Here is a 56930-nt window from a genome sequence, read left to right as displayed (position 1 = left end):
TACGCCTGGCTTGATGATGCCGGCCTTCTCGCCGGCGATGCTGGCCAGCGTGTTGCCAAGTTGTTTGGTGTGGTCGAAGCTGATGCTGGTGATCACGCTCACCGCCGGCAAGCAGACATTGGTCGAGTCGAGTCGCCCGCCGAGGCCTACTTCCAACACCATGGCAGCGCACTGTTGCTGGGCGAAGTGCACCAAGGCGATGGCCGTGGTGATGTCGAAGAACGTCAGCCCGTCCTCCCCCGCTTCGGCGGCGCGGCGATCGAACTCGTCGACCACGGGGCGGACCGTGTCGACCAGCTCGGCCAGTTGCTCGCCAGTGGCCGCGATGCCATCGATGGCGAACCGCTCCTCGAGTCGCTCGAGGTGCGGCGAGCTGAACACTCCCGTGCGGTAGCCGGCCGCGGTGAGCATGGCGGCCACCATGGCCGCGGTGGAACCTTTGCCCTTGGTGCCAGCGATGTGAACGATGGGAGCCGCGGTGTCGGGACTACCGAGCGCGGTGACGAACTGCCGCATGCGGTCGAGCTTGAGCTGCCGCTCGCCGTAGGGGACGACCTGCGTGCGCTCGTAGTTGATCCGGCCCAACAGCCACTCGGCCGCCGCGTCGCGCCGCGGCTCGCCTGTCGTCGCGTGGTCGGGTCCGACGAGTTTCATGCTGGGACTACTCCGCGGGTGGTGCATCGGGGGTTAGTTCAGCATCGCAGGTTGATAGAGAGTTGGCCAGCGGGGCGGTTGTGCCAAGGATCCAGTACTTCGGCGCTAGTCCGAATTGCAGGCGGAGGGCTCAGCCACGGATTAACACTGATGAAACACGGAAACTCCGAATTCCATCCGCGGGCTGATGGCGGTCACTGTCTCGCTCCGGCGAGTGGGAAGGTTGCTCCTCGACCGCTTCGGGGTTGGCCCTCAATATTCGGGACGGCGATTGGCTCGCCGTTTGTTCGCGAAGAAACGCAGGGCCCACGCTGGGCTGCCAAGTTTCGCTCCTTCGGAGTAGTTCTAGAACTTGGCGTTAGACCCCTATCCGCCTTTCATCCGTGTTCATCCGTGGCTAAATCGGATCGATCCCCACCACCCCTTCGCTACGAGCCAAATCCGCACTTCAGCACCGCACGGAACTTGGTGTCGGCGGGAGTTGCAGGTACGATAGAAGTAGCTGCGAGTGTTGTTCTTCTCTCAAGTTCAGGAGCGACAGGCCGTGTCCGAGTCCGACGATCTATCCCGTGTTACTTCCGCCCACTCCGTGATGGAGGCCGCCCCCATTGTCGCCGCGCTGGAGCGGGCTGGCATCAAAGCGGTGACCGGCAATGCCAATTCGGCCACGATGATCCCCGAGGCGATGGGCGAAGTGGAAGTGCTGGTCGCCAACCACGACCTGCCGCGGGCGCTCACGCTCATTCAGTTGATCGAAGAGCACGGCACCGATGTCGACTGGTCGCAAGTGGATGTCGGCGAGCCGGAAGACTGAGGCGAATCGCACTAGACGTTGAACAGGAAGTGGCACACGTCGCCGTCCTGCATGACGTATTCTTTGCCTTCGACGCGGAGCTTGCCGGCATCGCGGATGGCCTTTTCGCTTTCGTACTGCACCAGTTCGTCGACCGCGTACACTTCGGCGCGGATGAACCCTCGCTCGAAGTCGGTGTGAATCACGCCCGCCGATTGTGGTGCAGTGGCGCCGATGGGAATCGTCCAGGCGCGGATCTCCTTCTCGCCGGCGGTGAAGTAGCTTTGCAGGCCCAGCAGCTTGTATGCCGCCCGGGCAAGCACGGCGAGCGCGGGCTCCTCGAGGCCCACGCTTTCGAGCATCTCCTGCCGGTCCGCTTCGTCCAGCTCGGCCAGTTCGGCTTCCAACCGCGCGCAAACCGGAACCACCTCGCCCCCTTCCTCGGCCGCCCGCTCCCGCACTCGCTGGACGTGCGGTCCGGTGCCCTCGAGGTCGTCCTCTTCGATATTCGCCACGTACAGCACGCGTTTGCTGGTCAAAAGTTGCAGCCCGGCGATCTCCTTGCGGAGCGCGGGATCTTCCTCCTTGCGGAGCGCGGGATCTTCGGGGTTCAGCGAACGGACCGGTTTGCCGTCGGCCAGTACGGTTTTGCACATCTCGAGCAGCTCGACGCGCCGCTTGGCGTCTTTGTCGCCCGATCGGGCGGTGCGGCGGGCTTTGTCGAGCGAGTTGTCGACCGACTCCAGATCGGCCAGCATCAGCTCGGTGTCGATGGTCTCGATGTCGCGGATGGGGTCGACCGAGCCATCGACGTGCGTGATGTCGTCGTCCTCGAAGCATCGCACGACGTGCACGATGGCGTCGACGTTGCGGATGTGCGAAAGGAACTTGTTGCCCAGACCCTCGCCCTCGCTCGCTCCGCGCACAATGCCGGCAATGTCCACCAACTGCAGCACCGCGGGGATGACTTTCTGTGTCTGGATGTACTTCTGAATCGTGGCCAGCCGCGCATCGGGCACCGGCACCGCGCCGACGTTCGGTTCGATGGTGCAGAACGGATAGTTCTCGCTAGCAATGCCGGCAGCCGTGAGCGCGTTGAACAGCGTGCTTTTACCGACGTTCGGAAGGCCTACGATGCCTGCCTCCATAGCGGGGAATCCTCTCGGGTGGGTGGCGGGTCCGCACGGGGCGGCGAGCAAAAAGTCGCAGTATATCGGTTTGCCTCACCGCTTGTCAGTGTGGCCGCGAATGCGGATAGCCAGCACCCACACGAGTGGCCATAATGAATAGTCCTTCCCCGATTCGTGCCCTCCCTCCGAGCCTAAAACTCGAGCCCCAGAACTGGAGTATCCGGTGATGTCTCGCCTTCGAATTCTGCATTTGCTGCTGGTGTTCTCGCTCGTGAGCTTCGTGCCGGCGACCGCGGCCGACGGTCCCGAATCGACCGCCGAGGACGCCCCCAAGGTCGAGATGCCCGAACCGCCCGTGGTCGACCCGCCCGCCGTAGAAGAACCAGCGGCCGAAGACGACAAGCCCGCCGAAGAGGCCAAACCGTCGGAGGAGATGAAAGAAGACAAGGACTCGGAGGAGAGCGAAGAGCCGAAGGAAGAGGAAGATGACGAAGAGCCCGAGCCGAGCCCCGGGCAGGCCGATTTGGACAAGGCCACGCAGCTCAAGCTCACCGCCGAAGATGGCAAGCAGATTAACGACGTGATCCAGCTGCTGGCCTCGGCCATGAAGAAGGGACTCGACGAAGAGAACGAAGCATTCGCCAAACAGATGCTGGCGTCGACGTTGATGGAGCGCGGACAGGGGCTGGCCGCGGTGCTGTTGGACCAGTCGCATGCTGGCGCCGCGCAGCAGGATCCGCGGTGGGGACAATTGCGGATGATCGCGCTGTCGGATCTGTCGAATGCGGTGAAGCTCGACCCCACGGAAATCACCGCCTGGGTGCTGATCGGTCGACTACACCAAATGCCGGGTGGCGACGCGAAAGCGGCCACGGCGGCCTACACCAACGTGATCGACGCCGAAGACGCCGAGGCCAAGTTGAGGGCCGAAGCCTACGCCCGTCGCGCGACGTTACAGAAAGAGCTGGACGATCGATTGGCCGACTTTGGTGGTGCCATCGAAGCGGATCCCGAGAACATCGCCTATCGCCTGCTGCGAGCCCGGCACTACTTCGCCACGCGAAAGCTCGACGAATCGCTGGCCGACGTGGACAAGGCAATTGAAATTAACAACGACGACTACACTTCGCACGAGCTGCGGGGCCTGGTGCTGCGTGAGCAAGGCAAAACCGAAGCGGCCTTCCGGGCGTTTGACCGCGCCGGCGAGATCAATCCCGACGCGCCGATGCCCTACCTGCAGCGGGGCGAGATGTACGGCAAGCTCGGCAACATGGAACAGGCCATCGACGAGGCCACCAAGGCCATCGACCGCGCCGAGTCGAACGAACTGGGCTACCTGCTGCGAGCCGACTTCTACCTGCGAGACGACCAGCCCGAGGCCGGTTTGGCCGACGCCGAGAAGGTGCTCGAAATGCGTCCCGGTTTCGCACCGGCCATCCTGCTGAAGGCTCGGGCCTATGAAGAAATGGGCCAGATGAAGCAGGCGTTGGGACAGCTCGAGGAACTGGCCGCGGCCGCCCCGCGAGTGGAACTCGACCTGCAGATCGCGCTGTATGCACTGCAACTGGAAATGCCCCGTCGCGCGATCGCCGCGCTCGATCGCGCGATCGAGAAGAAGTCGGACGACGCGATCCTGTACCGCTACCGGGGAGACTCGTACCTGAACATCGGCCAGCACATCGAAGCGGTGGCCGACTACGAAAAAGCGCTGGAAATCACGCCGGACGATTCGGGCGTGTTGAACAACCTCGCCTGGACGCTCGCCACCAGCCCTAACGACGACGTGCGCGACGGCAAACGGGCGATCGAGCTGGCCACCAAGGCTTGCGAACTAACCGAATACCAGGCCGCCCACATCCTCAGTACCTTGGCCGCTTCGTACGCCGAGACGGGCGACTTCGAGAAAGCCAAAGAGTGGTCGCAGAAGGCCATCGAACTGGACGACTCCGAGGACCACGCCCAGCTCGAAGACGAACTGGAGCACTACAAGCGGGGCGAAACGGTTCGCGAGAAACAGGAGAAAGACGCCGGCGAACGCGAAGGCGCCGAGGAAGAGCCCGCACCGAAGGACGACCACCGCGAACTCGAAAAACCCTCCGGCAGCACACCCGCACCGCGAAGAAGCATCGACTTCTAAGGCGATTCGTCGCGCGGCGGAGCGTAAACATCTGCCTCGTCGAAGCCCGGCAGCAGCATCTGTTGCTCGGATGCGCGGCGGGACTCGTAGCGTTGCTGGTAGCCCTCGGCCAGGTGCATGGTGACTTCCAGCACCAGCAGGTCCGCGCGGTTCATCACGTGCCGCGCGCTGCGGCGGCCGAGCCCGTGGATCATGCCTTCGAGCACCTCGACGTGCAGCGCGATCACTTGGTGAGCCGACACGCCGGCGTCGATCAGCACCTCGGTCAGGCGCTCCATTTCGTCGCTCAGGTTGCCAGAACCCATCACCACATAGGTCTGCAGCAGATCGCGGTAGTGGCTAACCAGTGCAGCCGGGAGCGCGGTCCGCGGCGCGCTGGATGTCGTCTCGGCCAGCGAACCGGCGATGCCCTCCGAGTGGTCCATCTCGCCGGAGTCGACCGCTTCCAGCTCGGTGAGTAACGTGCGTTGTTCCTGAAGCAGCCGCTCGGCTTCGGCGTGTTCAGCGGCCAGGCGTTGCCGCTCGGCTTCGACCATCCGCCGGTTTTCCCGCACCAGTTCGTACCGCCGGATCGCCCGGGCGAATTCCCACAGCAGGCATCGCGTGGTGGTTTGCTTCATCGAGCAGTACGCGTCGGCGCCGACTTCGTAGGCCAGCACCTCGAACGACTGCGGCGGCTCGACGCCCAGCACGATGATCGGCTCCTCGTGCCCGCCGGTGCGAAGCGCCTCGACGAAGTCGAGCGCGTCGAGCACGCCGGGCTCGTGAAACACAACGACCGCGTCGAACGCTTCGTCCCGGAGCAGCGCCAGGCCTGCGGTGACGCCGACCGTTTCCTTCAGGATCACCCGCGTGGCGTTGTCGGTGGCGAACGCTTCGGACAACCAGGTGCTGCTGCGGTGCAAAGTGGTGACGTACAGCAACTTCAGCCGATCGGGGATCCGCGGCGGCAAGTAGCGGGCGGGGCGGGGCGAAGTGGCGAGGGCGGTCATCGACGAACAACTCCGAACGGCCCGTGGCACGTCGCTCCGACATGGAGCGACAATCTTGGGCGCGACAACATTAGGTAAACTGCGACGACGAGTCAACGTCGACGCGAAAGCCCTCGTGCGGGTACAATCGACCGCCAGACGAATCCCATTCCCTCTGCTAGCAGACACAACATGCGAATTGCCTACCTCGACTGCGCCAGCGGAATCAGCGGCGACATGACCCTCGGAGCCCTGGTCGACGCCGGCGTCGATCTGGCCACGCTGCAAGCAGGCATCGACAGCTTGGGGCTGCCGAGTTGCCGCTTGGTGGCCAGCGAAGTGAAGAAGAAGGGCTTCCGCGCCACGCAGATCGTCGTGGAGCACGAACCCGAGCACGCCCATCGCCATCTGCACCACATCACCGAGATGATCGACCGCAGCACGCTCACCGATCGGCAAAAGCAGCTCGCCGGCGACATCTTCCTGCGACTCGCCAAGGCCGAAGCCAAAGTGCACGGCAGCACCATCGAGAAGGTGCATTTTCACGAAGTGGGCGCGGTCGACTCGATTGCCGACATCGTCGGCGCGGCGATTGGTTGGGACCTGCTGGGTGTCGACCGCGTGGTGGCCTCGCCGATTCCCACCGGCACGGGGTTCATCGAGATCGCCCACGGCCGCTGCGCGATCCCCGCGCCGGCCACCGCGGAGTTGCTCGCGGGTGTTCCGTTGGCCGACTTTGCTCCCGAGGGCGAGCTGACCACACCGACCGGCGCGGCGATCGTCACCACGCTCACCAGCGAGTTCGGCCCCGTGCCGGCGATGACCATCGAGACCATCGGGCTGGGGGCAGGGCAGAAGGATTTTGATCACGCCAACGTGCTGAGGCTGCTGGTCGGTGAGACCGCCGGCGCGGCTACCGGCGTGGAGACCGACAAGATCGTGCTGTTGGAGACCAACCTCGACGACACGCCCGGCGAGCAGATTGGCCACTGTGTCGATGCACTTTGGCAGGCGGGCGCGGTGGACGTATCGCTCACGCCACTGCAAATGAAGAAAAACCGTCCCGGCGTTCTGCTGGCAGTGCAATGCCCGCAAGACAAGGCCGATGTGCTGGAGTCGATCGTATTCCGCGAAACCACCACATTAGGCCTGCGGCGGCAATTGGTAGAGCGACGCATCCTCCCCCGCCGACAGATAGAACTAGAGACCCCGCTGGGCACGATCCAGGGCATGGTGGCCCAACTGCCGGACGGCGCGGAGCGATTCTCCGCCGAATATGAGAGCTGCCGCCAGGCAGCGGAGCAGAGCGGTGCGAAGCTGGCCGACGTATACGCAGCGGCTGCGACCGCGTATGCGGCCCAGAGCAAGGATTGAACTTGCACGAAAGGACTTAGGCAATGTTTGGCGATCAGTTCGTTCCCGTATTGATGTTCCTGTTGGGCATCGCGCTGCTCACGTCCATCCTGCTGCGTCGGACCTATCGGCAGCTTGGCCGCCGTCGCAAGGCGTACGACAGCCGCCCGATCGACGCCCAACCGCGCCCAAAGACAGAATGGGATGGTGCGAAGCACGACTCGATGGCAGTGATCGAAAAGCAGAAGGTGCAGCTCGAGCAAATGAGCCGCGACGTGAATGGCCAGCTCGACACCAAGATCATGATCCTCCGCGACTTGATCGCCCAAAGCGAGCAGCAAATCGCGCGGCTGGAAGAACTGGTGGGCGAAACGCAGAACGCGTGAGCTAGCCGCCAAGCGCTGCGGTAGTACTCGCGGCGCCGAACATCTGCCACAACTGCCACGCCACCACAACGATGCCCAGCGGCACCAGGTACCAGGCGAACACGCTCAGCGTGCCTTGACGCACGAAGCGAATCAGCAGCACCAGCGCCGCCCAACCGACCAGGAACGAGATCACAAATCCCACCGCCAGCACGCCCATCGGGGTGCTACTGCCGGCATCCAGCACGTCGAGCCCTTCCAACACGCCCGCTCCGGCGATGGCCGGAATGGCGAGCAGGAAAGCGAACGTGGCGGCCTCTTCGCGTTTCAGTCCGCACGCAATGCCCGCAGCGATCGTCGAGCCGCTTCGCGAAATGCCCGGCAGGAGTGCAAACGCCTGCGCGATGCCGATGAGCATCGACTTGCCGAAGCCAAGCTGCGTGTAGTCGTCGTCGCCCGGCTTGCGCCGCATGGCGAATACCAACAGCACGGCGGTCACCGGGAACATGCAGCCGGCCACCAGCACGTTCTCGAGCACGCCCGCGGTCACGTGGTCGTCGAGCACCTTCTTCAAGAACACGCCGACGATGGCCGCTGGGATGGTGCCAACCACCACGTACGCTGCCACCTGGCGATCGCGGGTGAGCATGCGAATGATCTCGCGTCGGTAATGCACTAGCACGGCCAGCAGCGTGCCCAGATGCAGAACGATGTTCACCTCCACCAGGTCCTTGGCCGGCGGGTAGCCGAGCTGCGTCAATAGCGCGTTGGCCACCACCAAATGCCCCGACGAGCTGACCGGCAGGAACTCGGTGAGACCCTGCACTATGGCGAGAATGATGACTTCGACCAGGCCCATAACGGCAGTATTCCAAACGGGAGCAAACACGGGGACGCTGTGGTAGGATAGCATGCCACACCGAATCAGGGCATGGCGGGCGATCGATGTTTCACTACGACAATGGGCTGAAAATCACGCGGGCCGGGCTGGGTGTGGACGTTCGGCGGCGCCAGCAGCGAGGTTTCGTTTCGCACGCCCACGCCGACCACATGGCACGCCACGAATGGGCGTACGCGACGCCGGCCACCGCGGCCCTGTATCGCCACCGCTTAGGCCCGAAGCTGGCGGTGCGCGAGATGCCGTACCGCAAGCCGCTGGAATTGGGCAGTGTCGAACTCACCACCTATCCGGCCGGACACTGCTTAGGTTCGGCCATGCTGCTGGCCGACGACGGACAGGAGCGGTTGCTGTACACCGGCGACTTCAAGCTCGGCGAGTCGCTCACAGCCGAAGCCGCCGAGTTGCCCACGGCCGACGTACTCGTCATGGAAACCACGTTTGGCTCGCCCCGCTACCGCATGCCGCCCCGCGAGGTGGTGATCGAGCAGTTGCTCGAAGTAATCCACACGGCATTTGCCGAGGGAAAAACGCCAGTGGTGCACGCCTACGCCTTGGGCAAGTCGCAAGAAGTCACGGCCATTCTCGCCCGGCATGGATTGGCCGTGTTACAGCACCGCGATATCGCTGCGATCAGCCAGGTGTACGAAACGCAGGGCGCAAGCTTGGGCAACTACGCCACGTACAGCGGTCACCCTCCGGCCGAGCACGTGGTAGTGACGTTGCCCCGCTCGATGAAAGGCTTCCGCCTGGCGGGCCTTGGCTCGGTGGTTTCGATCGGCGTGACCGGCTGGGCGATTCATCCCTCGACGCAGCATCGCTTGGGAGTCGACGTGGCGCTGCCACTCTCGGACCATGCCGACTTCGACGAGCTGCTCGAAGTGGCCCGCCGGGTCGAGCCCCGACGGATCTACACAACGCACGGTCCGCCGGGATTCGACCAACACCTGCGCGAAGCAGGTTTCGACGCGGTGCCGCTGGTGCCCGATCGCCAGCGACGGCTGTTTGCCTGATAGCAGTCACCTTGCGGGCTGGGCAAGCTGCGCGGGTGGCGATTCGCGACTTCTCGCTGATGGGTTGGGGTTGTACCGGCAGTGCGGGCGAGGCATGGCGCTCGGGGGACCGATTAGACGGCTTTTGCTGGTTTGCATGCTGCGGGCGGGTCGACTTCTAGCAGTACGGAGCGGCACATCGTGTGTCCGCCCGCCAATACGCGCTGCCAGATGGTCGCCCCCGAGACAGAACTCCCCATGCCCACATCGCGTCCAAGGCACAACCCGATCGGTCCCGCCGCGGCAGTTCTGCTCGTCACCGCGTGCGTGGCCCTTGGCATTCAATGCCTTCCCAGTGCGGACGAGCAGGCCTCGCAACGGCCGGAGAAGCCGCCAGCCGCTGAGCATCCACGCGCGGCCGAGCAGCTCCAGCCAATTCCCACCACGAGCGTCCGCCATACGGTCATCGCACCGTCGCGCCCGCACCGGCTTCCTCCGCCAGTGGAGCCAGCGACGCCTGCGGTGGAGGCCGCTCCGCTGCTGGAACTGCTCCCTCCGATCCCGCCGGAAGACCTCGCCGGCGATCAAGGTGAGAGTTTCGAGCCGCTCCCTGTGGTGGTCGAACCACAGCCGGAACCTGCCGAGCAGCAGCTTCTACAAGCGGACGCACCGCCCACCACCATCAAGCTGACGGAGCCCCGCCCGGCGGCAGTGGTCGCGGTGACTCCGAGTCGTGGATTCGAAGCGGCGGAGTTTGACGAAGACGCCCAGATCGTCGCCGAGACTTCGGTGGACGACCTGCTGGCATACTTTCCCGCGGAAAACGAACTGAGCAAGCAATTCCGACCGCGCGTGCAACAGACCTACACGCTGGCGCGCCACGGAGCGCTGCACGCCGCGCGGGCGCGGTTCGAGCAGTTGTTGCTCGAGTTGGCTCAGGCCAAGGACGCCTCGCAGATGACCAGCCGTCACACCCGCGCACTGGCCGCTGGCTTGCGGGCGATTGAAGAGGCCGACGAGTTTCTGCTCCGCGACACCACCACGACCACACCCCAGAAGATCGCCGCCGGCCATCAAACACCTATGCTGCACGAGCAGGCGGAGTGGACGCTGCCGCACGAGGCGGTGGCCATGTACCACTTGTACGCTCAGCAAAAACTGGCCCTGGCGGTCGAAGGCGAGCAGGCGGGATCGATGATGCTGTTCGGGCTCGGCAAGATCTACAGCCAGCTTTCCCAACGCGATCAGCAACCTCAAGCGGTGCGTAAGAGCCTGACCATGTATCGCAGCGCGGTGGGCGCGCACGCGGGAAATCACTTGGCGGCCAACGAAGCCGGCGTGCTGCTCGCTCGGGCAGGGCGCTACGAGCAGGCAGTTGGCATGCTCGAGCGGGCAAGTCAGTTGGCCGACTCGAGCGTGACGCACCGCAACCTGTCGTACGTCATGGCGAAACTCGATCGGCCGCAGCAGGCCGAATCGCACCGCGCCCGCGCCGAGCAGATTGCTCAATTAGAAATCGCCCACGGCCAGTTGTCGGCCGAGCGCGGCATCACTTGGGTGTCGCCCGACGAATTCGCCCGCCGCGGCGCGGGAGACAGCGCGGCCGCGGTGGCCTCGCGCCCCGTGCAGCCCACCCACCAAACTCCACCCACCGCAGCTCCACCCGCCACGGCGGCACGCCCCACATCGCAGTCGCCCACACACCCCATGTGGTGGTAAGTTCCCCCTCCGAAAATCGGTATGACACGCCCCAACAACTATCGCTGGATCCTTGCCACAGCTGCCTGCATAGCGGTCGTGCTGGGCATTCACACTGCGAATTCCGAAACGCCCCAGGTCGAATCGGACGACGATCAACCGATCTGCACAGCAACCGAGCCCTGCGTACAGGGCGAGATCACGCTGTGCCAGGCGTTGGGGCCTGCCGCGCCGCATTCGATTTGGTCGGTCGACAGCGCCACGGGCGGAAGCTGCGCGGAGGTGGGTTGGGACTCGCGCAGTTGTGGCAATTGGCAGACGTACGCCCAAGGCGAATACGTCGGCCACGCCCGGCTACCGCACGTGCCGGAGTACCGGCTGCGCGTGGGCGACCAGATGGCGATCTACTACCTGCGAACGCGGGAAGTGCTCGACCAGCCGTACAAGCTGGAGGTGGGCGACACGATCCGCGTCGAGTCGCTGACCGCCGGCGGAGGTGCTCCCTCGGACGGAACCGACGACACGACGACCGCCACCGACGACTTGAGCCGCCAGGTGATCGTGCAGCCCGACGGCACGATCACGCTGCCGCTGTTGGGGCAAGTGCACGCGGCGGGGCGTTCGATTCCGACGCTCCGCGACGATCTCGAAGAGCTGTACAAGAAGTACTACCGCGTGCCGGCGATCACGGTGACCGCGATTCGCATCGACACCCGCTTGGAAGACCTGATGGAGACGGTCGACGCGCGCGGCGGCAACCTGGGCGGTCGGCAGTTGCAGGTGACCGTCACGCCATCGGGCCGCATCAATCTGCCGGGTATCGACAGCGTGTATGTGCAGGGACTTTCGCTCACCGAAGCCAAGATGGAAGTCGACGCGCGCTACGCAGCCACCATCCCAGGCGTGCGCATCACCCCCGACCTCACCCAGCGGGCGCAGCGGTTCGTCTACGTGCTGGGCCAGGTGCAAACGCCGGGGCAGTTCGAACTCACCGGCCCCACCACCACCATGCAGGCTATCGCGCAGGCGGGCGGCTGGCGGGTGGGCGCGAATCTACGGCAAGTGGTAGTGTTCCGCCGCGCCGACGACTGGCGACTGATGGCCACGATGGTCGACCTCCGCGGCGCACTGTACGCCCGCCGTCCCGTGCCGGCCGACGAGATCTGGCTGAACGATTCCGACATCGTGCTGGTGCCGAAGAACCCCATCCAGATGGCCGACGAAGTGGTCGAGCAAGTCTTCACCCGCGGCCTCTACGCAGCGGTGCCGCTAGAAGTGCTGTGGGGACAGGGATTCGCAACGGTCAGTACGATCATCTCGCAGCAGTAGTCGTGCGGCCGATCGCTACGCGGGCCGTGTCTGCTCGTCGATCCACTTCAGGTACTCTGCGCTGCCGTCGACGATCGGCGTGACGATGATCTCCGGCACGTCGTACGGATGCAGGTCGGCGATCGATTGTTTGACCGCTGCGACCTGTTCAGCAGTAGTCTTCAACTGCAGCACGATCTCCTCGGTGAACTCCACCTTGCCTTGCCAGCGATAGACGCTGCGAATCGGCCCGCCAATCTGCGCACAGGCCACCAGGCGGCGGTCGACCAGGTCGGCCGCTATTCGTTCGGCTACGGAGTGGTCGCCGGTGGTGGTGGTGATGAGGACGTGCTGGTGCATGGGCAAAAGCGGCTGTGGTGACGGGTCGCATCGATTGTACCGAAAAACCGGCTCACTTGGAGTGCTTTGCGATACGAGTCGACGACCACAGCAGGGCTCGCCGCACCGGCGGCGTAGGCTTGTAAATAGCCTTCGCCCGCTCCTCCTATCAGTCTCGCACCATGTCCGGACCACCCCCAACCATCCAGTTGTTCCCGCCTGAAGCGAATGCGTCGCCCACCGACGAACTTTCGCCGGTCCTGCTACCGATCCGCCCGCTGGTCACCGCCCGCGTGCTGCACGTGATCAACGGCGAGCACTATTCCGGCGCCGAGCGGGTGCAGGACTTGCTCGCTATGCGGCTGCCGGACGAAGGGTTCGAGGTCGACTTCGCGGCGGTGAAAGCCGACAGGTTCGGCCAGTACCGCCGATCGACAGTGCGACTGGAAACGGTGCCCATGCGTTCGCGGATCGACTACCGAGCCGTGGGCCAATTGAAGCAACTGGTCCGCCGGCACGGCTACCAGATCCTCCACGCCCACACGCCCCGATCGGCGCTGGTCACGGCCATCACCGCGCGATCGCTTGGCCTGCCGTGGGTGTACCACGTGCATAGTCCCGTGTCGCTCGATTCGAAGAGAGCCTGGCAGGTTCGCATCAATGGCATGGTCGAGCGGTTCTGTTTGCGAACCGCGTCGCGAGTGATCGTGGTCGCTCCGTCGCTTCAGCCCTACATGCTCGAGCGCGGTGTGCTGCAGTCGAGATTGGTGTGCATACCCAATGGTGTGCCGGCCAGCGACGCGAGCCACGCCGCTTCGCAGGGCGACGGTGCTCTGGTGCTCGGCATGGTAGCGCTGTTCCGCCCGCGCAAGGGAACCGAGGTTCTGCTCGAAGCACTCGCCGCGGCCGTCTCCAACGGCCACGACGTAAAGCTGCGAGCCATCGGTGGTTTTGAAACGCCTGAGTACGAGCAACAGATTCGCGATCTGGTGGAAAAGCTATCGCTCGCCGACCGCGTGGAGTTCACCGGCTTTACCAGCGACGTGTCGGGCGAACTGGCGAAGCTCGACGCAATGGTGCTGCCGAGTTTGTTTGGCGAGGGGCTGCCAATGGTGGTGCTGGAAGCCATGGCGGCCGGCGTGCCGGTCATCGCCTCGAACGTGGAAGGTTCGAGTACGGCCATTGAGCATCGCACAAGTGGCATCCTGGTCGAACCGGGTAGCGTGAGCCAATTGGCTGACGCCATCTGCGAGTGCTGTACCGGAGAAGTCGACCTCGCAGAACTGGCCGCCTGCGCAAAAGTTCGCCATCGAGACCACTTTTCGGATGTCACCATGGCTCGCGGAATGGCGGCCGTTTATCGCGAACTACTCGAAGAGTACTCGCACGACTAGTCACGGGGCCTACGAGTCCTCTTCGCGCGACTGCGTCAATAATTGGTAGGTGCGTCGCAGCAGTCGGTTGAGCCCGTCGCCGGTCACCGAAGAGAACAGAAACACCTCCTGACCGGTGTCGGCGGCCAGCTGCTCGGCCACTTCCGCCGCGCCCGGTAGTTCCGATTTGGAGACGGCGACGATCTCCGGCCGCTGCGCCAGGTCCTGCGAGTACTCCTCGAGTTCGCCGCGGATGGCGTGGTAGTTGGCCAGCGGATCGCTTTGATCCATCGGCATCGGTTCTACCAAATGCACCAGCACGCGGGTTCGTTCGACGTGTCGCAGGAACTCGAGCCCCAGCCCTGCGCCGCTGTGGGCGCCCTCGATCAGGCCCGGAATGTCGGCCATCACGAACTCGGTATCCAGGTCGACCTGCACGATGCCCAAGTTGGGCTTCTTTGTAGTGAACGGGTAGTTGGCGATCTCGGGACGCGCCCTCGACACGCGACTCAAGAGCGTGCTCTTGCCCGCGTTCGGCTTGCCCAACAAGCCGACGTCGGCAATCAGCTTCAGCTCGAACACCACATGGCGGTGCTCTCCCTCGTCGCCGGGAGTGAACTCCCGCGGCGCCTGGTTGGTGGAACTCTTGAATCGGGCGTTGCCTTTGCCGCCAGTGCCGCCGCGGGCGGCGACTACCGAGTCGCCCTCCTGCTGCAGGTCGCGCAGCACCAGATCGTGCTTCGAATCGCGAACCAAGGTGCCGGGTGGCACGCGGATCACCAGGTCTTCGGCGTTTGCTCCGTGCCGATTGCTGCCACCGCCGGGCACGCCGCTGCGGGCGCGCCAGTGTTTGCGATGCGCGAGCGCCGCCAGGCTGTCGACTCCCGCTTCGGCCACCACGACAATGCTGCCGCCGTTGCCGCCATCGCCGCCGTCGGGTCCGCCGCGCGGGACGAACTTCTCTCGCCGGAAGCTGACGCAGCCGTCGCCACCTTTGCCGGCTTGTAGTTCGACTTCCACGCGATCGACGAACATGGTGAGCTTTCCGCAGAGGCAAAAAACAAGGGACGCACTGGGCGTCCCTTGCAGTGTATTCGGTTTCAGCGAGTCGGTGGCGTCTAGTTGGCCGACACCACATTCACGCGGCGACCTTCCTGGTCGAACTTCACCTGACCATCGATCAGGGCGAACAGTGTGAAGTCCTTACCCTGTCCCACGCCGGTGCCGGGATGGAACTTGTTGCCGAGCTGTCGGACGATAATGCTGCCGGCGGTGACTTCCTGGCCGCCGAACCGCTTCACGCCGCGGCGTTGAGCGTTGGAATCGCGTCCGTTGCGGCTCGAGCCTTGACCTTTTTTATGTGCCATCGCTTGGGACCTCCACTGCGGAGTAAGACGCCAGCGGCGCGGTACTCCGCACGCCAGCTTCGGTAGTTGTAGGGGACTATCAGAGGGCAGCCGCTGGGGCACCCCTCCGAGCCTGGAAATCCTACCGGAAGGTCCACTGATGAGCAACCCCCTCCTCGACGCCGTATAGCGACGCCTTTCCAGGGGCTACACCGTAGCGGATTTCCCGCTCGCTCTCGAGAAACTCGTCGCCGGGCCGCCAGAAGTTGAGCTGCAGCGTTTTAGCGGCGATATGGCGGCCTTTGCCCGCCGGGTCGCCAGGGCGGAACTCGCCCGGCGTGTCGGCCCAAATGTGGGCGTTGGTCAAACCGCCGACGAAGATCGACAGAAAGTCCATCTCGGGGTCTACCTGCTCCCAGATGGCAACGCCCCAGACGCTGTTGTCCTGCTCTTCGGTGCTCACCTCAATCGGCTTGGCGGCGATCTCCGCGTTGTCCAGCAGCTCGCGCCCTGGCACTTCGCGTTGACGGATGGTCTCGACGACCGACGGAATCACGCGGTCGAGATACGCCTTGTAGATCTTCTGGCCATTGCGGTTGAGGTCCTGACCTTCCAGCACGAAGTGGGGCAGGAACTGCACCGGTTTTGGATCGGCTGGCTCGGCAGTAAAATCGCCGAGCTCGTCTTTCACCGGGCGAATTCGCTCGCCGCGGTTGGCAACGTTGTACACCATGTACCACAACAGTTTACGCTCGACACGACCATCGCGCCCCGGGACGTCGACGGTGATCATTCGCAGCGGCTTAAACGTGAAGTCGAGTCCCCACACTTCGTTTGTGAAGGTGACGTTCTCCGCTTTGCTGAAGAGCGTGCGAGTTTTTGGCACCGTCGCGGGTTGCCAATCGAGCGCCTTGTTCGACGAGATCTCGATCATCGGCTGGTGACTGAAGGTCTCTTCCGGCTGCAGCTCTGGCTCGATGGTTGTCAGCACACCACGAGCGAAAACGCGTGGCTCGCGCGTCGGAGCTTGGCCGAACGTGGATTCGACCACTAACAGCATGGACGTGGCGGTAAGCAGCAGTGCGACGAGGCGGTGCATGGTGGGCGATACTCGGTGCGGGGACGGGCAATGGACGAAGGTGACAAGACCGAGACCGGCCTCTGGCTCGTGGGTGTTCCACTCGCCATTATATTTGCTCGCTGCGCTCTGGGCAAACTTCCCCACCGATAGACGCTGCTAGCCGAATCGACCGTCACAAACGGCAAAAACGGCCTCCCAGCGGCGGCCCGAAATAGAATCGCCCCGAGCCGGGTCGCAACCCAGCTCGGGGCAATGAGAACGGAACACTCGACATCGAATGATCGTCAATCGTCGTCATCGTCGGATTCGGGACGGCCGAAACCGCGGCCCCGCGCACCGGGGGGCCCGAATCCACGGCCGCCGCGACGTGCTTCGCCGCGACTTGGTCGGTCGTCGTCATCGCGGTCCGCTCGAGGACCAGCGGGACGATCGCCATCGCGTGGCGGGCCGCCGAAACCACGCGGACCAGCGGCGCCAGGACCTCGGCCAAAGCTGGGGCCCATGCGACGCATGATGCGTTGCACCACGGCGAACTCTTCTTTGCTCAACGAGCCATCGTCGTCACGATCCAAGCGATCAAACATGGCGTCGGCGCTGGGTGGGCCGCCAGGTCCACCGGCTCGATCACCACGCCCGACTCCGGGAGGACCACCGCGACCAGGACCACGGCCTTCGCCCGGTCCGCCGCGTCGCGCTTCGCCATCCCGTGGTGGGCCTCCGCGACGACCGCGCGCCTCAGGCGCGTCGCCACGTCCGCGACCTCGATCCCCAGGACCACCGCGGCGAGCCTGGCCATCTCGGGCCGGGCCACCAAAGCCGCGGCCGCCACGTCCTTCGCGAGACCCGCGGGCGTTGCGCTCGGGACGGTCACCAGGCTTTGCATCCGCGTCTCTGGGACCGCGTGGACGATCACCATCACGCTCTGCACGAGGACCGCGTGGACGATCGCCATCACGCTCTGCACGTGGGCCGCGTGGACGATCACCGTCACGCTCTGCCCGTGGGCCGCGTGGTCGATCACCATCACGCTCTGCGCGTGGTCCGCGAGGTCGGTCGCCATCGCGAGCTGCGCGTGGGCCGCGCGGTGCATCGCCGTCTCGATTGCCGCGTGCCTCGGCGCGAGCCTTCCATGCCGCCTCTCGCTCTTCGCGACTCAAACGGCCATCGCCATCTTCGTCAAAGCGATCGAGCATTTGTTGCATTCGCTCGGCATTTCGTGGCCCACGTCCTTCGGGGGCCCCGCCGCCTGGTTGAGCCAGCACAGGGCAGGCGATCATCACGCCCAACGGTGCCAGCCAAAGTAGCCGTTTCATCATCTCTCTCCTTGGTGAATTCAGTGGACGCGCGGCTTGTCTTTTAGCATTTCGTCAAGCCGAAAAGACTCGTTTGACTAAGCTCTAGATATTCGCACAACTCGTACGAATCATTGCCAGCCGCTGCCAAGAAGTGCTCGAGCGATCTTGGTCACGAGAGAACAAACCCCACAGAATCGGGCTAGTATCGGCAAGTGCGGAAAAAACGAACGATAGCACTCCCCATTGTCTCCTATCTCCACTCCCCCAACCGGATAGCTAGCTCTAAGATGGGGGCTCTACCATCCCCTGTCAGAACCCCACCCTCCCCGCATGCAGCTACCCTTTGACCTCGATACCTCGCTCTACATGGCCGCCGTACTGGGGCTCGGCATCGCCGCGCAATGGCTTGCCTGGCGACTGAAGATCCCAGCGATCGTGTTGCTGTTATTCCTGGGCTTTGGTTGGGGATACCTGGTTGGCAGCCCCGAGAAGTACATCGACAGTGAGATCCTGTTCCCGGTGGTATCCCTGTCGGTAGGCGTCATCCTGTTCGAAGGCGGACTGAATCTACGCTTCCGGGAGATCCGCGACACATCCAACGTCGTGCTACAGTTGGTTTCCATCGGGCTGCTGACCACCGCGGTACTCACGGCGTTTGCGGCTCACTACTTGGTTAATTTCTCGTGGCCCATGTCGATTCTGTTGGGCGCGCTGCTTACGGTCAGCGGTCCCACGGTCATCCTGCCTCTGTTGCGCCAGGTGCGACCCGAGCGCAAACTCGGCTCGCTGGTGAAGTGGGAAGGCATCATCAACGACCCCATCGGCGCTGTGCTAGCCGCGTTGGTTTACGAGGTGGTCGCCCATCCCATGCCTGACGGCGTGGCCCATGGCACCATGGTCGCCCTGGGATTGACCATCGCCATCGGTTTGGGGCTGGGTCTCCTTTCCGGTTGGCTGGTCCGCGAGATGATGCGGCGGTACCTGGTGCCCGACTATCTGCAGAACCCCGTTGTCCTGGCGATCGTCCTGCTGCTGTTCTCGTTCTCCAACTACCTGCAGCCGGAGTCGGGGCTGGTCACGGTGACCGTACTGGGCATGTACCTGGCCAATCAGCACAACGTGACGATTAAGCACGTCATCGAGTTCAAAGAGAACCTGCGAGTATTGCTGCTGTCGGTATTATTCATTGTGCTGGCTTCCCGCATCCATCCCACGATGGATCAACTGCGCGACATCGGCTGGGGAGGCATCGCCCTGGTGTTGGTGTTGGTGCTGGTGGTCCGCCCGGCTGCCGTGTTCTTGTCCACTTGGGGCAGTGAACTCACGCGCAAGGAGCGGCTGTTCCTCTCGTGGATCCATCCGCGTGGTATCGTCGCCGCGGCCGTCGCCACGCTGTTCACCATCGGCATCAGCCAGGCCCGACCTGAGATGGCTGCGGAGGGAGAGAAATTTGTGTTAGTCACGTTCCTGGTAGTGGTTGGCACGGTGACGATTTACGGTCTTTCTCTCGGCCCCGTGGCGCGGTACTTGGGTTTGTCGCGCGAAAACCCGCAAGGCGTGCTGTTCGCAGGCGCATCGCCGCTAGTGCGCGAGGTCGCCCGCGCGCTGCACAACGAAGGCATCAGCACCCTGTTGGTCGACACCAACCCAGAGAACATTTCCCTGGCCCGGATGGACGGCCTGCCGGTCTGCTACGCGAGCATCGGCAGCGATTTCGTTCACGAGGAAACCGACCTGGGCGACTTCGGACGGCTCTTAGCGATGACGCCCAACGACGAAGTGAACACTTTGGCCGCCAGCGAATTCGCCGAGCAGTTTGGCAGTGCAAACGTTTACCAATGTGCGCCGCACCAGGAGTCCAGCCAACGCCATCAGCGTGTCCCCACCCACTTGCGCGGGCGTATTCTGTTCGACGACGAACTGACCGAAGACAAAATCCGCGAGCGATACAACAAGGGCTTCATTATGAAGAAGACCACGCTCAGCAAGGATTTTACGATCGAGCACTTCCGCGAAAAATACGGCGAGCAATCGATCCTGATGTTCGTCGTGCCACTGGAAGAAAGCCTGAGAGTGATCGCGGCCGACAGCAAATACGAACCCAAAGCCGGCGACAAGCTCATCGCCCTGGTCCCCCCCGAACCTGCGACGAGCAGCGAGTCTCTTTAGCAACAGATTCCCAAGCCCTCGCGACTCCCCGCCGGGATACGTATAATAGGAACTCTACCAGCCTCGCGAAGGCAACAACCTGGTCCGGTAGCTCAGTCGGTTAGAGCAGGGGACTCATAATCCCTTGGTCGGGGGTTCGAGTCCCTCCCGGACTACTAAACAAACGGCAAGTATCACCGAATCTACTAACCAGATTGGTCACCGTTCTCTCTCGTGCTGGCCAATTCGTCGGACTCCTTGCCAATCCACGACCTCTTTCGCTTCTGCAACTCTCCAGCTTGGCTCTGGCATCGATCCACTTCTTCACTTTATCTGCTTGGTTTAGATCGCCCGCTGCCGCAGCAAGTTTCTCAGGGCGTGCGCGGAGGTGTAGTGGTGCGATCTCGAAAGAACGCCTATCCTTGAGGTGAAACCGATCGCGATAACTTCCATACGCAGTACCGATGAGCCCACCAGTCGTGCCAGTTGCCAGCGAACTTCTACAGAAACTTTCGCTCACACAAACAGAGTTCGGCGAAGGGGCGTGCCGTTGTCTGCGCGCTCAGCTGGATCGACTCTGTGCGCGTCGCCCGTTGTTGGTGCGAGATCCGGCAGCTACAGCGGCGACGAATATCGATGACGAACTGACCATTGCTCTGTCGGACAGCGATCCTTGTACAGTGCTCGATGTCGGCACACCGCTCGCCCCGGAGGATGTAGACCGCTATGGGCAGCAATGCCGCGAGGGAAAGATCGATTGTGTGGTCGCGGTCGGCGGTGGTGCGACGCTGGATGCGGCCAAGCTGATCGCGCTTCGCGCTTCAAACGACAGGTCAATGGCGTCGATGGCCGGCGGAGATTACGAGGCGAATTCCATTCCCATCATCGCCGTGCCCACCACCGCTGGCTCAGGCAGCGAAGCCACGCACTTCGCGGTGCTCTTCGTGGACGGAGAAAAACACTCCATAAGTCACGCTAGTCTGCGCCCGACCTTGTCTATCGTTGATCCTACTTTGATTGCCTCGGTGCCTCGGAAGGTGGCGGCGGCTGCGGGGTTGGATGTATTGTGCCAGGCGATCGAATCGCTATGGTCTCGGCGCGGCGACGACAAGTCGCGTTTGTTTGCATCGGAGTCCCTTCGTTTGGTGGTGCCTAATCTGCATCCAGCCGTGATGCAGGGCGACGCGGACGCCCAGGCGGCGCTTTGCCTGGCTTCGCACTTGGCGGGGCAGGCCATCAACCGCAGCACCACGACCATTTGTCATGCACTCTCCTACATGATCACCGCACGGTACCGCGTACCCCACGGAATGGCGGCAGCGGCCACTTTGCCAGCCTCGCTGCTGTTCAACTATCAGCAAGCTTCTGCGCAGGCAGGTGACGCTGAACATTGCTTAAAAGAGCTGTCGTCCGTATTTCAGTGCAGCACGGTCGAAGCCATCGCCCGAGAGCTGGTATTGCTGATTCGCTCGGTCGGAGGAGCCGCGAGCGTGGCGGAGCTTGCACTGCCGGCGGACTACAAAGCGGCAGAGCATGCCAGGAAATTCAATCCCGAGCGGCTGCGAAACAACCCTCGACCTGCTACGCCAGACGATATCGTCGGCATTCTACTCGCCCGATTCGACCACGAAGGTAACGTCGAAGCGTAGGCCCGCTTGTCGATTTCGATTAATCCACATCTCGCAAGGTGACGATATATAGAGTAGCGACCGGTCGCTGCGGCGATTGCTAGCTCCTGTATTCCCCCAGTCACTTCGTTGAGAGGATCTTCGATGCTACGATTCTTCCTGACGGCAATTCTCGCGTCCGTTTGTTGCGTAACGGGAGCTCAACAACCGGCGGCCGAACCTCGGCCGGCCGCTCCGTTTGCACCAAGCAATGCTCGCGTCCAAACAACTCCTTCGCTGTTCCACCATGCCAACCTCGATCAGGCGTGGAGGGCCTCGCAGGCGAGTGGTCGCCCGATGTTCTTATACGTTACCTCGGACAATTGCTTGTACTGCAAGAAGATGCTGCAGGAGACGCTCTCCCACCCGCAGGTCGCAGCCGGCGTGGCGGCGTACGCCGAGCCGGTGACGTTCAACGCTTCGCGTACACCGGAGGTGGCACAGAAGCTTGGAGTGAGAGCCTATCCCACCACGTTGATCATCTCTCCGCAGAACAAGCTGATTGGTCGAGTCGAGGGATTCGTTCCGCCGCAGGAACTCGCGAAACGCATGTGGCCAGTGCTTCAGCAGGCAGAGCAGCAGCGACTTTCGGCGATCGCGGCGGAAACGGCACGTGCCACGCCCACCGCGCCATCCGCACCTGTTAGACCCTATCCAACCACGCGGGCATCAGGCGTGCAGCGGTAGAGCGGTCGACCGCGTCGCGGGGCGCACGCGAGACGCGCGGCCGTGCAATCGACATTGACATGTCGAGAGGAGTCGATACATTGCGTGCCGGAGAGAAACTATGGCCACTTCGAAATCCACTGCCGGCACCACTAAGCGGCGACGGCTGAAGAACCTCGACCTCGAGGAGCTCGGTCAAGCCGCAGACTGCCTGAAGACACTCGCGCACCCGGTGCGCATCCGCATGGTGCAACTGCTGCTTCACGATCGCTACACGGTGGGCGAGTTGGCGGAGGATTGCGGTGTGTTGGAGAACGTGGCCTCGGAGCACCTTCGCTTGATGCAGCGATGCGGGTTCTTCACCAGCGAGCGCGAAGGTCGACGCGTCTATTACCGCGTCGCGGAGCCGCACCTGGAGAACATTCTCGATTGCATCGAGAGCCGCTTTCAGCCAGGCAAGTAGCTTCAATCCTTGTTGTCGAAGTACGACTGCAGGAATCCTGTCACACGGTGCGGGCTGACAATGCCGATGATCTTGCCATCGGACGAGTTGACCACCGGCACGTGGCGAAAGCCATGCACCGCCATCACGGTTAGCACGGCCGACGACGAATCGGAATCGTACACAAACACGGGGTTCGTGGTCATCACGTCGCGCACCGGGCGGTCCTTCATGGTGTCGTATTCGAGCGCCACCTTGTCCAGCGCGTCGCGATCGGAGAACACGCCTACCAGTTTCTGGTCTTCTTCAACCAGCAAGCAAGCGATCTGAAGCCCCGCCAGTTGGTTGATGGCTTCGTGTATCGGCGCATCGGGCGCAATACCTGAATACGGAGTCGCCTGGATGGCGGAAACGGGTTGCGTGGCGAGCGCTTCTTCCAGCGGGTCGTCGTATTGTTTGGGATCGTAGTTTTCCAGCGGATCCTGAAACTCGTCGGAGTGGTGTCTGGGCGACATGCTTAGGCTCCTTCTCTCTCGGCCGGGGGCGGGCTTCCCACACGCTGCACCATGATCTGCTGTGGGAAATGTTCAGACACGTACTCCATCAAGCCTTTCTGCCCGGTGAGACCAATGACTTTGCCATCCTCGTCCAACACCCCGATGAACCGGACGTTCTTCATTTGCATCGCCTCGAGTACCAGGGCAATCGTGTCGGTATCGCGAACGCACGGCCATGGATTGGCCATGTGCTTGCTGACCGGATCGTCCACCTGTGTGGGATCGTCGGCCAGCAACTGGGTGAGCATGCTCTCGGCAAACAGTCCAAGCGGTTTTTGATCGTCGTCGACGACAATCACGCATCCCAGATGCTTCTCTCGCATCCGCTCCACCGCAGCGCGAATGCTATCGGTTGGACCACATAGCGGTGGCTGGCGAAGTTCGAGCCGGCTGACCGGCTCGTCGGTCATGTTCTGGTGAAGTCCCATATCACTTCCTGTTTCGAGGTATCCACATCCGCGAATTGCGCAGGTGTGCTCAGTTGACGAGTGTGGGGAGTATTGCGAACCGCGTACCGACCGCCTGCTGCTAGCTCGCAATCGGTCGTCCCGCTTGCTCCAAACTACCAAGCAGCCAGGGATTGGCAAGCAGCGGCGACTCTAGAGGGTGCATGTTCTTCACTCCCACGCAGCCAATTGGTGTGCGCTTCGAGGCACAGGTGTGCTGTTCTGAACGGCACCGCGTAGTCGTTTGTGCGGAACCGCACATTGGGCGGCCGCCAGCAGTCCCTGAAGTGTGCACTTAAGGCAACTTTATTCATCCACTTTCTGGCACGTGAAATGCTTAGCGTTACCGCCATTGCTCTTTCTAGTCTTACATTCCTGGCGAACTCTATATCAGGAGGAATTAAAATGGGACGCGAGATCGTCGTTCTCAGCGGGGTACGCACCGCTATTGGCGGTTATGGTGGCAGCCTCAAAGACACACCTCCTTCAGAACTTGGTGCGGTTTGTGTGAAGGAAGCCGTTAAGCGATCCGGCATCGATCCGCTCGATGTTGGTCATGTTGTGTTCGGCAACATCATTCACACCGACGTCCACGACCACTACCTAGCTCGGGTGGCGGCAGTCAACGGCGGAGTGCCTTACGAAGCACCTGCTTTGACCCTCAACCGCCTGTGCGGCAGCGGTCTGCAGGCAATCATCACCGCCGCACAGACCATCATGCTGGGCGACGCTGAAGTGACCGTCGCTGGCGGAGCGGAAAACATGAGCCGCTCGCCCTACTTCTCACCGGCCATGCGGTTTGGTGCACGGATGAACGACACCACCATGGTGGACGCCATGGTCGGCGCGTTGTCCGATCCGTTCGACAACTGCCACATGGGCGTAACCGCCGAGAACGTTGCCAAGAAGTACGGCATCTCGCGCGAGGATCAGGACGCCTTGGCGGTGGAGAGCCATCGCCGCGCAGGCGAGGCGATCGACCATGGTTACTTCAAGGCCCAGATCACGCCCGTAATGATCAAGGCGAAGCGCGAGACGGTGCCATTCGAGGTAGACGAAACCGTGCGTCACGGAGTGACGGTCGAGAAACTGGGGCGACTGCCCACGGTGTTCGATCCCGAAGGATCCGTCACTCCGGGCAATGCCTCGAGTATTAACGACGCCGCAGCAGCGGTGGTGCTCACCGACAAGGAGTACGCCGACACTCACGGCCTGAAGCCGATTGGACGGCTGATCGACTACGCGTACGCCGGGGTCGATCCGAAGTACATGGGCATCGGCCCGGTGCCGGCTGTCCGCAAGCTGTTGGAGAAGACCGGCTTCGGCTACGACGACATCGACGTATTCGAGATCAACGAAGCCTTCGCGGCGCAAGCGCTGGCCGTGGTCCGCGAGTTGGACCTGCCGATGGATCGGACCAACCCGAATGGCAGTGGCATTTCGCTGGGACATCCCATCGGAGCCACCGGCGCCATCTTGGCCATCAAGGCGTTGTACGAGTTGAATCGCACCGGCGGCAAGCGTGCCTTGGTGTCGATGTGCATCGGCGGTGGCCAGGGAATCGCAGCCATCTTCGAGCACGCTTAGTAGTCACTCGCAGCCGCAGACGCCGTGCAGTGTGGACCGCGTCTGCGGCAAGAGATGCATAAACCACACCACTAATCAGAACGGTTTCGTATAGGAGATTGGCCATGGGTAGGGTCGACGGAAGAACAGCGCTGGTGACCGGCGCTTCGCGTGGCATTGGGCGGGCGATTGCGTTGGAGCTTGCTCGCGAAGGCGCCAAGGTTGCCATCAATTACTCGAGCAACGAGCAAAAGGCCCAGGAAGTGGCAGACGAAATCGCAGCCATGGGCGGCGAGTGCATGCTGGTGCAAGCCAACATTGGCAACTCGCAGGAAGCTCGCGGCATGGTGCAGAAAGTTGCCGACCAATTCGGACATCTGGACATACTGGTCAACAACGCAGGCATCACTCGCGACAGTTTGCTGCCGCGAATGACCGATGAGCAGTGGGTAGAAGTGGTATCAACCAACCTTAACGGTTGTTTCTTCTGCACGTCGGCAGCCATACCGATTATGACCAATCAAAGTTATGGACGGATCGTCAACGTCAGCTCCATGAACGGCCAGGTGCCCGCCATGGGACAGGCGAATTATAGCGCTAGTAAGGGCGGCATTATTGCCTTTACCCGCACGGCTGCTGCAGAGTTGGTCCGCTGCGGAATCACGGTGAACTGCATCGCTCCGGGTTACACCGAAACCGATATGTTTGCAGCCGTTCCCGATGTGATTCAAGCACAAATCAAAGCTAAAATACCAATGGGGCGCTACGCTCACCCGGAGGAAATCGCCAAGGCCGCCCTGTTCCTGGTGGCCGACGGCGACTACATCACCGGGCAGCAGATTAACGTCAACGGCGGCGCCTACATGTAATCGTGAATTCTGTCGAAAGAGACCGACCATGAGTTCCAACAACGAAGCTTTTAATCCGTTTGATCCCACTGGCATGTTTAAGGACGTGCGCAACGCCGGCATGGATGCGTGGGCCAAGGTGATGGTCGATGTGGTCAACACCGATGCCTACGCGGATGCCAGTGGGGCCATGCTCGACGCCTGGCTTACCAGCTCGGGCCCCTTCCGCAAGGTGCTCGACGACGCCATGACCAACACGCTCGCGAGTCTGAATTTACCGTCTCGCGACGATGTCACGCGACTGGCCGAACGGATCACGAACATCGAGATGCGACTGGACGACATGGACGCCAAACTGGACGAAGTGCTGTCCGCTTGTCGCAACTCTGGCAACTAACCCAACGAAGAGGATACGTCATGAACACGACCACCGACGACCCGGCGGCTGGTACCGCTGCGCCGACGTTCTTCGACGTCTGCAACCTGTGGCACGAACAGATGGAGCGCGCGCAAAAGTTCAATCGCTTCCTGACCACCGACGCCAAGATCGCGCAAACTCCCAGGGAACTGGTCTGGACACTCAACAAGGCGAAGCTTTACCACTACATCCCCACCGTACCGGAGTCGCAACGCAAAAGAGTGCCGCTGTTGATGGTGTTCGCCATCATGAACCGGCCGCACGTACTCGACCTGCGCCCTGGGCATAGCTTCGTGGAGTATATGCTGGAGAAAGGGTACGAGCTGTACTTGCTGGATTGGGGTGCTCCCGGTCCCGAGGACAAGAACTTGAAGTTCGACGACTACGCGCTGGAGTACCTGCCACGCGTCGTGCGCAAGCTCAAATCGCAATCCGGCTGCGACGAGTTCAGCATGCTCGGTTGGTGCCTGGGTGCACTGATCTCCACGCTATACTCTTCACTGCGACCCGACGATGGCTTGAAGAACCTGATACTCCTGACCGCGCCGCTCGATTTCTCTGAGCGCACTGAAGGAGCCTTCACACGTTGGACCAAGAGCGAACGATTCAACCCCGACACGATCGTGCAGAAGCTCGGCAACGTGCCTGGGGAGATGATCGACAGTGGCGCTAAGATGCTCAAGCCGGTGGAAAACTACATCGGCAGCTACGTGATGCTGTGGGACAACATCGATAACCCCTCGGCCACCGAGGCGTGGCATGCGATGAACACTTGGGTTCGCGACATCATCCCCATGTCGGGTGCGGCCTATCAGCAGTTGATCAGCGAGTTCTACAAGGAGAACCGGTTGATCGAAGGCACCCTGAAGATTCGTGGGGAGCAGGTGGACCTCAGCCAGCTGCGAGCGAGTCTGCTGAATGTCATCGCCGAGTCCGACCACATCACTCCGCCGTGCCAGTCGGAGGGAATCATGGACAAGGTTGGCAGCGAGGACAAAGAAGTGTTCCGTGTCCGTGGTGGGCATATTGGAATCATGGCAGGGCGTGGCGCCGAGAAGAATACTTGGCCCCACATCGAAGCGTGGCTAGCCAATCGATCCGAATGAGAATTCGATCTTGCGTATTGAACGTCATCGAGTTTAACGATGGTGCAATGGAGTTTGATCATCGACGAGGATGCCCTAGCATCCGTACTGCCCGACGAATATGTAAAATTCGCTCGGCCGGTAGCGGATGCCCTGGTGGTGTTCTTAGAGGGCCTTGCCGAGGATCGCCAGAACACCATCCTGGCTGAGCAGGCGGCACTGCCAGCGACCGTTGATATCTCTCAGCGGCTGGCAGTGCTGGCGAAGAGCTGTCCCGTGTTGCATAAACTGGGGCAGGTCTTGGCTCGCGATCCGATGCTCGCTCCCGAACTGCGGACGCAACTGCAACAACTCGAATCGCTGCCACCTTCGGTCGACCACTCGACGATTGTCGCCGTGCTACGCAGCGAGCTTGGTCCGCTCGAGCGACTTGGCGTCGAGCTGGTGGAACCCGCCATCGCCGAGGCCAGCGTGGCCGTGGTGGTTGGTTACAACCAGGCGGGTGGCAGAAGCGCCGAGCGCGGCGTATTCAAACTGCTGAAGCCCGGCATTGAGCAGCGGCTCGCCGAGGAGCTAGACCTTGCCGCCCAAGTTGGTGCGCACCTGGACCAGCGGTGTGAGGAACTCGGCATCCCTGCGCTCGACTACCAGGAGACCTTCGACCAGGTGCGCGACAAACTGCAATGGGAAGTCCGCCTGGACCAGGAGCAGCAGAACTTGCGGGCGGCCAGCCGGTTGTATAGCGACGAGCCGCGGGTGCATATCCCCGCTCTGTACAAGCACTGCACTCCGCGCGTGACCGCCATGGAGTGGTTGCCGGGTGAGAAGGTGACCGATCATGCGCTCGACGACGTCGATGCTCGTCGCTCGATCGCAGCGGTAGCTGTGGAGATGTTAATTGCGAAGCCGATGTTCTCGCGTGACAGCGAAATGCTGTTTCACTGCGACCCCCACGCTGGCAACTTGATGCAAACTGACCAAGGGCGACTCGGAATACTCGATTGGAGCCTGGTGGGCCGGTTGACCGAGGAGCAACGAGTCGCCCTAGTGCAAGTGGTGCTGGCCGGCGTGATGCTTGATCCGGCGACGGTGGTCGAAGCGCTTGAGCGGGTGGCGACGAGTGTTGGCGACCGGGAGAAGCTGCAAGCGGTTGCGGAAGAGTCGATACGTCAAATCGGTCGGGGAGTCTTGCCCGGGCTCAACTGGATGGTAGGGATGCTAGATCGAGCCTATCAGGAGGCGAGTTTGCGACTGGGGCCCGACCTGTTGTTGTTCCGTAAGACGCTGCATACTTTAGACGGCGTGCTACACGACCTGCACATCGATGCCGAGCGTCTCGACAGTGTGTTGTTGCAGAACTTCCTACAGCAGTTCATCGCCGAGTGGCCACAACGATGGTTTGCCCTGCCGCATTGGCGAGGGTTTGCCACACGACTTTCCAATTTCGACCTAGCAAGGTGCTTGATGGAAATGCCCCACGCGGCAGCCAGGTTCTGGCTGAGTCAAATCAGCGACCATTTATCCGCGACTCAGCAATCCTGCAGCACCAATAACTAAATAGGAGTAAACAGTGGAACCAGTAAAGTCTCTGAATCATGTTGGGATTGCGGTACGTTCGATCGACGAGCAGCGCCCGTTCTACGAAGGCGCTTTAGGCGCGGAGTTCGAGTGCTACGAGGAAGTTCCGACACAAAAGGTAAAGGTTGGCTTCTTCAAGGTAGGCGACGTTCGCCTCGAGTTGCTCGAGCCGACCGACCCCGCCAGCCCGATTGCCAAATTCTTGGAGAGCCGCGGCGAGGGGCTTCACCACTTGGCATTTACCGTCGATGATATTGAGGCGCGAATCGCCGATCTTAAAGAGTCCGGCCTGCGGATGATTGACGAAACGCCACGCCTTGGCGCCCACAACATGAAGATCGCTTTCGCGCATCCCAAAAGCACGCACGGCGTGCTGACCGAACTGTGCGAACCTGCTTCGTAGCCAATAGAGGATAACGGTGGAATCATGCTCGACACCGAACTGAATATCAAGAAGGATTTTCCCCCCGTTGCGTACGAAGCGTGGCGCGAGGTGGTGGAAAAAGACCTCAAGGGTGCTCCCTTCGAGAAGAAGCTGATTACGCGAACCTTCGAAGGAGTCGATCTCCAGCCTGTGTACACTTCGCGCGATTGGTCGTCCGAAGGAGACCCGACCGGCTTCCCCGGTCTTCCGTTCTACCTACGCGGCTCGAAGCCGTTGGGCGTTGCCGAGACAGGTTGGGATTTGCGTCAGGAGTACACGCATCCCGACTTGGCGACCACCAATCAGGCAATTCTGGCCGACTTGGAAGGCGGAGTCACGTCGATCCTGCTGCGGCTCGACTGCGCCGCGCGAAGTGGCCACGACGCCGATGCCACCGTGGCCGAAGAACTCGCAGCACGCGACGGAGTAACCGCTTACCATGTGAACGACCTCGACGCGGTGCTTGCCAAGGTGCAACTGCCACTGGTGGGCGTTGCCTTGGAAGCCGGGGCTGCGTTCCTGCCAGCTGCGGCTCAGTTGGCAGCACTGTGGCGACTCCGCGGTGTGTTGCCAGAGGAAGCCCGCGGAGCGTTCAACGCCGATCCGCTGGCCGTGCTGGCGCGAGACGGTCAACTGCCGTCCTCGCCTGAAGCCGCACTCGGCTTGATGGCCGACTTGGCGAAGTGGACGAGCACCAACTATCCCAACGTCACGGCGGTGCGCGTAGGCACGGCGGCCTACCATCACGCCGGCGCGACGGCCGTGCAGGACATCGCGTTCAGCATGGCAACCGGTATCGAGTACCTGCGTGCGATGACGGCCGCCGGCATGGACATCTCGGCAGCTGCCCGTCAGATGCTGTTCAGCATGAGCGTGGGGACACATCATTTCCTTAGCATCGCCAAGCTGCGAGCGGCACGAAGCCTGTGGGCGCGTGTGGTCGAAGCCAGCGGCGGTGACCCCGAAGCCGGAGCAATGCGGCTGCATACCCGCGTGAGCAAGCGAGTGCTCACCGCCCGCGACCCCTACGTCAACCTGTTGCGGAATACGGTGGCCGTGTTCGCCGGAAGCCTCGGCGGCGCCGAGGTGATCACCTCCGAACCGTACGACGTGGCGACCGGCTTGCCCGATGCCACCAGTCGGCGGATCGCCCGCAACACGCTGCATGTGTTGCAAGACGAGTCGCATCTGCACCGCGTGGTCGATCCTGCAGGCGGAAGCTGGTACATGGATTGGCTGTCCAACGAACTGGCTAAGCAAGCCTGGAATCAGCTGCAGGAGATCGAGCGACAAGGTGGCATGCTCGCGGTAGTTCAAAGTGGTTGGGTTGCCGAACAGATCGAGTCGGCGTTTGCCCCGCGTGCCAAAGCGATCGCCAGCCGTAAGGAAGGCATCACCGGCATCAGCGAGTTCCCCAACCTGACCGAAGAACCAGTCACTCGCGAAGCACCCGACCGCGCCGCATTGCGAGCGCAAGCGGCGCAGCGATTGGCCACAGCTCGCTGTGCGGCCGAGGCGGTCGGCGATTTGAAGGGCGGTGAAAAGATGGCTGCGGCTGTCGAGGCGGCGGCAGCCGGAGCATCCGTTGGTCAACTGGCCAGCGGGCTGGGCTTCGGCGAAACCGAAACCACCCTCACGCCGATCGCGCCGCATCCCTTCGCCGAACCGTTCGAGGCGCTCCGCGACGCCAGCGACAAGTGGCTAGAGGAAAAGGGCTCGCGTCCCAAGGTACTGCTGGCGAACATGGGACCGATTGCCCATCACACCGCGCGGGCGACGTTTTCGAAGAACTTCTTCGAGGCCGGCGGCTTCGAGGCGCTCACCAACAACGGCTTCGCGGATGCCGATGCCGCCGCGGCGGCATTGACTGAGTCGGGAGCCAAGGTGGCGGTTATCTGTTCGTCCGACAAACTGTACCCCGAATTGGTGCCTGACACAGCTGCCAAGCTTAAAGCGGCTGGTGCTCGCACCGTGGTGCTGGCCGGCAACCCGGGCGAGAACGAAAGCGCTTGGCGCGCCGCTGGCGTCGATCGATTTATCTTCATCAAGTGCGATGTTCTCAGCACACTGCGGGACTTGCTTCGCGAGGAAGGAGTATTGCAATGAGTAGTCAGGTCCCTAACTTTGCCGAGGTTCCGTTCACGGAAAAACCGGCCACGCCGGGCACGTACGACAGGTGGCACCACGCCGCCGGCGCCGAAGCGGCCGACCTGACGTGGCAAACTCCCGAGCAGATCCCGGTGCAGCCGTTGTATTCGGCCAAAGACCTGGAGGGTCTCGAGCACCTGAACACGATGCCGGGTATGCCGCCGTTTTTGCGTGGACCTTACTCCACGATGTATACGATGCGGCCCTGGACTATCCGCCAGTACGCGGGGTTCTCGACTGCGAAGGACTCCAACGCGTTCTATCGCCGCAACCTGGCCGCGGGTCAGATGGGCCTGAGCATCGCGTTCGACCTGTCGACACACCGTGGTTACGACTCCGATCACCCCCGCGTGTCGGGCGACGTCGGTATGGCCGGTGTGGCGATCGACAGCATTTACGATATGCGGACGCTGTTCGATGGCATTCCGCTCGACCGCATGAGCGTGTCGATGACCATGAATGGCGCGGTGCTGCCGATCATGGCGCTGTACATCGTGGCCGCGGAAGAGCAGGGCGTGAAGCCGGAGCAACTAGCCGGCACGATCCAGAACGACATCCTCAAGGAGTTCATGGTTCGTAACACGTATATCTATCCTCCCGAGTCGTCGATCCGCATCATCGCCGACATCTTCCGCTACACCAGCGAGAAGATGCCGAAGTTCAACAGCATCAGCATCAGCGGCTACCACATGCAGGAAGCCGGCGCGACCGCCGACCTGGAGCTGGCTTACACGCTGGCCGACGGGCTCGAGTACGTTCGCACGGGACAGAAGGCCGGCCTGGAGGTCGATGCGTTTGCACCACGACTGTCGTTCTTCTGGGCGATCGGCATGAATTACTTCATGGAAGTCGCCAAGATGCGGGCGGGTCGCATGATCTGGGCGAAGCTCATTAAGCAGTTCGACCCCAAGAACGCCAAGAGCATGAGCTTGCGGACGCACAGCCAAACCAGCGGCTGGAGTCTCACCGCTCAGGATGTTTACAACAACGTGATTCGCACATGCGTGGAAGCGATGGCGGCCACGCACGGCCACACGCAGTCGCTACACACCAACGCGCTGGACGAAGCGCTCGCGCTGCCGAGCGACTTCTCGGCCCGCATCGCCCGCAACACGCAGTTGTTTCTGCAACAGGAGACCGACACGTGCGACGTGGTCGACCCCTGGGGCGGTAGCTACTACGTGGAGCGGCTCACACGAGATCTGGCCGACCGAGCCTGGCAGCACATCCTGGAGGTCGAAGAACTGGGCGGCATGACCAAGGCCATCCAGGCGGGCATCCCCAAGATGCGCATCGAAGAAGCCGCCGTGCGGACCCAGGCGCGCATCGACTCGGGGCAGCAAACCGTGATCGGCGTGAACAAGTACCGCCCGAAGGACGAGGAATTGCTGAAGGTGCTGCACGTCGACAACACGTCGGTCCGCCAGCAGCAAATCGCCAGCATCAAGAAGCTGCGGGAAGAGCGCGACCAGGCGAAGGTCGAAGCAACGCTCAATGCTTTGCGGAATGCAGCCAAAGACGGCAGCGGCAATCTGCTAGAATTGGCAGTCGACGCGGCGCGGTCGATGGCCACCGTGGGCGAAATATCCAGCGCACTGGAAGACGTTTACGGCCGGTACGAAGCACCGGTGCAATCGGTACGTGGAGTTTATGGTAACGAAGTGGGTGACAAAGCACACGCCAACGAAGTACGCGAACTGGTCCAGGCCTTCGAGAAGCAAGATGGTCGCCGGCCCCGCATTCTGATCGCCAAGATGGGTCAGGACGGTCACGACCGCGGCCAGAAGGTGATCGCCAGTGCGTTTGCCGATCTTGGTTTCGACGTGGACATCGGCCCGCTATTCCGCACCGCGGCGGAGACCGCTCGCCACGCGGTGGAGAACGACGTGCACATTGTGGGCGTCAGTTCATTGGCGGCAGGGCACCTGACGCTGGTGCCCGAGCTGCGCGACGAACTGGCGAAGCTGGGCCGCGACGACATCATGATTGTTGTCGGCGGTGTGATTCCCCCCGAGGACTACGACGCTTTGCGAAAAGCGGGAGCGGTGGCCGTGTTTGGTCCCGGCACCGTGATCGGCGAAGCGGCGGCGCAGCTACTGAAGGACCTGGCCGAGAGGCTGGAGTTCAGCCTGTCGTAAGAGGTTGCCTAAACGCCATCGAATGTACTGAGTTATGGGATCGTCACCACGTCGCCAAGCGCTGACCCTGGAGGATTACTACGCAGGCGTGGTTGCGCGGGACATTGCGGTGTTGCCGCGGGCGCTGACGTTGGTGGAGTCCATCCGCTCGGAACATCAACTGCTTGCCGAGCAGTTGATGACCCGGATCCTACCGCACACCGGCCAGTCGATCCGCGTAGGCATCACCGGTCCGCCAGGCGTTGGCAAGAGTACGTTTATCGAAGCCTTGGGAATGCACTTGGTGCGCCTGGGCCGCAAGGTGGCCGTGTTGGCGGTCGACCCGTCAAGCGGTGTGAGCGGTGGCAGCATCCTGGGCGACAAAACCAGAATGTCCCACCTGTCGGCTGAACCGAATGCGTTCATTCGACCTTCGCCGTCGGCTGGCACACTGGGCGGCGTCGCCCGCAAGACGCGCGAAACGATGCTGATTTGCGAGGCGGCTGGCTTCGATGTCGTGCTGGTCGAAACCGTTGGCGTTGGGCAATCGGAAACCATGGTGGCGGAGATGACCGACTGCTTCCTGGCGCTGATGATGCCGGGCAGTGGAGACGAGCTACAAGGCATCAAGCGCGGCTTGCTGGAGTTGGTGGACGTGATCGCGGTCAACAAGGCCGATGGCGCCAATCGCCAGCCGGCGGAGGTCGCCGCCCGACAATTGGAACGCATCTTGCATGCCTTGTCGTCGCAACCCGACGAATCTCCCGCCGTGCTGACTTGCAGTGCGCTGGAGCACAAGAGCATCGACGAGGTATGGAACGCCATCGAGCAGCGGCACGAGAAGGCCAAGAAGCTGGGTTTGGTGGAGCAGCGCCGTCGTCGACAGAGTGCTCGCTGGATGTGGAGCATTGTGGATGAGCAACTCCGCAATGCTGTGCACGACAGTCCGGCGGTTGCCAAGATTCGTGAAGACCTCGAAAACAAAGTACTCGATGGTGTCCTGGCGCCAGAGGCCGCGGCACGGAGCATTTTGGAAGCCTGTGGGCTGAAAGTTGGCAAGACTTAGCGTGGGATAGCCAAACGTTTTTCCACCACGCACTATCAATTACGCGCTAGCGGCGCTACTGGCGCACTCGCGCTGAGGAAGAGACCATGGCCATCGAAAAACAGTTACTCGACAACCTGCAACAGCGCCGCAAGACGGCCAGCGAAGGTGGTGGACAAGAGCGAATCGACAAGCGGCACGCCAAGGGCTTGCTGACCGCGCGGGAAAGGCTGTCGATCTTCTACGATACCGACACATTCCAAGAGTGGGGCATGCATGTCGACCACGCGTGCCACGACTTTGGCATGGAGAAAAAGTCGTTGCCTTGCGACGGTGTGGTGACCGGCGTCGGCTGGGTCGATGGCCGGCCAATCGCGGGGTATAGCCACGACGCCACCGTTGGTGGCGGCGCGCTGGGGCAACGCCACGCCAAAAAGATCTGCGACCTGATGGACTACGCCCTCGAGGGCGGAATGCCGGTCGTTGGCATCAACGACTCCGGCGGCGCCCGCATCCAGGAAGCGGTGGAGTCACTCTCCGGCTATGGGCAAGTGTTCTATCGAAACGTGCAACTATCGGGCGCGGTTCCGCAAATCGGAGTGATCGCGGGCAACTGCGCCGGCGGAGCGGCCTACTCGCCCGCGCTGATGGACTTTCTGATCATGACGCGCGAGAACGCGAACATGTTCATATGCGGCCCCGGCGTCATCAAAGGCGCTACGGGCGTCGAAGCCACCATGGAGGAGATCGGCAGCGCGGCGGCCAACGCCACGCTGAGCGGCAACGTCCACTTTGTGGCCGACAACGATCAGCACGCCATGGAACTGGTCCGCGACCTGCTGTCGTACTTGCCGCCCAACAACCTGGAAAACCCTCCGCACTACACGCCCGAGAACATCCTGCTGGACGACGATCCAACGATGAACGAAATCGTCCCGGCGGACCCGAAGGACTCGATGGATATGTACGAGGTGATCCAGCGACTGGTGGATCCCGGACAGTTCCTCGAAATTCACAAAGACTTCGCCCAGAACCTGATCGTTGGATTTGCGCGCATCGATGGCACCGTGGTAGGCCTGATCGCCAACCAGCCGATGGTCAAGGCGGGCACGCTCGACATCGACGCCTCGGACAAAGGCGCGCGGTTCATTCGGTTCTGCAACGCGTTTAACATTCCGCTGGTAACGCTGGTCGACGTGCCCGGCTTCCTGCCCGGCGTTGCCCAAGAGCAGGGCGGCATCATTCGCCACGGGGCCAAGATGCTGTTCGCCTACTCGGCGGCCACTGTGCCGAAAATCACCGTGATCACGCGCAAGGCTTACGGCGGTTCCTACCTGGCGATGTGCAGCAGCGACCTAGGCGCCGACATGGTGTTCGCCTGGCCGACGGCCGAAATCGCCGTGATGGGCGCCGACGGAGCGGTGAACGTGCTGTATCGCCGCGAACTGGACGCTGCCGACGACCGCGCCGCCACGCGGGCCAAGTTCGTCGAAGAATACCGCGATCGTTTTGCTTCGCCCTACATGGCCGCGTCGCACGGCATGATCACCGACGTGATCTCGCCCGCGCAAACGCGTGGGGTTGTTTCGCTGGCCTTGCGAAACACCCTCAGGAAGCGCGAAACCCGTCCGCCCAAGAAGCACGGTCTGATACCGCTATGATCAATAGCTACTGGCTACCTGTCGCCGTTTTCTCCGAAGAGCCTTCGATGGGCGAACTCCTGCAGTTCGTCGTCGTAGGACTGCTGGTAGTGCTCGCTGCGCTCACGAGCCTGGCGCTGATGAGCACCCTCGTCAGCCGAATTCTGGCTGCGTTGAAAGAGAACAAGGCCAAAGCACCACCCGCGCCCATTCCTGAAGATGGATTGCCGGAAGAAGAGTTGTTGGTCATTGCTGCGGCCGTGGCGGCTGTGTACACCCAGCCTCACCGCATCGTCCACGTACGCGGTCTCACGCCCGAAGACATGGCCTGGGCGTTGCAGGGTCGCTCGCAAATACACGCATCTCACGCACTTAAACCACAGGACTTTCGATGAAGAAACTTCGAATCACGATAGGAGACAAGTCGTACGACGTTTCCGTCGAACTATTGAGCGACGACTCGGCTCCGGCGCCGGCCATTCCGCGTCCCGCAGCCGCCTCGTCGCCCATCGCCCCGCCAGCGGCCGCAGCGCCTGCTCGGCCAACGGCCGCCGCAGCGCCAGGCGTGATCATCAGTCCGATGGCTGGCATGGTGAAGACGATCCAGGTGAAGGAAGGCGACTCGGTCGAACAAGGCCAGGTGCTGATGCTGCTCGATGCGATGAAGGTCGAGAACCGCATCACCGCTCCTTCGGCTGGCAAGGTCTCGAAGATCCTAGTGAAAGAAGGCGACACGGTAACCGAAGGCCATGTGCTTCTCGAGATGAATTGAAACCAAAATGACGATCATTGACGCGTTTCTGGACTTCACGGCGTTTGACTCGGTCACCTACAAGATGATCATCATGTGGGTGGTGTGCGGTGTGCTCGTTTTTTTGGCAGTTGCCAAAGAGTTCGAGCCGATGCTGCTGCTGCCCATCGCCTTCGGCGCCTTGCTCGCCAATCTGCCGATGACTGGCCTGCTCAAAGAGCCCACTGCTGACGAAGCGGGCGGGTTGTTCTATTACCTCAGCCAGGGTATCGATCTGGAGATCTATCCGCCGCTCATCTTTCTGGGCGTTGGAGCGCTTACCGACTTCGGTCCCGTGATCGCCAATCCACGAACACTGCTGCTGGGCGCTGCTGCGCAGGCGGGTGTGCTCATCACCTTTCTCGGCGCCTGCGCGTTAGACTTCACGCCCGACGAAGCAGCGTCGATTGGCATCATCGGTGGAGCCGATGGACCAACCTCCATTTTCATCGCCAGCAAACTCGCCCCCGAATTGGTGGGCCCCATTGCCGTGGCCGCCTACTCTTACATGGCGTTGGTGCCGCTGATCCAGCCGCCGATCATGCGTTTCTTGACTACCGAGAAGGAACGCAAAATACGCATGCAGTCGCTGCGAAAAGTGACGAAGCTCGAGCGACTAATATTCGCCTTTGCCACGTTAATCATCTGCATCTTGATCGTGCCTTCCGCTTCGGCCCTGATCAGCATGCTGATGCTCGGCAACATCCTACGCGAGAGCGGTGTCGTCGAACGACTCTCGAAAGCGGCGCAGAACGAGTTGATTAACATCGTCACCATCTTTCTTGGCACCTGCGTTGGCATCACCATGAGTGGTGACACCTTCCTGCAGGGCCGGACCCTGTCGATCTTGGCGATGGGCATCGTGGCGTTCGCCATCTCCACCGCCAGCGGAGTGCTGATCGCCAAGTTGATGAACCTGTTCTCGTCCAAGCCCATCAACCCGCTGATTGGCGCTGCAGGTGTTTCGGCCGTGCCGATGGCGGCTCGCGTGGCCCAGGTCGAAGGGCAGCGGGCCGATCCGCAGAACTTCCTGTTGATGCATGCCATGGGTCCCAACGTGGCCGGTGTGATCGGCACCGCGGTCGTGGCGGGCTACTTCATCGCTCGGCTCTACGGCAACTGAACCTCGTTAACTCTCCGCGCGTAGCGAGTCGAGCACCTTGGTGATCCGCTCCCGTACTTCGGGACTGGCGAGTAGCTGCTCGTTGCGCTGCTGGAACTCGGCCTGCTGCTCGCCGTCCAGGCCTGTCTGCGCGGCGAGGGCGTTGAGTTGCCACTTCGCGTTGGAAATCCCCGCGGGCGAGCACTCGAGCATTCTTTCCACCAGCTTCTCGGTTGTCGCTTCCAGTTCCGCCGCGTCGACCACGTGGTTGTAGAGGCCTGCGACGTACGCATCCTGGGCCGAAAGCGTGCCCGCGGTGAACAGCATCTCTTTGGCCTTGTGCAGTCCCATCACACGCAGCCAGTACGCGTACAGCTCGGCGGGGAGTGGAATGCCGAGCTTCTTCGACGTGATGGCTACCTCCGCGTTCTTGCTGGCCACCACCATGTCGCTGTAAACCAACAGCAACATTCCGGCGGCGTACACGCTGCCTTCGACCATCGCCACGACCGGCACCGGCATCGACTGCATGTGCCGGCAGACCTTCAGCGTGGTGTTGTCTTCCAGCAGGTTGTCGGGTTCGAGCTCCGCCAGGTCGTGCCCCGCACACCACACCGACACGCCCGGGTTCGCCCGCAGGATCACCGCTCGGGCGGATTGTTGCTCGGCTTGCTCGAAGCTGGCCAGCAGTCGGGTGCCCATCTCGCTGGTCAGGGCGTTTCGTTTCTCGTCTCGATTGAGCGTAATCGTAGCGACCGCGCGCTCATCCATGCTGTATTCAACGCTCGCCATGATGCCTCGCAAATCGTGGGCTTACTCGAATTCCAGAATCGGCTGATCGACCGACAGCGTATCGCCCACCGTGGCCATCGTGGTCTTGATGATGCCATCCCGCTCGGCGCGAAGCACGTTCTCCATCTTCATCGCCTCGACCACCGCCATGTCCTGCCCATTTTTCACCTCGACGCCTGGCTCGACGAGCAGCTTGGACAACAGCCCCGGCATTGGCGACAGCAGATACTTGGTCAAATCGGGCGGCGTCTTGGGAGCCATCCTCGACAACAACTCCGCCGCCCTGGCGGTGAGCACCATGACGTCGACTTGCGAACCCCAGTGGAACAGCCGGTAGATCATATTCCGCCGCTCTACTTGCATGCAGATGTAGTTGCCGTTGATGGTGCCGCGGAAGATCGGCTGCCCGAACTGCCAGTCGCTCAGCACGCGGTAGTGGGCATTGCCATAGTACACCTCGTGCCCACCCCCTTCTTCCAGCGGCCTCACGGTCACCGGGTGTTGCTCACCGCCGAGCACCACTACCCAATCGTCGTGAATCTCCCGCTCGTAACCGGGCATCTGGCCGCTGATCTTCGCGGCGCGGTCCATGTAGCGGCGGTGAATCGTCGCCGCGGTGGTAATCAATAGCGCCGGATCGTCGTGAACCACGTGCGTCGCATCAAAGCCATCAGGGTATTCTTGCGCGATGAAATTTGTGCTCAACCGCCCCTCGCGGAATCGCTTGTGGTCTACCAACGCAGCGAGGAAGCTGATGTTGTGGGCCACCCCACGGATGCAGAACTCGTTGAGTGCCTCGCGGAGATGCGAAATGGCCGAGTCGCGCGTCGGACCTTGCGAGGTCACCTTGGCGATCATCGGATCGTAGTGCATGGAAACCTCGCCCCCCTCGTACACGCCGGTATCGACCCGCACGGCATTCGATTCGGTAGGCGGACTGTACCGAACCAGGCGGCCGATCGACGGCAGGAAGTTGCGGAACGGGTCCTCGGCGTACACGCGAGCTTCGATGGCCCAGCCGTCGAACTTCACGTCATCCTGACCAAGTGGAAGCTTCTCACCCGCGGCGATACGGATCATCAACTCTACCAGGTCGACGCCGGTCACCAACTCGGTCACCGGGTGCTCGACCTGCAAGCGGGTGTTCATCTCCAGGAAGTAGAAGTTGCGATCGTTGTCGACGATGAACTCGACCGTGCCAGCAGACTGGTAGTCGACCGCGCGGGCGAGCGCCACGGCCTGGCTGCCCATCGCCTGGCGTGTTTCGGGATCGAGGAATGGCGACGGGGCTTCTTCGATCACTTTCTGGTGCCGCCGCTGCAGCGAGCATTCCCGCTCGCCCAGATAGATGGCGTTGCCGTGCGCGTCGGCCAGCACTTGGATTTCGATGTGGCGGGGCTCTTCGATGAACTTCTCGATAAACAGCCGATTGTCGCCAAACGCGGTTTGCGCTTCGCCCGATGCTCGCTCGAAGCCTTCGCGGCACTGCTGGTCGTCGCGGGCGATGCGCATGCCTTTGCCGCCACCGCCGGCACTCGCTTTGAGCATCACGGGATAGCCAATCTCGCCGGCCACGTCCACCGCGTGCTCGGCGTCGCGGACCACACCAGTGAAGCCCGGAATGGTGTTGACGCCGGCCTCCATGGCAAGGTTTTTGGAGGTGATCTTATCGCCCATGCTGGTAATCGCATGCGGCTTGGGACCGATGAACGCAATGCCGGCCTCTTCGAGCGCCGTGGCAAACGTGGCGTTCTCCGACAGAAAACCATAACCGGGATGCACCGCCTCGGCGCCGGTGTCTTTGCAGGCCTGGACGATGCGGTCGATCACCAGGTAGCTCTCCGCCACCGGCGCAGGTCCGATGAGCACCGCCTCGTCGGCGAGTTCCACATGCAGGGCGTTGCGGTCCGCTTGGGAATAGACGGCGACCGTCCGGATGCCCATACGTTGGGCCGATTTGATCACGCGGCAAGCGATCTCGCCGCGGTTGGCTATCAGGATTTTCTTAAACATTGTCTACGACTGTATCGTCTACAGGGGAATGTTCCCATGCTTTCGCCAGGGATTTTCAAGGCGTTTGTCTCGCAGCATCGCCAGCGAGCGGCAAATCCGTTCGCGGGTCAGCCGAGGCGTAATCACGTCGTCGATGTATCCACGCCGGCCCGCGATGAACGGGTTGGCGAACTTCGTACGGTATTCTTCGGTTAGCTCTTCGATTCGTTCCTTGTCGCCGCGCTCCTCTCGGAAGATGATCTCCACCGCGCCCTTGGGGCCCATCACTGCGATTTCAGCGCTGGGCCACGCCAGATTCACGTCGCCCCGCAGGTGCTTCGAGGCCATCACGTCGTACGCTCCGCCGTACGCTTTGCGGGTGATCAGTGTGATCTTCGGTACGGTCGCTTCGGCATAGGCGTACAGCAATTTGGCGCCGTGTTTAATGATGCCACCGTACTCCTGCGCGGTGCCAGGCATGAAGCCGGGTACGTCGACCAGCGTGAGGATCGGGATGTTGAAACAATCGCAGAACCGCACGAACCGGGCGGCCTTGATCGACGAGCGAATGTCCAAGCAGCCCGCAAGCACCAGTGGTTGATTGGCGACGATGCCCACCGGATAACCTTCCATGCGAGCGAAGCCAACCACGATGTTCTTCGCATGCTCGGGCTGCAGCTCGAAGAAGTCGGTGTCGTCCACGATCTTCAGGATCAGTTCCTTCATGTCGTACGGCGTTGTCGCACTGTCGGGCACCAGCGTGTCGAGCGACGGCTCGGCGCGACTCGCCGGATCGGGCGACGGACGATGCGGCGGCGGCACGCGGTTGTTGGCCGGCAAGTAGTTAATGAACCGCCGCAGCATGGCGAGCGCCTCGACGTCGTCCTCAAACGCGCGATCCGCTACGCCCGACTTGGTGGAGTGCGTGATCGCTCCGCCGAGTTCTTCGTGCGTTACTTCTTCGTGCGTTACGGTCTTTACGACTTCCGGTCCGGTGACGTACATGTACGAGCTGTCTTTGACCATGAAGATGAAGTCGGTCATCGCCGGCGAGTAGACCGCTCCGCCGGCGCAAGGGCCCATGATCAGCGAGATCTGCGGCACCACGCCCGACGCCATGACGTTCCGCTGGAACACCTCCGCGTACCCGCCCAGCGAGGCCACGCCCTCCTGAATGCGGGCGCCGCCCGAATCATTCAGACCGACGACTGGCGCGCCGACCTTCATGGCGTGGTCCATGATCTTGCAGATTTTCTCGGCGTGGGCCTCCGACAGCGAGCCACCAAACACGGTAAAGTCCTGGCTGAACACGAACACCACGCGGCCGCTCACGGTGCCGTAGCCAGTGACAACGCCATCGCCGGGAATACTCTCGGCGTCCATGCCGAAGTCGACGCAGCGATGTTCGACAAACATGTCCCATTCTTCGAACGTGCCGGGATCCAGCAGCAATTCGATCCGTTCGCGAGCGGTCAGCTTGCTTTTGGCGTGCTGGCGGTCGATGCGTTTCTGTCCGCCGCCCATCTTGGCAGCAGCACGTTTTTCCTCGAGTTGTCGAACGATGTCTTGCATATCAGTCGTGTGGTTGGATGTTTCGAGTTCACGATGACGCCAACATGGGTATGGCGGTAGTGTCCGCGGTCGTCAAGTCACCTCCGTCGAATGCGCGGCAATCCACTCCGACGCCTGCGGCCACAGCTCCTGGTGCGAGCGGGTACTCACCGCCAGTCCGATGTGCCCCGCATCGATGGACAGCGACTCGAATTCCTCGGAGCTTACATGCTGCTGGAGTGCCTTGCTCGACCGGGGCGATACCAAATGATCGCGGTCGGCCGTGAGCAGCAGCACCGGGCAGTGGATCGAATCGAGCCGCACCGGCGTGCCGTGGAGTTCAAGTTTACCTTCAACCAGCTGGTTTTGCTGGTACAGCAGTTTGACGAAGTCGCGGAACGTCTCGCCGGCGATGGGGATGCTGTCGTTAGCCCAGCGTTCCATGGCCAGGAAATTTTCGAGGCTGGCATCCGACTCCATCCGATTCTGGAGGTTCAGGTACTTCTCGATGTAGTTTTGCACCGGCTTCATTAGTTGGAAGCAGGACTGGAGGAACCAACCGGGACAGTTGCCATAGACATCGACAAAGCTGTCGACATCGAAGTACTCCTCCTGCGCCCAGCGGTTCAAGAGTCCGTCATCCGACTGAAAATCGATGGGCGGGGCCATCAGGATCAGGTTGCGAACCTGCTCTTGGTACAGCGCAGTGTAGAGCGTGGCCATCGTGCCGCCCATGCAGTAGCCCAGCAGGTTAAGCTGTGGGGTCGCGGTCCGCTGCAACGTCAGGTCGACCGCCTCGCGCATCGCGTCGCACACGTAGTCCGCAAGTCGCCGCGAGTGGTCGGCGTCGGTGGGGGCGACCCAATCGATCAACCACACATCGAGTCCGCGTTCCAGCAATCGCTCGATCACGCTGCGGCCGTTTGGCAGGTCGAGCACGTAGGGACGATTCACCAGCGCAAAGCAGACCAGCACCGGCTCGGCATAGCGCCGTGGCGACTTGGCCTCGTAATGCAGCAGGCGGAATACGTTGTTTTCGTAAACCACCTCATGCGACGTCGCGGCGCTGCGTGGCATGGGGCGGACAACGCGTGGGAACTGCAGCAGATGCTCCCACATCTGCAGCGATTGTCGCTCGGTGTCACCTTGCATGCCGAGCAGAGCGTCGAGAAAGGTGGGCTTCATGATGGCCCCTCTAGGTTGTCGAGCTTCTGCTCCACCGCCTCGAGTCGCTGCTCGATGCGACCCAAGCTTCTGTTCAGCACCGCTTCCAACTCTCCGAGCCGGCGGACGATCTCGTCCGCGCCGCCAGATTCCGCCTGCGCGCCGGAAGCATTGGACACTTGCCCCAGCGCGTTGCTTTGCCGCTTCAGTTCGATCAGCGTACTAAGATGGTTTCTCAGCAGGCCCAAGAACAACGGGCTGCGCAGATAGGCATCGATGCTCTCGCTGGCCGCGTCGAGCCATTCGCGGTCCTGCGACTTATCCTCGTCGGCCGTGCCTTCGCTTTGCGAAACGAGCTCCGCCGCCTCGTTCAGTTGCCGAGTATACGCCGCCCAATAGTCCATCAAGGGACGAAAGAACGGATCGAACGTGTTGGAGGAGTCGCCGTGATCGGACACCTTCCACTCCTCATCGGCTTAGCAGGAACTTAGTGCGGGAGGTACTCCTCCGGTGTGTAGTTGCGCAAGGCCTTCATGTAGTTGGCTCGTTCCAGGGCGCTGGGGTCAGGGCAGTTTGCTCGGCTCATGCTCCCCTTCATTTGCTCAACGGACAGGTACTCTTTCTCCTCCAACCACGCTTCCACTTCTTTGAGAATCGTGGTTAAGTGTTCCGGCCCCTTCATCAACAAGACGCTGGCCATCATGGTGACGTCCGCTCCGGCCAACAGCAGCTTCACCACGCTCTGCATGCGATGCACGCCGCTGGTGGCTGCCAGCGATACACTGATCTGGTCGCGGATGATCGAAATCCACCGCAACGGCACACGCGCTTCATGCCGATTGCTAAGGATCAAGTCGGGCTTGATCTCCAGCGTGTCCAGATCGATATCGGCCTCCAAGTAGCGGTTGAACAGAACGATGCCGCTGGCGCCGGCTTGCACCAGCTTGCGGGCGAAGTTCGGCAGACTCGTAAAGTTGGGACCGATCTTCACCGCCACCGGAATTGACACCGACTTGCGGACCTCGGTCACCAGCTCTACATACCGACTCTCGACATGCTCGGCTGTCATCGAAGCATCGGTCGGAATGAAGTAGATGTTGAGTTCCAACGCATCCGCGCCCGCTTCCTCGATCGCCCGAGCGTAGCGAACCCAGCCGCCGTTAGACGAACCGTTGAGGCTGCCAATCACGGGAATCGAGAGCGCCTGCTTGGCCGACTCGAGGTGTTGCAGGTACTCGTCAGGTCCCGTGTGATAGTCCGGATACTCGGGGAAGTGGGTGAGCGACTCGGCGAACGACTCGGTCTGGTAATCGTACAGTTGCGCGATCTCCAGCTCTTCGTGCACGATTTGCTCCTCGAACAACGAAGGGAGCACCACGCACGAAGCGCCGGCGGATTCCAAACGCCAGAGCATGTCCAGATCGCCGGTCAGCGGCGCACAAGCGGCCACTCCCAAAGGATTTTTCAAAGTCAGTCCAAGGTACTTGGTTTGCAGATCGACTAGCATGGCTATGTTTCCACCTCCACTTCAATGAGTTCGTCCATTACCTCACGCTCCACTCCGGCCATCTGCTCGTAGTAGTGCCAACGATCGTCGATGTCTCGCTGAGCCAGATTGAACAGAAACTCTGCGTGATCGGGATTCGTACGGGCCAGCATGGCAAACCGCGCCTCGGACATCGCCAGGTCCTTGAACGGCTTGGACGGCTTGCGGCTGTCGAGATGGAATGGTTGGGCCCCGGCGTGGGCTTCCCGCGGGTCGTAGCGGAACAGCGGCCAGAAACCGGTTTGCACCACGTCTTTTTGATGCGTCATGGAGGTTTCCATGTTGATGCCATGCGCGATGCAGTGGCTGTACGCCAGGATGAGCGACACGCCCGGGTACGATTCCGCCTCGCGGAAGGCCTTGAGCGTTTGATTGGGATTCGACCCCATCGCGATCTGGGCGACATACACGTTGCCATACGATACGGCCAGCATGCCCAGGTCCTTCTTGCGAGCCGGTTTGCCGCCGGCGGCGAATTTCGCCACGGCTGCACGCGGGGTGGCCTTCGACATCTGACCGCCGGTGTTGGAGTAGACGCCGGTGTCGAGCACCAGGATGTTCACGTCGCGGCCGGTGGTCAGCACGTGGTCGAGACCGCCAAAGCCGATGTCATAGGCCCAGCCGTCGCCGCCGACGATCCAGACACTGCGTTTCACCAGCACGTCGGCAATCGCCGCCAGCTTCTTGGCGTCGGCGTCCGACGAGTTCGCCAGCCGCGAACGCAACTGGTCCACTCTCTCGCGCTGCGTGGCGATGGCTGCCTCGTCCGCACACTGGGCGTGGACGATGTCGCCAACTAGGTCGTCGCCTATTGTGGAAGCAAACTTCTTCAGCAGGTGCTCGGCATAGTCGCGTTTCTGATCGACCGCTAGTCGCAAGCCCAGGCCGAACTCGGCAGTGTCCTCGAACAACGAGTTGTTCCAGGTGGGCCCCCGACCAGCCGACGTTTGACTGTATGGCGTGGTCGGCAGGTTGCCGCCGTAGATACTCGAGCATCCGGTGGCGTTGCCGATCAGCACGCGATCGCCAAACAGTTGGGTCATCAGCTTGAGGTACGGTGTCTCGCCGCAGCCACTGCAGGCGCCGGAGAACTCGAACAGCGGTTGCAGCAACTGCGAACCTTTGACCGTATCGATCTTCGCCGCCGTGCGATCGACTTCCGGCAGGCTGAGGAAATAATCGAAGTTGGCCCGCTCGCGCTCCAGATGCGGGTCCTTGTCCTCCATGTTGATCGCCTTGTGCTTGACCACTTCCTTGCTCTTGGCCGGGCAGACGTCGACACACACACCGCAGCCGGTGCAGTCGTCGGGCGCGACTTGGATGGTGACCAGATGGTCGGGCAGTTCCTTGCCTTTCCACGGCCGCGACATGAAGTCGGGCGGCGCTTCGCCGTTGCAGGAGCTTGCAGGATAGGCTTTCGTGCGAATGGCCGCGTGCGGGCAAACTAGCGCGCACAAACCGCATTGGATGCAGATGTCCGGATCCCAGATCGGAATTTCCTGGGCGATGCTGCGTTTCTCGAACCGCGCGGTATCGGTGGGGAACGTGCCATCGATCGGCATAGCACTCACCGGCAACAGGTCGCCCAAGCCGGCGATCAGCATCGAAGTCACCCGCTGGACAAAGTCCGAGCCGCCACTGGCAACCAACGCCTCGCGGTGCGATGTGCTGGTGGCCTGGCTGGGCACGGCCACTTCGCACAAGGCGCTGAGCGCCCCGTCCACGGCGGCGTAGTTGCGATCGATGACCGACTGGCCGCGCGTGCCGTAGGTCTTTTTGATGGCCGTCTTGATGTGCTCGATCGCTTCGTTGCCAGGCAGCAACTTGGCCAACGAGAAGAAGCAGGTTTGCATGATCGTGTTGATCCGCGAACCCATTTCCGCTTCGCGAGCCACCTTGTAGGCGTCGACCACAAAGAACTTTAAGTTCTTGTCGATGATCTGCTGCTGGGCTTCCTTGGGCAGCTTGTCCCACACTTCGTCGGGACCGTAGGGGCTGTTGAGCAGGAACGTCGCTCCTGGCTCGGCCACCTTCAGCACGTCCATTCGCGACAGGAAGTTGAACTGATGACAAGCGACGAAGTTCGCGCGATCGATCAGATAGGTTGAGTCGATCGGGCGGGGGCCGAACCGCAGGTGCGACACAGTGACCGAGCCCGACTTCTTCGAATCGTACACGAAGTAGCCCTGGGCAAACTGGTCGGTGTTCTCGCCGATGATTTTTACGGAGTTCTTGCTCGCGCCGACGGTGCCGTCGCTGCCCAGCCCATAGAACACGGCCCGCATCACGTCGTCCGGCTCGGTGGAGAACTCGGGGTCCCACTTCAGGCTAAGGTTGGTCACGTCGTCGATGATGCCGACGGTGAAGTGCTTCTTTGGTTCGGCGACGTTCAACTCCTCGAACACGCTGGCCGCCATGGCGGGTGTGTACTCCTTGGACGACAGTCCGTACCGACCGCCAATCAGCGTGGGCACATCCTGCAGCCGGCCGCCTTCGGCCAGTGCGGTTACAACGTCCTGGTACAGCGGCTCGCCAATCGCGCCCGGCTCTTTGGTGCGGTCGAGCACCGCGATCGATTTGGCCGACTGGGGAAGCGCTTCGAGGAATGACGGTACATCGAACGGGCGGTACAGGCGGACCTTCAGCACGCCGACCTTTTCGCCTTGTGAAGTGAGCTTATGCACGGCCTCTTCCGTGGCGCCCACGCCCGAGCCCATCATCACGATCACCCGCCCGGCGTCCTCCGCGCCGACGTAGTCGAACAGGTTGTACGTTCGGCCGGTAAGCTCGGCGAACTTCTGCATTGCCTCGCGGACGATTCCCGGCACGGCCGTGTAGTACGGGTTGATGGCTTCGCGGGCCTGAAAGTAGACGTCCGGGTTCTGAGCCGAGCCGCGAAGGATGGGCGCGTCGGGGTTCATCGCCCGGTCGCGATGCGCCTGGACCAGGTCCTGGTCAGTCATTTCGCGGACCACTTCGATCGGCAACTGGGCGATCTTGTTCACTTCGTGCGAAGTGCGAAATCCGTCGAAGAAGTGCAGAAAGGGAACGCGCGACTTGAGCGTGGCCACCTGGGCAATCATGGCCATGTCGTGCGCTTCCTGTACGGAGTTGGAAGCCAACAGGGCCCAGCCAGTCTGCCGCACCGACATCACGTCGGCATGATCGCCGAAGATCGACAAGGCATGCGTTGCCAGCGATCGGGCGGCGATGTGGAACACGGTGGGAGTGAGTTCGCCGGCCACCTTGTACATGGTGGGGATCATCAACAACAGACCCTGCGAGGCCGTGAAGGTGGTCGAGAGTGCCCCGGCCTGCAGGGCACCATGCACTGCGGCTGCTGCCCCCCCTTCGCTTTGCATCTCGATGACGTCGGGCACGGTGCCGAAGATGTTCTCGCGGCCGCGCGCCGACCAGGCGTCGGAAAGCTCTCCCATCGGGGAAGCGGGTGTGATTGGATAGATCGCAATCACTTCGTTGGTCAAGTGGGCAACATGGGCTGCTGCTTCGTTTCCATCGACAGTAACAAACTTCGTTGCACTCACAGGACACAACTCCTTCTTGCAATGAGTATAGTTATCACGATGCAGCCCCTGGCCGGCACCGTGGTACACGGTTACTTCACTTGGCGGGAATTGACACGGGAGGTGCCAGACGTTTTGCACACCCAAGCGGAGGCGGATGGGCTCACCTGTGCACCCCCCGCAAATCGGATTACTTACCGATCTTGGTCGTCAACTCACTCCATCTGTTCACGGCCTCCTGGAACTCGTTCATTTGAGTTTCCGAGATTTCGCGTACGCAATCGAAGGTCTTGCGGAACAACTGTTCGGTCCGCACGCGGAACTCTTCGGGATTGCTCGACTCGGCCACTCGCAGAGCCTCTTCCATCGATTCCAGCGCCGCTTGATACTGCTTGTCGAGCGTATCGCGGTGCTTGCGGGCGAGGTCCGAAATGGTGGTCACCCATTGGTGCTGGAAGTCGCGGACTTTCTCCACCCAAGCCGCCTGCGGGGTGGGGAAGCCGGGCCATAGGGCGCCCCATTGGCGGAACATCTCCTGCTGCATCTTCAGGTTCGATTCCGCCGCTTTCCGAAAGTTCTTGAAAACGTCGTCGAATACGTTGGCTGGCATCGTGGTAGTCATCGAACTACCTCCTTTCACGCTATTTCATGTTCAACCCGGGCATGGCAACCGTTGCTCACGCACCAATTCGATACATGCTTCCGTTCGGCGCGCCTAAGTCGCTTGGACACTGCCAATCTTTTGCACCGCCTTACTGATTCCTTCTTCATCTGGTGTTACAATTGGGTAACCCACCGCCACAACGATCCACCTCCAACCGATCGAAGGCGATCATTGCGATGTCCGACTCTCGCGTTCAAATCAAACGGTACCCTAACCGCCGCTACTACGCGCGACAGCTGAGCAAGTACGTGTCGCTGCAAGAGATCGAGGAGATGATTCAGGACGGTCAGACTGTCGAAATTCGCGACAGCCAAACCGGCGAAGAACTCACGCGGTCGGTGCTCACGCAGATTATCGCCGAACGACATCCCGACAAAATGGAGCTGTTTCCTACGGACATGCTCCACTTCATCCTGCGTTCGAACGACGCCATGTCGGGCTTTCTGCGCGACTACTTCCGACATTCGCTTACCTACCTCGAATACTTGCACAAACACAATCCCAGCTCAGCCACCCTCAGCAAGCCGATCCATTGGTTGCAAACGTGGCTGGACACCATTGCACCGATGTCGGGCGAGGACCGCCCCGCCCCGTCTTCCAGCGACGATCCGTCGCTACGCGACCAGCTTCATCAAATGGATGAACGCTTACGTCGACTGGAAGAACAGGACTAAACTCCCCTACTCTCAAAAAACCTCCTTTAGGCTGGCGGGTGCCAACCGGCGTCGGCCCACAGTTCGCCGCTGACCGCCGAGTTCGACACCATGAAGCAGACCGCGTCGGCGATCTCTTCGGGACGAATCAGTCGGCGAAGTTGCGTGAACGGCAGGACGTACTTGTTCAGGAAGTCGTCGCCCAACGCTCGCGCCATCGGCGTGTCGGTGAAGCCCGGATGGATGATGGCACAACGCACGCCGTGGAAGATGGCTTCCTTCATCAGCGTGGCGGCGCCGCCTTCCAAGCCGGCCTTCGCTACCGCGTAGGAGATCTGCCCCTTGTTGCCCTGGGACGAAACCGACCCCAGGAACACCACGGCGCCTTCCATCTCCTCGGTGGGCTCCCACCGCTTCAGTCCGCGACGGCGACGATCCTCCGCAATGCGGGCGAGCATCTCCATCGCCCAGTAAATCGGGGCGATCAGGTTCACTTCGGTCACTTTGCGGAAGTCCTCGATCGGATAAACCGACGCCTTGCCGGATTCCTTGTCCACGCGAACCGAGAGGGCGTCGCGCGTAATGCCGGCGGCCGGAACGCAAATGCGAACCATGCCGTGACGCGAGGCCGCATCGTCGAACACCCGAGCGCGGAAGTCCGGGTCGCTGGTGTCGCCCACCACGGCGTCGGCCACATCGCGGCCCACTTCCTTGTTGATGGCTTTGGCGGTTTCGTTAACCGCATCGTTCAAGTCCACCATCACTACAGCACGCGCGCCGCGCTGGGCGAGGTCTTTGGCCACTGCGGCGCCGATGCCGCCAGCCGCTCCGGTAACTACAGCCACTCGTTGGGCAATGTTCATGTCGCCTTCAACACTCTGGGTTGGTGATGCCTTACTTCCATTGACGGATGGAGGAGGTTCGACCACTGGTTGGGCAACCGGCTGGGCGACAGCCGCTGGGGCTGGGCTTGCATCGGCTGCCTTGGGTTTGGTCCAAACCGACTCGAACGATTTAATCGCCGTGTCGAACTGTTGGTCGATCATCTCCTGTTGACTGCGTGCCAGGGTGACGACCGCATCGGCCCAACCCTGATGCAACTGACGCAGGGGAGCCAGCCACGCTGGGCCCCCTTGCTGCACCCGGGGCAAGTACCGACTCCAACTCTCCAATACCTGGCTCTGGGCGGCGATGTTCTGATCGGCCGCTGCACGCAGCGCGCTGATCAGCTCCGCAAACACATTGACTGGTTTCTCCTTGCTGGCCATGTCGGTCTCTCCTGCCTGATGGTGTGGGATGTGCGAACGTAGGCCTCCGCCAACTAAAACGAGCGGAGCAAAACCCGTGCCCGGAATCCCAACTCCCAACTCCGATTGGCACAAATCGGAGACGCAATTGCTGCAAGTGCGTAAAGTTCAAGACCTTTCTGAAACAACAAGTTACGGCGATTCTTGGTTCGGTTCTGCTGGCTAGGCTCGCAACGCCGAGAATGCTCGCCCGGAAGGTAACACATGGTGTGCCCGATCGCTCACTACCACTCTCCGGTGGTCAGGTATTCGTGGATCGATCGGGCGGCGGTTCGGCCTGCTCCCATGGCCAAAATCACGGTCGCGGCGCCGCTGACAATGTCGCCGCCAGCGAACACGCCGCGGCGGGTGGTTCGCAGCGTGGCCTCGTCGGCCACGATGTATCCCCACTTGTTGGTTTCGAGTCCGGGCGTCGAAGCTTGCACCAGCGGGTTGGCTCCGGTGCCGATGGCGATCACCGCCACGTCGATCGGCATGACGAACTCCGAGCCTTCCATCGGCACTGGCCGCCGGCGGCCCGAGTCGTCTGGTTCGCCCAGCTCCATCTTGATGAGCTTCACGCCGGTCAAGTAGCCTTCGTCGTTGCCGAGGAACTCTACGGGGTTGTGCAGATTCATGAACTGCACGCCTTCGTCCATGGCGTGATGCACTTCTTCGGCGCGGGCGGGCATTTCTTCCTGGCCGCGGCGATAGACGATGTACGCGTTCTTGGCCCCCAGCCGCAGCGCGCTGCGGACCGCATCCATGGCCGTGTTGCCGCCGCCCATCACCGCTACGTTGCGATCGCGGCATTCGTAGATTGGCGAGTCGGACTGCTGGTCGTCATAGGCTTTCATCAAGTTGACGCGCGTCAGGAACTCGTTGGCCGAGTAAACGCCGCCCAGGTGTTCGCCCGGCAGGTTCATGAACTTGGGCAGTCCTGCGCCGGTGGCGATGAACACCGCGTCGTAGCCTTCCTCGTCGAACAATTGGTCCATGGTGACCGTCTTGCCGACCACCACGTTGGTCTCGAACTTGACGCCCATCTTCCGCATGTTGTCCACCTCGCCCCGCACAATGTCCTTGGGCAGGCGGAACTCGGGGATGCCGTACACCAGTACGCCGCCGATCTCGTGCAGCGCTTCGAGCACGGTGACGTCGTGGCCCTTGAGCGACAGGTCGCCTGCGCAGCTCAGCCCCGCGGGGCCGCTGCCGACGATGGCCACCTTCTTCCCTGTGAGCTCGGCGCGTTCCGGCAGGCCTACCAATCCGGTCGAGCGTTCGTAGTCAGCCACGAAACGTTCCAGATGGCCGATCGCCAGCGAACTGAACCGCTTCGAGAGGATGCAGGCTCCTTCGCACTGGTTTTCCTGCGGGCAAACCCGTCCGGTGACCGCCGGCAGGACGTTGTCTTCGCGGATTTTGGCCGCGGCTTGCAGGTACTCGCCTTCGAGCACCAGGTCGACGAACTCGCGGACCTGCACTCCCACCGGGCAACCATGCATGCACTTGGGATCGGTGCACGTTAGGCAACGCTGCGCTTCCTTCTCGGCCACCGCGAACTCGAAGCCTTGGTTCACCTCCTGGAAATTGCAGGCTCGCTCCTGGGGATCCTGCTCGGGCATTTCCTGCCGAGGGATTTTGGTTCGTTCTTTGGGGGGAAGTCGGTCAGCCATGATGTTCGCCCGTACTAATCCGCCTTGCTTGGAATGCTAAACACCGCCCACCCGCGGTCCCACCTCGGGATGCTCTTCCTGCAAGTGGCAGGGACCGAGCTCCGGTTGGGTGGTCATCTCGAACTCATCGAGCGACCGCTGTTCCCGCTGCCGGTACATCTTGTTGCGCTGCGTGAGGATCTTGAAGTCGACGTCGTGGGCATCGAACTCAGGTCCATCCACGCAGGCGAACTTACTCTCGCCGCCGACCGTGACGCGACAGCCGCCGCACATGCCGGTGCCGTCGACCATGATCGGATTTAAGCTGACGATGGTCTTGATGCCGTGCGGCCGTGTGACTTCGGCGATCGCGGCCATCATCGGTATCGGCCCGATCGCGAGCACGTGGTCGATGCCACCATCGTCGATGAGTTGTTGCAGTTTCTGAGTGACAAAACCCTGCTCGCCGTAGCTGCCATCGTCGGTCATCAAGTGCAGCTGGTCGGTGGTGGCCGCCATCTCCTCTTCCAGGATCAACAGCTCCTTGGTCCGCGCACCGACGATGCCAATCACGCGGTTGCCGGCCTGTTTCATGGCCACGGCCGTGGGATAGGCGATGGCCGTGCCGACTCCGCCCCCGACGACGACCACGGTGCCAAAGTTCTGGATGTCGGATGGCTCGCCCAGCGGCCCGACCACGTCGGGGATGCTGTCGCCGGCCTCGAGGCGGTTGAGCATCTTGGTCGTCTTGCCGACACCCTGCACGATGATGGTGATCGTGCCCGCGGTGGGGTCCGAATCGGCGATGGTCAGCGGAATTCGCTCGCCGTGCTCGGCTTCTACCCGCACGATGACAAACTGGCCGGCTTGGCGGTTACGAGCTACTCGGGGTGCCTCGATGCGGAACCGCTTGACATCGGGCGCCAGGAAAGTTGCTTCGACGATGGCGAACATGGAAAAGTCGTTTGCCTGTGAATGCTGGTGAGGAGTTCGTCCAACTTGCTCCGCTCTTACTGCCGACTGAACGAAGCACACCGCTTGCTTTGCAAAGGACGTGCCCATCTTTTTACCCACTGGGACAAACCCAGAAGGGGCTATTCTCCGGGGTTTGAGTCAGAATCGCACGCCAATACGGTGCCGCTGGTGTGCACACACCAACTCCGCTGAGCGTATCCGCCCATTAGCGGCTAACGGACCGAACCCAAGCGAACCGCCCTACGTCCCTGTTGGCAACCAACCGAAGAAACAACAGGCCAACAAGATGACCGCTTACCACCAAATCCGTGCCGACTACGATCAAGACACGATTGTCGTCTATCAAGCCTTTAGTCCGCAGATCGCCGATGCGGCGGTCGCCGCTGGCCGGTTTGTCCCGCCGTTTTCGTTGGGCAGGATGACCTGGATCAAACCATCGTTGTTGTGGCTGATGGAGCGGAGCAACTGGGCGCGGAAGCCACAGCAGGAGCGCATTCTGGCGGTGCGGATGAAGCGCGCTGGCTGGGAAATGGCCCTTGGCCAGGCGGTGCTCACTTCGTTCCATCCCCAAGTGCACGGCACTCCGGATGCCTGGCGTTCGGCGTTCGACGAGGCAAAAGTCCACGTGCAGTGGGACCCCGAGCGCTCGCTGAATGGCAAGAAGCTCGAGCACCGGTCGATCCAGGTCGGGCTGAGCCGCCACGTGATCGCCGAGTACGTGCAGGAGTGGGTTGTGGAACTACGCGACCTCACGCCGACGGTCAACAAGATCCGCAAGCTCCGCGACGAAGGTCATCGCGACCGGGCCAAGCGTTTGCTTCCACCGGAGCGGATTTACGAATTCGATTCACTCACGGCATCGCGACTCGCGATGCCGTGAGTTTTGGTGAATCGGTTGTGGACGCCTAGTTCTCGCCGTCCTCCTGTGGCAAGCGGACCAACACCCAGGTTTGCGTTTCCGCTTCGCCATAGTGCACCAGAGCGGTGGTTTCGTCTTGCGTCAGGTTGTAGATGGGCGTTTCCATCACGATGCCGGTATTCTTGCCATCGGCGAAGGTCCACGCTGCGCGTTGCGATTCGCGGTCGACCATCCCTTCCAGCGGCCGGCCATCGCTGGTGGCGTCGTTGTAAAACGTGCCGGCAATCACGCCTTCCTTGGTAACGGCCAACTGGATGAGCATACCGTTGTCGACACCGCCTTGCTCGGCAATGGCGAACACGCCTAGCGGCATCCACTCCACGTCGGCCGGCGGATCGGCTGGCACGCTTTCGGCGATCGCTACCGCCTGATCGTAGTACTGCTGCGTAGTGCAGACCTGCTGGTTGTCGACGTACACGTAGTTATCGCGGTACACGACGTTGGTGCCGTAGTCGTACACCACCGGCTGGTTCCAGTTCCAAACGAACCAAGTGCCCAATGCAGGCCACGCGGCGTGCCGCCAGCACCAATTGTTGGGATACCGATTCCATCCCGCGTGCCAGCCCCAGCCCGGCAAGGTGGACGGGTACCTGCCCCACCAATTCCGATTGAACGGTGGACGCGGGTGATTGTGCCAACGATCGCGAACGTGGTCGTAATTTGGCGGCCGATTCGGTCGATCCCCAGGCCGAGGACGATCTCCAGGACGGTCGCCGATGTCAGGTCGGTCGCCCGGTCGATTGCCAGGGCGGTTACCCGGTCCAGGTCGATCACCGGGTCGGTCACCAATGTTAGGTCGGTCACCAAGTCCGGGTCGGTCTCCACCGCCAGGACGATTGCCTATGTCGGGGCGATCTGGACGACCGGGGCGGTCGCCATCGCCAGGGCGATTGCCGGGGCCGGGGCGGTCACCAACGTTCGGACGATTGCCGAAGTCGGGTCGCTCGAAGTTGGGGCGGTCACCAGGACGAACGCCCGTGCCTGGACGCGTGGTCGGTCGATTCGAATTACCAGGTCGCGTCGTGGGCCGACCGGGTAGGTCCAGGAAGTCGTTCAGGTCGCCCCGGGAAGGACGATTCGAGGGACGAGTGGACGGACGATTTCCTCCGCCAACGTTGGGACGATCCACGTTCGGGCGCGTGCTCGGGCGATTTACATTCGGCCGAGTCGTTCCACCCGTATTGGGCCGCGAGATGTCGGGTCGGCCGGTGTTAGGCCGACTGGTGTTCGGGCGGGTACTTGGTCGGCTGACATCGGGCCGGCTGTAGTTGGGCCGACTGGCACTAGGTCGACTCGGACTGGGCCGGCTGTAGTTGGGTCGGCTTGCTGAAGGGCGCGCCTGTGGTCGTGGCGCGGCGCGGCTCATCGATGGAGTGCGGGCAGCACCGCCACCGCCACGCGACATCGACGGCGCGCGGCCGCCACCACCTCCCCCTCCACGGCCTCCACCTCCGCGACCTCTCGAGTAGGCATCGGATACGGTGAGTGTGATCGCGATTGCGGCGACAACCAAATAGGTTAATGAACGTTTCATCTCAGCCTCGGCGAGTTAGAGGAGTCGGCTTATTCGGACGCGGAGCGGACGATCGTGGTCGGTTCGATGCTGGGTAGCAACTCGCCATCCACTTGTCGGCCGACTGAACTGAAACGCATGGTGTTCTCGTCGATGAGCTCGTAGACGTTCGTCGAAGATCCACGCCGGCCGTCGGGCAGGATGTTTAGCGTCGCCACGGTCCAACGACCCTCGCTCGCGGTCCACCGACCCACACCAAAGCCACCGTCGGAGTCG

The 56930-nt window shown here is 61.9% G+C and carries 52 protein-coding genes, 1 tRNA gene and 1 pseudogene (2 of these 54 cut by a window edge); 28 read left to right on the top strand and 26 right to left on the bottom strand.

Annotation, left to right across the window (positions count from 1 at the left end; all coding sequences use genetic code 11):
- Window positions 1-654: the beginning of a bifunctional folylpolyglutamate synthase/dihydrofolate synthase gene (locus tag ACQK2L_RS04205; protein ID WP_425395679.1), read on the bottom strand. The gene continues 732 nt to the left of window position 1, outside the view; 654 of the gene's 1386 nt are visible here — the first part of the coding sequence; it begins with the start codon at window positions 652-654; its stop codon lies off the left edge, out of view.
- Between the two features lie 544 nt (window positions 655-1198).
- Between ACQK2L_RS04205 and ACQK2L_RS04200 the strand changes: the two genes are divergently transcribed.
- Window positions 1199-1468 carry a putative signal transducing protein gene (locus ACQK2L_RS04200; RefSeq protein WP_425395678.1) on the top strand — a complete coding sequence of 90 codons (270 nt, stop codon included), beginning with the start codon at window positions 1199-1201 and terminating at the stop codon, window positions 1466-1468.
- A gap of 11 nt (window positions 1469-1479) precedes the next feature.
- Here ACQK2L_RS04200 and ychF read toward each other — a convergent pair whose 3' ends face one another.
- On the bottom strand, window positions 1480-2595 hold the full coding sequence (gene ychF / locus ACQK2L_RS04195; RefSeq protein WP_425395677.1) for a redox-regulated ATPase YchF: 1116 nt from the start codon (window positions 2593-2595) through the stop codon (window positions 1480-1482).
- A 208-nt stretch (window positions 2596-2803) separates the two neighbouring features.
- Between ychF and ACQK2L_RS04190 the strand changes: the two genes are divergently transcribed.
- Entirely contained in the window at window positions 2804-4714 is a 1911-nt protein-coding gene (locus ACQK2L_RS04190; RefSeq protein WP_425395676.1) for a tetratricopeptide repeat protein, read from the top strand.
- Here the strand turns inward: ACQK2L_RS04190 and ACQK2L_RS04185 are convergent.
- Window positions 4711-5706 carry a hypothetical protein gene (locus ACQK2L_RS04185; RefSeq protein ID WP_425395675.1) on the bottom strand — a complete coding sequence of 332 codons (996 nt, stop codon included), beginning with the start codon at window positions 5704-5706 and terminating at the stop codon, window positions 4711-4713. The two genes, ACQK2L_RS04190 and ACQK2L_RS04185, sit on opposite strands and share 4 nt — an antisense overlap.
- Before the next feature lie 171 nt (window positions 5707-5877).
- Between ACQK2L_RS04185 and larC the strand changes: the two genes are divergently transcribed.
- Both larC and ACQK2L_RS04175 read left to right on the top strand, forming a co-directional pair.
- On the top strand, window positions 5878-7059 hold the full coding sequence (gene larC / locus ACQK2L_RS04180; protein WP_425395674.1) for a nickel pincer cofactor biosynthesis protein LarC: 1182 nt from the start codon (window positions 5878-5880) through the stop codon (window positions 7057-7059).
- A 23-nt stretch (window positions 7060-7082) separates the two neighbouring features.
- Window positions 7083-7424 carry a hypothetical protein gene (locus ACQK2L_RS04175; RefSeq protein WP_425395673.1) on the top strand — a complete coding sequence of 114 codons (342 nt, stop codon included), beginning with the start codon at window positions 7083-7085 and terminating at the stop codon, window positions 7422-7424.
- A gap of 1 nt (window position 7425) precedes the next feature.
- On the opposite strand, the gene ACQK2L_RS04170 is transcribed toward ACQK2L_RS04175, so the two are convergent.
- Complete coding sequence (locus ACQK2L_RS04170; RefSeq protein ID WP_425395672.1) at window positions 7426-8262, bottom strand: undecaprenyl-diphosphate phosphatase; 837 nt, start codon at window positions 8260-8262, stop codon at window positions 7426-7428.
- Between the two features lie 86 nt (window positions 8263-8348).
- Here ACQK2L_RS04170 and ACQK2L_RS04165 point away from each other — a divergent pair, with 86 nt between their 5' ends.
- The 3 genes from ACQK2L_RS04165 to ACQK2L_RS04155 all read left to right on the top strand — a co-directional run bounded on the left by ACQK2L_RS04165 (window position 8349) and on the right by ACQK2L_RS04155 (window position 12320).
- Window positions 8349-9314 carry an MBL fold metallo-hydrolase gene (locus tag ACQK2L_RS04165; RefSeq protein ID WP_425395671.1) on the top strand — a complete coding sequence of 322 codons (966 nt, stop codon included), beginning with the start codon at window positions 8349-8351 and terminating at the stop codon, window positions 9312-9314.
- Between the two features lie 237 nt (window positions 9315-9551).
- Window positions 9552-11012 carry a hypothetical protein gene (locus ACQK2L_RS04160; RefSeq protein WP_425395670.1) on the top strand — a complete coding sequence of 487 codons (1461 nt, stop codon included), beginning with the start codon at window positions 9552-9554 and terminating at the stop codon, window positions 11010-11012.
- Between the two features lie 21 nt (window positions 11013-11033).
- Window positions 11034-12320, top strand: a complete 1287-nt coding sequence (locus ACQK2L_RS04155; RefSeq protein WP_425395669.1) for a polysaccharide biosynthesis/export family protein — start codon at window positions 11034-11036, stop codon at window positions 12318-12320.
- A gap of 15 nt (window positions 12321-12335) precedes the next feature.
- Here the strand turns inward: ACQK2L_RS04155 and cutA are convergent, their stop codons facing one another.
- A complete protein-coding gene (gene cutA, locus ACQK2L_RS04150; RefSeq protein WP_425395668.1) occupies window positions 12336-12659 on the bottom strand; it encodes a divalent-cation tolerance protein CutA in 324 nt (107 codons plus the stop codon).
- Between the two features lie 161 nt (window positions 12660-12820).
- On the opposite strand from cutA, the gene ACQK2L_RS04145 reads away from it, so the two are divergent.
- Window positions 12821-14032, top strand: a complete 1212-nt coding sequence (locus ACQK2L_RS04145; protein WP_425395667.1) for a glycosyltransferase — start codon at window positions 12821-12823, stop codon at window positions 14030-14032.
- A gap of 9 nt (window positions 14033-14041) precedes the next feature.
- Here the strand turns inward: ACQK2L_RS04145 and obgE are convergent, their stop codons facing one another.
- From obgE to ACQK2L_RS04115, 6 genes and pseudogenes are all read right to left on the bottom strand, one after another.
- Complete coding sequence (gene obgE, locus ACQK2L_RS04140; RefSeq protein WP_425395666.1) at window positions 14042-15046, bottom strand: GTPase ObgE; 1005 nt, start codon at window positions 15044-15046, stop codon at window positions 14042-14044.
- 83 nt (window positions 15047-15129) lie between these two features.
- A complete protein-coding gene (gene rpmA, locus ACQK2L_RS04135) occupies window positions 15130-15378 on the bottom strand; it encodes a 50S ribosomal protein L27 (RefSeq protein WP_425395665.1) in 249 nt (82 codons plus the stop codon).
- A gap of 121 nt (window positions 15379-15499) precedes the next feature.
- Window positions 15500-16456, bottom strand: a complete 957-nt coding sequence (locus ACQK2L_RS04130) for a hypothetical protein (protein WP_425395664.1) — start codon at window positions 16454-16456, stop codon at window positions 15500-15502.
- Window positions 16457-16722: 266 nt separating this feature from the next.
- Window positions 16723-17022, bottom strand: coding sequence for a hypothetical protein (locus ACQK2L_RS04125; protein ID WP_425397413.1), 300 nt, complete (start codon window positions 17020-17022; stop codon window positions 16723-16725).
- Window positions 16983-17528 (bottom strand): hypothetical protein, encoded by a 546-nt coding sequence (locus tag ACQK2L_RS04120; RefSeq protein ID WP_425397440.1) that lies wholly within the window; start codon window positions 17526-17528, stop codon window positions 16983-16985. Before ACQK2L_RS04120 ends, ACQK2L_RS04125 begins: the two co-directional genes overlap by 40 nt.
- A gap of 52 nt (window positions 17529-17580) precedes the next feature.
- Window positions 17581-17640, bottom strand: a pseudogene (locus tag ACQK2L_RS04115) (hypothetical protein); the annotation flags it as partial.
- Between the two features lie 423 nt (window positions 17641-18063).
- Here ACQK2L_RS04115 and ACQK2L_RS04110 point away from each other — a divergent pair.
- The 5 genes from ACQK2L_RS04110 to ACQK2L_RS04090 all read left to right on the top strand — a co-directional run bounded on the left by ACQK2L_RS04110 (window position 18064) and on the right by ACQK2L_RS04090 (window position 22677).
- On the top strand, window positions 18064-19902 hold the full coding sequence (locus ACQK2L_RS04110; protein WP_425395663.1) for a cation:proton antiporter: 1839 nt from the start codon (window positions 18064-18066) through the stop codon (window positions 19900-19902).
- 81 nt (window positions 19903-19983) lie between these two features.
- Window positions 19984-20057 (top strand) — tRNA-Ile (locus tag ACQK2L_RS04105).
- Between the two features lie 288 nt (window positions 20058-20345).
- A complete protein-coding gene (locus tag ACQK2L_RS04100) occupies window positions 20346-21530 on the top strand; it encodes an iron-containing alcohol dehydrogenase (RefSeq protein WP_425395662.1) in 1185 nt (394 codons plus the stop codon).
- A gap of 123 nt (window positions 21531-21653) precedes the next feature.
- Window positions 21654-22235, top strand: a complete 582-nt coding sequence (locus tag ACQK2L_RS04095) for a thioredoxin family protein (protein WP_425395661.1) — start codon at window positions 21654-21656, stop codon at window positions 22233-22235.
- Window positions 22236-22335: 100 nt separating this feature from the next.
- On the top strand, window positions 22336-22677 hold the full coding sequence (locus tag ACQK2L_RS04090; protein WP_425395660.1) for an ArsR/SmtB family transcription factor: 342 nt from the start codon (window positions 22336-22338) through the stop codon (window positions 22675-22677).
- A 2-nt stretch (window positions 22678-22679) separates the two neighbouring features.
- Here ACQK2L_RS04090 and ACQK2L_RS04085 read toward each other — a convergent pair whose 3' ends face one another.
- Both ACQK2L_RS04085 and ACQK2L_RS04080 read right to left on the bottom strand, forming a co-directional pair.
- Window positions 22680-23171 carry a CBS domain-containing protein gene (locus tag ACQK2L_RS04085; protein WP_425395659.1) on the bottom strand — a complete coding sequence of 164 codons (492 nt, stop codon included), beginning with the start codon at window positions 23169-23171 and terminating at the stop codon, window positions 22680-22682.
- A 2-nt stretch (window positions 23172-23173) separates the two neighbouring features.
- A complete protein-coding gene (locus tag ACQK2L_RS04080) occupies window positions 23174-23641 on the bottom strand; it encodes a CBS domain-containing protein (protein ID WP_425395658.1) in 468 nt (155 codons plus the stop codon).
- 423 nt (window positions 23642-24064) lie between these two features.
- Between ACQK2L_RS04080 and ACQK2L_RS04075 the strand changes: the two genes are divergently transcribed.
- The 13 genes from ACQK2L_RS04075 (at window position 24065) to ACQK2L_RS04015 (ending at window position 38441) form a co-directional block, all read left to right on the top strand.
- Window positions 24065-25246, top strand: coding sequence for an acetyl-CoA C-acyltransferase family protein (locus tag ACQK2L_RS04075; RefSeq protein ID WP_425395657.1), 1182 nt, complete (start codon window positions 24065-24067; stop codon window positions 25244-25246).
- 104 nt (window positions 25247-25350) lie between these two features.
- Complete coding sequence (locus ACQK2L_RS04070) at window positions 25351-26094, top strand: 3-oxoacyl-ACP reductase family protein (RefSeq protein WP_425395656.1); 744 nt, start codon at window positions 25351-25353, stop codon at window positions 26092-26094.
- 28 nt (window positions 26095-26122) lie between these two features.
- Window positions 26123-26470 (top strand): hypothetical protein, encoded by a 348-nt coding sequence (locus tag ACQK2L_RS04065; protein WP_425395655.1) that lies wholly within the window; start codon window positions 26123-26125, stop codon window positions 26468-26470.
- A gap of 20 nt (window positions 26471-26490) precedes the next feature.
- A complete protein-coding gene (locus ACQK2L_RS04060; protein ID WP_425395654.1) occupies window positions 26491-27597 on the top strand; it encodes an alpha/beta fold hydrolase in 1107 nt (368 codons plus the stop codon).
- 39 nt (window positions 27598-27636) lie between these two features.
- Complete coding sequence (locus ACQK2L_RS04055; protein WP_425395653.1) at window positions 27637-29133, top strand: AarF/UbiB family protein; 1497 nt, start codon at window positions 27637-27639, stop codon at window positions 29131-29133.
- A gap of 13 nt (window positions 29134-29146) precedes the next feature.
- Complete coding sequence (mce, locus tag ACQK2L_RS04050; protein ID WP_425395652.1) at window positions 29147-29557, top strand: methylmalonyl-CoA epimerase; 411 nt, start codon at window positions 29147-29149, stop codon at window positions 29555-29557.
- A 24-nt stretch (window positions 29558-29581) separates the two neighbouring features.
- Window positions 29582-31684 carry a methylmalonyl-CoA mutase family protein gene (locus tag ACQK2L_RS04045; protein ID WP_425395651.1) on the top strand — a complete coding sequence of 701 codons (2103 nt, stop codon included), beginning with the start codon at window positions 29582-29584 and terminating at the stop codon, window positions 31682-31684.
- On the top strand, window positions 31681-33864 hold the full coding sequence (gene scpA / locus ACQK2L_RS04040) for a methylmalonyl-CoA mutase (RefSeq protein ID WP_425395650.1): 2184 nt from the start codon (window positions 31681-31683) through the stop codon (window positions 33862-33864). The genes ACQK2L_RS04045 and scpA overlap by 4 nt, the downstream gene beginning before the upstream one ends.
- Before the next feature lie 34 nt (window positions 33865-33898).
- A complete protein-coding gene (meaB, locus tag ACQK2L_RS04035) occupies window positions 33899-34909 on the top strand; it encodes a methylmalonyl Co-A mutase-associated GTPase MeaB (protein WP_425395649.1) in 1011 nt (336 codons plus the stop codon).
- A gap of 86 nt (window positions 34910-34995) precedes the next feature.
- Window positions 34996-36549 (top strand): acyl-CoA carboxylase subunit beta, encoded by a 1554-nt coding sequence (locus tag ACQK2L_RS04030; protein ID WP_425395648.1) that lies wholly within the window; start codon window positions 34996-34998, stop codon window positions 36547-36549.
- Window positions 36546-36923 carry an OadG family transporter subunit gene (locus tag ACQK2L_RS04025; protein WP_425395647.1) on the top strand — a complete coding sequence of 126 codons (378 nt, stop codon included), beginning with the start codon at window positions 36546-36548 and terminating at the stop codon, window positions 36921-36923. The genes ACQK2L_RS04030 and ACQK2L_RS04025 overlap by 4 nt, the downstream gene beginning before the upstream one ends.
- Window positions 36920-37300, top strand: a complete 381-nt coding sequence (locus tag ACQK2L_RS04020; protein ID WP_425395646.1) for an acetyl-CoA carboxylase biotin carboxyl carrier protein subunit — start codon at window positions 36920-36922, stop codon at window positions 37298-37300. The genes ACQK2L_RS04025 and ACQK2L_RS04020 overlap by 4 nt, the downstream gene beginning before the upstream one ends.
- A 7-nt stretch (window positions 37301-37307) precedes the next feature.
- Complete coding sequence (locus tag ACQK2L_RS04015) at window positions 37308-38441, top strand: sodium ion-translocating decarboxylase subunit beta (RefSeq protein WP_425395645.1); 1134 nt, start codon at window positions 37308-37310, stop codon at window positions 38439-38441.
- A 6-nt stretch (window positions 38442-38447) separates the two neighbouring features.
- Here ACQK2L_RS04015 and ACQK2L_RS04010 read toward each other — a convergent pair whose 3' ends face one another.
- From ACQK2L_RS04010 to ACQK2L_RS03975, 8 genes are all read right to left on the bottom strand, one after another.
- A complete protein-coding gene (locus ACQK2L_RS04010) occupies window positions 38448-39212 on the bottom strand; it encodes an enoyl-CoA hydratase-related protein (RefSeq protein WP_425395644.1) in 765 nt (254 codons plus the stop codon).
- 21 nt (window positions 39213-39233) lie between these two features.
- A complete protein-coding gene (gene accC, locus ACQK2L_RS04005) occupies window positions 39234-41225 on the bottom strand; it encodes an acetyl-CoA carboxylase biotin carboxylase subunit (RefSeq protein WP_425395643.1) in 1992 nt (663 codons plus the stop codon).
- 18 nt (window positions 41226-41243) lie between these two features.
- A complete protein-coding gene (locus ACQK2L_RS04000; protein WP_425395642.1) occupies window positions 41244-42776 on the bottom strand; it encodes an acyl-CoA carboxylase subunit beta in 1533 nt (510 codons plus the stop codon).
- A gap of 72 nt (window positions 42777-42848) precedes the next feature.
- Window positions 42849-43940: a class III poly(R)-hydroxyalkanoic acid synthase subunit PhaC gene (gene phaC / locus ACQK2L_RS03995; protein ID WP_425395641.1), complete on the bottom strand. Its 1092-nt coding sequence runs from the start codon at window positions 43938-43940 to the stop codon at window positions 42849-42851.
- The gene (locus tag ACQK2L_RS03990) at window positions 43937-44377 is read right to left on the bottom strand and encodes a hypothetical protein (RefSeq protein ID WP_425395640.1); all 441 of its coding nucleotides are present in this window, start codon (window positions 44375-44377) and stop codon (window positions 43937-43939) included. The genes phaC and ACQK2L_RS03990 overlap by 4 nt, the downstream gene beginning before the upstream one ends.
- Before the next feature lie 29 nt (window positions 44378-44406).
- On the bottom strand, window positions 44407-45426 hold the full coding sequence (locus ACQK2L_RS03985; protein ID WP_425395639.1) for a dihydroorotate dehydrogenase-like protein: 1020 nt from the start codon (window positions 45424-45426) through the stop codon (window positions 44407-44409).
- Window positions 45427-45428: 2 nt separating this feature from the next.
- Entirely contained in the window at window positions 45429-49010 is a 3582-nt protein-coding gene (gene nifJ, locus ACQK2L_RS03980) for a pyruvate:ferredoxin (flavodoxin) oxidoreductase (RefSeq protein WP_425395638.1), read from the bottom strand.
- Window positions 49011-49179: 169 nt separating this feature from the next.
- Entirely contained in the window at window positions 49180-49611 is a 432-nt protein-coding gene (locus tag ACQK2L_RS03975) for a hypothetical protein (protein ID WP_425395637.1), read from the bottom strand.
- Between the two features lie 218 nt (window positions 49612-49829).
- Here ACQK2L_RS03975 and ACQK2L_RS03970 point away from each other — a divergent pair, with 218 nt between their 5' ends.
- A complete protein-coding gene (locus ACQK2L_RS03970) occupies window positions 49830-50327 on the top strand; it encodes a polyhydroxyalkanoate synthesis regulator DNA-binding domain-containing protein (protein ID WP_425395636.1) in 498 nt (165 codons plus the stop codon).
- Between the two features lie 26 nt (window positions 50328-50353).
- Here ACQK2L_RS03970 and ACQK2L_RS03965 read toward each other — a convergent pair whose 3' ends face one another.
- The 3 genes from ACQK2L_RS03965 to ACQK2L_RS03955 all read right to left on the bottom strand — a co-directional run bounded on the left by ACQK2L_RS03965 (window position 50354) and on the right by ACQK2L_RS03955 (window position 54201).
- The gene (locus tag ACQK2L_RS03965; RefSeq protein WP_425395635.1) at window positions 50354-51574 is read right to left on the bottom strand and encodes an SDR family NAD(P)-dependent oxidoreductase; all 1221 of its coding nucleotides are present in this window, start codon (window positions 51572-51574) and stop codon (window positions 50354-50356) included.
- A gap of 263 nt (window positions 51575-51837) precedes the next feature.
- Window positions 51838-53268 carry an NADPH-dependent glutamate synthase gene (gene gltA / locus ACQK2L_RS03960; protein ID WP_425395634.1) on the bottom strand — a complete coding sequence of 477 codons (1431 nt, stop codon included), beginning with the start codon at window positions 53266-53268 and terminating at the stop codon, window positions 51838-51840.
- A gap of 36 nt (window positions 53269-53304) precedes the next feature.
- A complete protein-coding gene (locus ACQK2L_RS03955) occupies window positions 53305-54201 on the bottom strand; it encodes a sulfide/dihydroorotate dehydrogenase-like FAD/NAD-binding protein (protein ID WP_425395633.1) in 897 nt (298 codons plus the stop codon).
- Window positions 54202-54508: 307 nt separating this feature from the next.
- Here ACQK2L_RS03955 and ACQK2L_RS03950 point away from each other — a divergent pair, with 307 nt between their 5' ends.
- Window positions 54509-55102, top strand: a complete 594-nt coding sequence (locus ACQK2L_RS03950) for a DUF4291 domain-containing protein (protein WP_425395632.1) — start codon at window positions 54509-54511, stop codon at window positions 55100-55102.
- Window positions 55103-55127: 25 nt separating this feature from the next.
- Here ACQK2L_RS03950 and ACQK2L_RS03945 read toward each other — a convergent pair whose 3' ends face one another.
- Both ACQK2L_RS03945 and ACQK2L_RS03940 read right to left on the bottom strand, forming a co-directional pair.
- Window positions 55128-56675: a mu-protocadherin- cell-suface protein gene (locus ACQK2L_RS03945; RefSeq protein WP_425395631.1), complete on the bottom strand. Its 1548-nt coding sequence runs from the start codon at window positions 56673-56675 to the stop codon at window positions 55128-55130.
- 29 nt (window positions 56676-56704) lie between these two features.
- A protein-coding gene (locus ACQK2L_RS03940) for a YybH family protein (RefSeq protein WP_425395630.1) crosses the window boundary here: on the bottom strand, window positions 56705-56930 show its end. 701 nt of this gene lie beyond the right edge of the window; the window shows 226 of its 927 coding nt (coding positions 702-927); the start codon falls outside the window, past its right edge; the stop codon is at window positions 56705-56707.

This window comes from Aeoliella sp. (assembly GCF_965227375.1).
Classification (GTDB): domain Bacteria; phylum Planctomycetota; class Planctomycetia; order Pirellulales; family Lacipirellulaceae; genus Aeoliella.
This window is presented reverse-complemented; position numbering and strand designations above follow the sequence as displayed.

Coding starts and splice junctions, on each gene's coding strand:
- ACQK2L_RS04160 (WP_425395670.1), top strand. CDS start 9,552: ATGCCCACATCGCGTCCAAGGCACAACCCGATCGGTCCCGCCGCGGCA.
- ACQK2L_RS03985 (WP_425395639.1), bottom strand. CDS start 45,426: ATGCTAGTCGATCTGCAAACCAAGTACCTTGGACTGACTTTGAAAAAT.
- ACQK2L_RS04030 (WP_425395648.1), top strand. CDS start 34,996: ATGGCCATCGAAAAACAGTTACTCGACAACCTGCAACAGCGCCGCAAG.
- rpmA (WP_425395665.1), bottom strand. CDS start 15,378: ATGGCACATAAAAAAGGTCAAGGCTCGAGCCGCAACGGACGCGATTCC.
- ACQK2L_RS04015 (WP_425395645.1), top strand. CDS start 37,308: ATGACGATCATTGACGCGTTTCTGGACTTCACGGCGTTTGACTCGGTC.
- ACQK2L_RS04055 (WP_425395653.1), top strand. CDS start 27,637: ATGGTGCAATGGAGTTTGATCATCGACGAGGATGCCCTAGCATCCGTA.
- ACQK2L_RS04165 (WP_425395671.1), top strand. CDS start 8,349: ATGTTTCACTACGACAATGGGCTGAAAATCACGCGGGCCGGGCTGGGT.
- ACQK2L_RS04155 (WP_425395669.1), top strand. CDS start 11,034: ATGACACGCCCCAACAACTATCGCTGGATCCTTGCCACAGCTGCCTGC.
- ACQK2L_RS03970 (WP_425395636.1), top strand. CDS start 49,830: ATGTCCGACTCTCGCGTTCAAATCAAACGGTACCCTAACCGCCGCTAC.
- ACQK2L_RS04065 (WP_425395655.1), top strand. CDS start 26,123: ATGAGTTCCAACAACGAAGCTTTTAATCCGTTTGATCCCACTGGCATG.
- phaC (WP_425395641.1), bottom strand. CDS start 43,940: ATGAAGCCCACCTTTCTCGACGCTCTGCTCGGCATGCAAGGTGACACC.
- gltA (WP_425395634.1), bottom strand. CDS start 53,268: ATGGCTGACCGACTTCCCCCCAAAGAACGAACCAAAATCCCTCGGCAG.
- ACQK2L_RS04020 (WP_425395646.1), top strand. CDS start 36,920: ATGAAGAAACTTCGAATCACGATAGGAGACAAGTCGTACGACGTTTCC.
- ACQK2L_RS04010 (WP_425395644.1), bottom strand. CDS start 39,212: ATGGCGAGCGTTGAATACAGCATGGATGAGCGCGCGGTCGCTACGATT.
- ACQK2L_RS04120 (WP_425397440.1), bottom strand. CDS start 17,528: ATGCACCGCGCGGCCCACGCGCAGCTCGCGATGGCGACCGACCTCGCG.
- ACQK2L_RS03945 (WP_425395631.1), bottom strand. CDS start 56,675: ATGAAACGTTCATTAACCTATTTGGTTGTCGCCGCAATCGCGATCACA.
- ACQK2L_RS04185 (WP_425395675.1), bottom strand. CDS start 5,706: ATGACCGCCCTCGCCACTTCGCCCCGCCCCGCCCGCTACTTGCCGCCG.
- larC (WP_425395674.1), top strand. CDS start 5,878: ATGCGAATTGCCTACCTCGACTGCGCCAGCGGAATCAGCGGCGACATG.
- ACQK2L_RS04190 (WP_425395676.1), top strand. CDS start 2,804: ATGTCTCGCCTTCGAATTCTGCATTTGCTGCTGGTGTTCTCGCTCGTG.
- ACQK2L_RS03955 (WP_425395633.1), bottom strand. CDS start 54,201: ATGTTCGCCATCGTCGAAGCAACTTTCCTGGCGCCCGATGTCAAGCGG.
- ACQK2L_RS04110 (WP_425395663.1), top strand. CDS start 18,064: ATGCAGCTACCCTTTGACCTCGATACCTCGCTCTACATGGCCGCCGTA.
- ACQK2L_RS04090 (WP_425395660.1), top strand. CDS start 22,336: ATGGCCACTTCGAAATCCACTGCCGGCACCACTAAGCGGCGACGGCTG.
- ACQK2L_RS04125 (WP_425397413.1), bottom strand. CDS start 17,022: ATGTTTGATCGCTTGGATCGTGACGACGATGGCTCGTTGAGCAAAGAA.
- ACQK2L_RS03950 (WP_425395632.1), top strand. CDS start 54,509: ATGACCGCTTACCACCAAATCCGTGCCGACTACGATCAAGACACGATT.
- ACQK2L_RS03965 (WP_425395635.1), bottom strand. CDS start 51,574: ATGGCCAGCAAGGAGAAACCAGTCAATGTGTTTGCGGAGCTGATCAGC.
- ACQK2L_RS04075 (WP_425395657.1), top strand. CDS start 24,065: ATGGGACGCGAGATCGTCGTTCTCAGCGGGGTACGCACCGCTATTGGC.
- ACQK2L_RS04070 (WP_425395656.1), top strand. CDS start 25,351: ATGGGTAGGGTCGACGGAAGAACAGCGCTGGTGACCGGCGCTTCGCGT.
- ACQK2L_RS04025 (WP_425395647.1), top strand. CDS start 36,546: ATGATCAATAGCTACTGGCTACCTGTCGCCGTTTTCTCCGAAGAGCCT.
- ACQK2L_RS04000 (WP_425395642.1), bottom strand. CDS start 42,776: ATGCAAGACATCGTTCGACAACTCGAGGAAAAACGTGCTGCTGCCAAG.
- ACQK2L_RS04170 (WP_425395672.1), bottom strand. CDS start 8,262: ATGGGCCTGGTCGAAGTCATCATTCTCGCCATAGTGCAGGGTCTCACC.
- ACQK2L_RS04080 (WP_425395658.1), bottom strand. CDS start 23,641: ATGGGACTTCACCAGAACATGACCGACGAGCCGGTCAGCCGGCTCGAA.
- ACQK2L_RS04095 (WP_425395661.1), top strand. CDS start 21,654: ATGCTACGATTCTTCCTGACGGCAATTCTCGCGTCCGTTTGTTGCGTA.
- scpA (WP_425395650.1), top strand. CDS start 31,681: ATGAGTAGTCAGGTCCCTAACTTTGCCGAGGTTCCGTTCACGGAAAAA.
- meaB (WP_425395649.1), top strand. CDS start 33,899: ATGGGATCGTCACCACGTCGCCAAGCGCTGACCCTGGAGGATTACTAC.
- ACQK2L_RS03975 (WP_425395637.1), bottom strand. CDS start 49,611: ATGACTACCACGATGCCAGCCAACGTATTCGACGACGTTTTCAAGAAC.
- ACQK2L_RS04085 (WP_425395659.1), bottom strand. CDS start 23,171: ATGTCGCCCAGACACCACTCCGACGAGTTTCAGGATCCGCTGGAAAAC.
- ACQK2L_RS04175 (WP_425395673.1), top strand. CDS start 7,083: ATGTTTGGCGATCAGTTCGTTCCCGTATTGATGTTCCTGTTGGGCATC.
- ACQK2L_RS04045 (WP_425395651.1), top strand. CDS start 29,582: ATGCTCGACACCGAACTGAATATCAAGAAGGATTTTCCCCCCGTTGCG.
- obgE (WP_425395666.1), bottom strand. CDS start 15,046: ATGTTCGTCGATCGCGTGGAAGTCGAACTACAAGCCGGCAAAGGTGGC.
- accC (WP_425395643.1), bottom strand. CDS start 41,225: ATGTTTAAGAAAATCCTGATAGCCAACCGCGGCGAGATCGCTTGCCGC.
- ACQK2L_RS04100 (WP_425395662.1), top strand. CDS start 20,346: ATGAGCCCACCAGTCGTGCCAGTTGCCAGCGAACTTCTACAGAAACTT.
- cutA (WP_425395668.1), bottom strand. CDS start 12,659: ATGCACCAGCACGTCCTCATCACCACCACCACCGGCGACCACTCCGTA.
- ACQK2L_RS04130 (WP_425395664.1), bottom strand. CDS start 16,456: ATGCACCGCCTCGTCGCACTGCTGCTTACCGCCACGTCCATGCTGTTA.
- ACQK2L_RS04145 (WP_425395667.1), top strand. CDS start 12,821: ATGTCCGGACCACCCCCAACCATCCAGTTGTTCCCGCCTGAAGCGAAT.
- ACQK2L_RS04060 (WP_425395654.1), top strand. CDS start 26,491: ATGAACACGACCACCGACGACCCGGCGGCTGGTACCGCTGCGCCGACG.
- ychF (WP_425395677.1), bottom strand. CDS start 2,595: ATGGAGGCAGGCATCGTAGGCCTTCCGAACGTCGGTAAAAGCACGCTG.